The organism is Moorena sp. SIO4A5 (assembly GCF_010672005.1).
GTDB lineage: Bacteria > Cyanobacteriota > Cyanobacteriia > Cyanobacteriales > Coleofasciculaceae > Moorena.
Window position 1 is genome coordinate 1 of sequence record NZ_JAAHHZ010000009.1, and the last position, 55444, is coordinate 55444.

Below are 55444 nucleotides of genomic sequence, written 5' to 3' on the forward strand. Positions count from 1 at the left end.
ATGGCATTGATCCCAATCCCCAAGGTACTCAAGTTGACTATATTTGGGTACCGGGTAGCTTTGAAATTTCATTGATGGCTCGCCAAGCTGCTCTTAGCGGTCGTTATGATGCAGTGATTTGCTTGGGCTCAGTGATTCGGGGTCAAACTCCCCATTTTGATTATGTCGCTGCTGAAGTAGCCAAGGGCATTGCTGCTGCCGGTTTTCAAACCGGGGTACCTGTTATTTTTGGTATTCTAACCGTAGATACCATGCAGCAAGCTCTAGAACGGGCGGGAATCAAGAGCAATAAAGGTTGGGATTATGCCATGAATGCCATAGAAATGGCTAACCTGATCCGGAGTTTTCGGGGTCAAGAGTCAATATTAGGCTATGAAGAGTCTGAACAGGGAACTTTGGGCCAACAAACTCTACCATTCTCGACAAATTGGACAATTGCTTCAGAATCTGACCCTGATTCCTAACATATGAGTTAATCTTGGAACATTTTCCTAATTTTCTTGAATCTGAAAACTCAGTAGAAGGGGTTGACAAATTTTGGCGGATCTGACATACTAGAAGGAGATAAGTTGAGGTGCGGGTATAGCTCAGTGGTAGAGCGTCACCTTGCCAAGGTGAATGTCGCGCGTTCGAATCGCGTTACCCGCTTGCGAATAGTAAATAAACCTGTCAGACCTAGAGTAAGGGAACCTGAGGGAGGCTGTGTTAAGCTTAAGCATCCCACTTGATGCCAACCGTGGCAATGAATAAGCTTATATAATAGATGGGGACATGCTTGGCTTTGTAGTGTCCCTATATTTAATTAAATCAAGCAGCACTACCAACCAATTAAAGGTTTTTTGATAAACCTAACCACCTAGTTTAAGCCTAGGCAATTCCCGGTAATTTCTGGGATTGCCGACTAGGTTGCAGACTAAGGATTTGTTTCCTACGTTGTTTTGGTCAAGATACCCAAGGATGAACTCCAGTCCCTGGCTCTATCGTTAACCATTAAGGTGAAGGCAAATGTGTGGTTAACCTAACAAGCTATTACAACCTTGTCGAGGAAAACATTACCGAATTGAGATGCACTAAAAATGCAGAATTATGTATTTGTCATTGACACAAACAAACAACCATTAAACCCCATTCCACCAAAGAAGGCACGAAGGTTATTAGACAAAGGCAAAGCGGCGGTTTTTAGGATGTACCCTTTTACTATTATTTTGAAAACTGCGATTCTGCAAAGCCGACGCTGCGCGAACGAGAATCCTGTTGTTACCAACTGTCAACTAAAAATTGATCCTGGTAGCCAGGTCACTGGGTTTGCTCTAGTCCAAAACAATCAGGTTATTTGGGGAATGGAATTAGAGCACAGGGGAGGACTAATCAAGAAAAAACTAGAATCTAGAAGAGCTGTAAGACACCGAAGACGTAATCGCAATACCCGTTACAGAAAGCCAAGATTCCTTAACCGCAAACGTTCAGAGGGCTGGCTTCCACCTAGTTTAGAGCATAGGATTTTGACTATTGAGACTTGGGTAAAACGATTAATCAAATTTTGTCCGGTTAACGAGATTTGGATCGAAAGAGTTAAATTTGATGCTCAAAAGATGCAGAATCCTGAAATCAGCGGCGTTGAGTACCAGCAAGGTGAGCGACGCGGATATGAGGTGAGAGAGTACTTACTAGAAAAATGGGGAAGGGAATGCACTTACTGCGGTAAACAATCCGTACCATTGCAAATCGAACACATTCACCCAAAGTCTAAGGGAGGAAGTAATCGGGTGAGCAATCTTTGTCTAGCCTGCGAGAAATGTAATCAACGGAAAGGTAATAAACCAATAGAAGAGTTTTTGAACAAGAAACCAAGCTTACTTCAGAAAATCAAGACCAAAGCCAAACAACCATTGAAAGATGCAGCGGCAGTCAATGCAACTCGCCAAAAATTAGTAAAAGTGCTTCGAGCAATCAAGTCTGTGGTTACTGGAACCGGAGCACAAACCAAGTACAACCGGACTAAGTTAGGTTTTCCTAAAGAGCATTGGATTGACGCTGCCTGTGTTGGGGATATTGAGCCTTTATGGTTAAGGACAAATCAACCACTATTAGTTACCTGCAAAGGGCAGGGAGGTAGACAGAAGGCAGCGCTCAATAAGTATGGCTATCCCATTAGGCACAACCCATTAAAGCCGATTAAGGGCTGGTGCAGTGGAGATATAGCCAAGAATGTGTTAACCGGTGAGTTTGGAAGAGTCAACCCTAGGAGTAAAAGCAATTCTTTCAATTACACAGTTCCAGGGAAAAAGGCCGTGAGCTTACACGTTAAAAATTTGACTAAAGTCCATAAAAAAGATGGATACGTTTACAACTTTTGCAAATAAATACCAGGAATTACCTGGGAATAATCGTCCTATCCCATCCAGATGTCTTTTGGTTTTTAATAACGCTTGTGCAATCTCAAAAAGGTCAAAAGATTGACTTAAACTCTGAGTATCCCTGCCCTTGTCGGCGTCGGGGTCATTTAGTGCCAATTACACTGACAGAAGCCCTTGGCTGCCATCGCTGTCAGCAAATTTTTGTGGTAGACGAAAGTGGTTATGTGATTGAGCAACTATCCACCCACTACCCCTATAAAAAAGCTTGGCGTTGGACAGGACATCGTTGGAATACAATCCATGGTAGTCTTGGGGAAAGCTACTTACCTGTAGCGTTGGGTATTGTATTAGTTCTGCTGATTGTCTGGTTGCCTTTGGCACTTCACTCCCAAAAAGGGCCAGGTATCATAGTCTGGGCATTACTGGCAGTACTGCTAGCAGTACTTCCGGCTATGATGGTTTGGCTAGCTTACCGGCGTTAATAAACAATGAACACAGACTCTGGGAGCAAGGCCTCGAAGTTACATGATTTAATGGCCAGTGTCCACCATGCTTCTCGGGCATTGGCAAACACCAAGGGAGAAGAGCGCTCTCGTGGCATCGAGGCCATGGCTCAAGGAATGCGAAATTCCTTTGATGATATTTTGGAAGCTAACACCCTAGATCTGGAAACCAGTAGGGACATGGCAGTGCCAGACCTAATTTTGGACTGGCTGAAGCTAACACCAGAAAGGCTACAGATGGCTATCGGGATCCTGGAAAGGATTGGAAAGTTATCTGATCCAATCCGGCGGGTAATGAACGCTTCCTATCAAACTGACCAATCTCAGACCTACTGTCAGCTAATGCCGTTGGGAGTGATTGCTCTAATTTATGAGGCATTCCCTGAACTAGGTGCAATTGCCGCAGGCTTTTGTCTCAAAACTGGTAACTCCCTGATTCTCAAAGGCAGTAGCGAAGCCAGTCAATCTAACCAGGTGATTGCTCAAGCGTTGCAAAATGCTTTGGATGAGGTCGGTTTGCCAACGGGATGTCTGGAACTATTCCCCTCTGGACAGGGAGCTTCGATTCGGGATTTGGTCACTCAAAATCCATATCTGAATTTGGTAATTCCCCACGGACGACCAACCCTGCTCAAGCAGGTGATCCAGCAATCAACTGCACCAGTTTTGCAATCGGCCATTGGTAACTGCTACCTTTACTGGTCTGCTAATGGTAACGTCGATCTGCTTAGGCATATGGTTTTAGATAGCCACGCCAGTCAGCCGGATCCCGTCAATGCTATTGAAAAAATTCTGATTAATCAGAATCAAAAAACCTCTGCCTTAGTTACCCTGTTGAACAACCTCAAGGAAAACGGTTTTGAACTCAGAGGTGATGCCAATCTAGTGGCTAAGTTTCCTGAACAATTGACCTTGGCAGCAGAATCCGAGTGGGGTCAAGCCTACTTGACCAAAACTATTGCGTTGAAAGTGGTAGATTCTATAGAATCAGGCATTGCTTGGATTAATCAATATAGTAGTGGTCATGCTGACTGCCTGGTGACAGATTCTTATCAGGAAAGCCGTCAGTTTGCCTTAGGTGTAGATAGTGCATCGGTTTACATTAATTCTTCACCAAGATTTTCACGGAATCCGCAACCAGGAGACTCCGTGTTTCTAGGTATGTCTAATCAAAAAGGACATTCTCGCGGCATGATTAGCCTGGAGACTCTCACTACCCTTAAACACGTAGTTCAGGGTAATGGGCAGTTTTAGGCGTTGGTCATTTGACCATTGGCTGCTCTTAAGCGGGAGGGGATCAATCGATCCATCCAGTATTCCAAATAGGCTCGATTTTCCTCAAGTTCAGCAGGATCCGTGGTATCCATCGGATGAGGTGCTAGCCCCAAAATCGCAGCTGTAGTGACACAAAACATAGATTTCTGGAAAGTTTGGCAAATTTTGACCCGCAAGTCAATTTCACCCCGATGCGATCGCATAAAAAAATCGCTGAGATACTTGGGTAGATAATGCCTCATATCCTGCATCAGCAATGTCGGTGGAATTCCAGCACCACCAATAGGCAATGGGTCAGCATACAATGCGCCATAGGTAAATCGGGTTTGATCTGGGGAAATCTGGTAGGCTTGGGCATTCAGAGATACTGTCCCCAGAAAGGGTGTTCCCCGGAAGAAAATTGCCTCTACATAGGGTACTCCTGTATCAGACAAGAAAGTCAAACCAACCGATTCGGGAATAATCTCATACCTTTGAGCGCCAATCTGAGGGGCATAGGTAATGGGTTTGTTTGCTGCTGCGACTAACCCTGCTTTAATATGGTCTACTACTTGGGGAATCGACTTAATTTCCCCTTCGTCATAGCCCTGAGATAGGGACATGAATATATCACTCATCACCCGCCAGAATTGCCCTAATCCACTGGTATAGGCAAGCATTCGCACTTGTTCGGGCAGGAATTCAGGAAATAGCTTGTTCATTCCCAGCATCAAGGGATTGCTCTTAAACTTTGCCTGAATTGCTTCGGCACATCGCTGCTCAAATTCATCGGTATCGAGATGAGTATCTAAGCCCCCACCACCGTGCCATAACATCGAGCGCATACAGTATTCAGCGTACTCAAAGTTAATTCGGTCGTGCCACCAATGACGTAAAAGCTTTGAGAATGAAATGTCGCCATTGAAGTATTTAAAGAAGGGAAAAAATACTAAAAATTGATGATCTGCAGTGTAGATAAGATTGCGGGAGTAAGCATCTAAAACAATGCCGTAGCTGTGAAGTATACCGACTACTTCCATCAGGTTTTCTGGGGAATCCGATAGCAGGGCACTACCAGTTTGTAGTCGCTTTATATACTCCTCTAGGGGATGAGTTCGTTTCGTTTTCTGGCTAACTAACATAATAATTAGGGTGAAGGGTGAAGGTTGAAAGTTGTTGAAGGTTGAAGGTTGTTTAAGGTTGAAAGTTTAAGGTTGAAGGTTGTTTAAGGTTTAAAGTTTAAGGTTTAAAGTTTAAGGTTTAAAGTTTAAGGTTTTTTAGGTGTTGAACGCGCACGCGTGGCCTTTTGGCTAAGGTTGAATGCGTTCGCTGAAAGCGGGCCTATCGGCAGAGCCGTTCGCCTTTGGCGTGGCCTACGGCCTCCGCTACGCGAACGTCCATCGCATTCAACCAGCTAACTTTCAACCAGCTAACTTTCAACCTGTTAACTTTCAACCTGTTAACCTACCCTACACCGAACGCCAAGGGCAAACAACCTGTTAACCTTCAACTATTGCTTGATACATTCACAGCTACATTCGGTGGTGTCGTTACCAAAGTTGCTGTGATCGGTTCACTTAAATTAAGTAACCATCCTGGTTGTAGTCCCAGAACCACAATCAATAGTGCTAAAACCAGCCCTGGTAATTGTTCTGTGAACTTAACGGTTGGTAAATCAGTTAAATGGTTAGCCAGACGACCAAAGAAGGCTCCACCAACTAGTTGTAAAAAGTAAACAACCGTTAAACCGGTGCTGAGCATGCATAGGATAGTTGGGATTGGTAATACCTGGAGACTACCCCAGTAGACCAGAAACTCAGAGATAAATCCCACCATGCCAGGGATACCAGCACTAGCCATTACACCAAGCACTATCAAACTACCAACTACTGGCATACCCCGTTCCGGATTTAATAGACCATTGAGGATAGTGATATCCCGTGAGCCAGTTTTCTTATAAATGATACCGACTAATAAAAACAGTAGCGCTGATATTAAACCGTGACTGATCATATGCAAAACTGAGGCTACCAACGCTAGCTTAGTGGCAGCAGCAGCAGCTAACAGAATGTATGCCATGTGAGCGACAGAACTATATGCCACCATTTTTTTCATATCTTTCTGGACAATGGCATTGAATGCTCCGTAAAGGGAACTCACTGCTGCCCAAATTCCCAACCAAGGTGCCAGAATTGTCCAAGGTTCCGGAAACAAACCTAAGCCAAACCGCAACAAACCATAGGTACCTAATTTCAGGAGCACACCAGCTAATAGAATTGAAACTGGGGTTGATGCTTCCACGTGGGCATCTGGCAACCAGGTATGGAATGGCACAAAGGGAATTTTAATCCCGAAGCCAATTAGAACCGCTCCTAAGAGAATTAATTGCTGAGCAACGGGTAGTAATGATGCCAGCTCCCTGGTCTCGGCGTAGCTAAAGCTAGAGGAACCACTCAAAAACACTAAGCCCAGGAATGACGCTAGAACCAAGGCTCCGGAAAGGGCTGTGTAGAGGAGAAACTTGGTTGCAGCATAGCCTCTGCGCTTACCCCCCCAAATTGCAATCAACAAATATAGGGGAATCAGTTCCAGCTCATAGAAGATAAAAAACAGCAGTAAATCCTGAGCTAGGAAGGCACCGGCAACAGCGCCATTTAGCAACAGCATCAGAGCGTAATACAACCTAGGGCGAATGACGTTGGAATCTGTGCAGTACAGGGCAATTGCGGTTAGCAGACCATTTAGGATTAGTAAGGGCAACGATAGACCATCTACCCCTAAACTATAGGTCAAACCAATCACCTGAATCCAAGGAAGATTTTCCTGAAATTGTAGATTCACGTCACCGGGGTTAAACATGGTCATCAATATTACTGACCAGAGGAAAATACCACCAGTAACCACCAAGGCAACTTGACGAGCTGCTTTAGCAGTGACATTCCCGGGCCAAAACCCCACTATCGCGGCACTCAGTATTGGTACCAAAATCAAGGCACTCAGCATAAATCGACCAGTCTCCTAATCATTTGTTTACTTGTTGTTATGGGGTTGGTTTGTTGAAGGTTGAAGGTTGGTTTGTTGAAGGTTGAAGGTTGGTTTGTTGAAGGTTGAAGGTTGGTTTGTTGAAGGTTGTTTGGTTGAAGGTTGGTTTGTTGAAGGTTGTTTGGTTGAAGGTTGAAGGTTGGTTTGTTGAAGGTTGTTTGGTTGAAGGTTGTTTGGTTGAAGGTTGTTTGGTTGCAGGTTGTTTAGTTGAACGCGATGGACGTTCGCGTAGCGTCGGCTCTGCCGATAGGCCCGCTTTCAGCGATCGCGTGGCCTTTTGGCCAAGGTTGATTGGTTGAACGCGATGGACGTTCGCGTAGCGTCGGCTCTGCCGATAGGCCCGCTTTCAGCGATCGCGTGGCCTTTTGGCCAAGGTTCAACAGTCAAAGGGCTAACTTTCAACGGGCTCACCTTGGCCTATTGGCCACGCTACGCGAACAACCTGCTCACCTTCAACCTGCTCACCTTCAACCTGCTCACCTTCAACCTGCTAACTTTCAACCTGCTCACCTTCAACCTGCTCACCTTCAACCTGCTCACCTTCAACCTGCTCACCTTCAACGGGCTAACCTTCAACGGGCTAACCTTCAACGGGCTAACCTTCAACGGGCTAACCTTCAACCTGCTAACCTTCAACCTGCTAACCTTCAACCTTTAACTAATGACCTATCAACAAAGACCACTGCTCCAAAGACCACTGACTCAAAGACCACTGATTCAAGGGCCAGGTGATGAAGATTGCTAATAAGCTGATTCCTAAAAGGATAGTCAGTACATAAAACTGTGATTTACCGGAAACGCTGTATTTTAAGCTTTGACCACTAAATACTGTTCCTAAACCAACCAGATTGACTAACCCATCAACGATATATCTATCAACCCAAGCTGTAATCTTGGAAAATAGGAGAACAGCAAACACGATGGTGTAACGATACAGTTCGTCCAGGTAAAAGTCATAGGCGAATAGGTCTTGGAACAATTTCAACGGCATCCGAATTGACCGCGACCAGGTTCTGGGTAGGTAAATTAAAGCCCCTGCAGTGCAACCTACGACACCAGAGATTATCAAGGTTACCTCGGCTAGGAGATTGAGATCCTCCCATTCCGATAGCAATTCCATCGGACGTATTAGCACTGGTACCAGCAATGTCAGTATGGTTAACGCTACCATTGGTAAGGCCATAGCCCACGGTACTTCTGGTGCTCGACGGGTCTTCGCTTGGGGTTTCCCTAGGAAAACTAGCCGAAACACCCGGACTAAACCTAAGGCAGTAACTGCGTTAACGAAGAGAAAGGGTATGACCAGAAGAGGGGCATCAAACCAAAAGGCGTTAATCCCTTCACTCATTGCCCAAAAGCCACCCAGGGGGAAAAGTCCAATCAGACCAACGATACCCACGGCAAAGGCAGTGCTAGTAGCGGGCATTTTTGACCCTAAGCCCCCCAATTCAGCTAAATTTTGGTTATTAGTGTTGAAGATTACCCCCCCGATGCTCATAAACATCAAGGCTTTAGCAAAGGCATGGGCAACCAGTAAAATCACACCAATATCAGCGCGCTGCATTCCAACCGCGATAAATACTAAACCAATGTAAGCGCTGGTGGAATGGGAAAGCGATCGCTTAATATCGATTTGTGCGATCGCTACCATTGAGGTGCCTAGTGCTGTGATAGTACCAATAACTACTAACACCGATAAGGTCAACGGTGAGACCATGGTCACGATCGGCACCAGTTTAATCAGCACATAAGTACCACAAGTCACCACCAAGGAATTCCGCAGTACTGAAGCGGGATTGGGTCCCTCCATCGCCTCATCCAACCATAAATTCAAGGGGAATTGGGCACATTTACCAATTGGACCAGCAATCAAAGCCAATCCCAGTAAGTTACCCACTAGTGGCGGTAGATTAGCTGAATAAGCCCAGGTATACAAGTCTGAAAAGGTTAAGCTTCCCGCAAAGGTGGCTAAGCTCACCACCCCAACTAGCAGCAAGATATCTCCTACACGCTTGGTTAGAAAAGCATCTCGGGCAGCTTTGAGTGCTAAAGGCTGAGCGTACCAAAAACCCACAATGAGCAAAGTACACACCGTGAGCATCTCCAACAGAGCATAGGTCAGGAATAAGGAATTACTCAAGACAATTCCGATCAATGCCCCTTCAAAAAATCCCATCAGGGCAAAGAAGCGAGCTAATCCCCAATCTTTCTCCATATATCCGAGAGCATAGAGTTGCGCCAATAGACTTAGGCTGGTGATAAACTCCATTGCTGCAGTACTCACTGGTGAGACTTCCAGAACAAATGATATGTCAATATCAGCAACCATTAGCCAGTGAAACTCTATCTCTTGCACCGCTTCCTGTAATGAAGCTTGGAAGATCAGCCAGCCATGAATGCAGGCGAAAAGTGTCATCAACAGGTTAAAGTAAGCCGCTGGTCTCGGTCCCGTACGACGCACTATTCCTGTTGCCCAGGGGATAGTTAAAAATGCCCCAATCCAACTGTAAATGGGAACTACCCAAATCGTCTGAGTAAGCAACTCAGTCATCACGCCTTGACCTCATCATTTCTGCAATCAATTAAATAAAAATCGGTACTAATTAGCCCAAACGTCTTTTTAAAGTGACGATTTTCCTCGGTTTACAGCTAATAATGTGGTGATTTGTCTTAAATCATTACTATTTTTACAACTTTATCAGTTAAGGGTTATCTTGGACATAATCCAGGCTTATTTTTTCCGAATATTTTTTTGATTATTACCATAAAACACTGCTTTTGGAATCATGACAAGTAACCTTTATAGAACCCATCAAGCTAACTTATTCAAGGTCAAGTCTGGCTTGACAACCGATCAAGCTAAGGGATTAAAGCTCAAATCAGGCTTGACAACCCATCTATCCACCCATCTATCCTTAGTCAGGTTAGAGCGACCCAGTTCCCAGTGCCGTAACCCAGGAACTCGGTGACCGCACTCAAATTCTGGCGCTTAGTGAGGATTACTTATCTAAAAGTTATAAAAAAATTATAAAACAAAAGCAACCATTCTCCAAAACGGTGAATTTTCGTTAACTAATCTAGCTGACCCCCTCGGAATGTTAAGTTTTGTTAAGGTCTCTCATTAAGAAGTATTATCATATTTTATATTGTCAAATACGCCAAGGTTCTCTATGCTTAGTTTTGGTTGTCCTTTAAACAAAGATGTTGAGGGCATTCCCCGTCTACTATCTTTGTTTCAGCCGGGGTGTTAGCGTAGCGTGGCCGAAAGGCCAGGGAAACAATCACTTTTGGTTAGGCAAACCCACACCCCCCTCCACCCTTTAATCCCCCCCAAACTAACCATGAGGCGGATTAAGACCGGAGCAAGGGAAGCACAGAAGCACGACCAATACAGTTAGCTACCTGAATTAGCTAGGTGAATTAGCTAGGTCAGTTAGCTAGCTAAGTTAGCTACCTGCTATGACGTTGGTCGGCTCACGTTCTGACGGTGTATCGAAAAGGCCGATTTACCCGGCAACATTGCAGTTATCTGCAATACCACAGAAACCCTAACTACACTGCCCTAACTACACTGCAAGGTTAGTTAGGGAGCGTTAATCACTCTTATTTGACTAATCCACTAGGAGAAAAGCGAAATGCCAATTGCTGTTGGAATGATTGAAACTGAGGGCTTTCCAGCTGTTGTAGAAGCAGCTGATGCGATGGTTAAAGCCGCTCGCGTCACCCTTGTGGGTTATGAAAAAATCGGTAGCGCTCGTGTAACCGTGATTGTGCGGGGAGATGTCTCCGAGGTGCAAGCTTCCGTATCCGCTGGGATAGAATCAGCAAACCGGGTGAATGGAGGTAAGGTGGTATCAACCCACATCATCGCTCGTCCCCATGAAAACTTAGAGTATGTCCTACCAATTCGTTACAGCGAAGCTGTGGAACAGTTCCGTAGCTACTAGCCAAGATGCTCCTAAAAACCATAGAGAGTCTAGAGGCAATTGGCACAAGCTTGGGTGCTGAACTCGTTGGTATGCAGTGACTATAGGTTTAGCAAAGAGCGCTTATATGCCGTCACAACCATCCCACGTGTGGTCAGCGCGTGGGTTGATCAAAATCTTGATAAACGTCTAGGAGTAAAATTCATGTCAATTGCTGTGGGAATGGTGGAAACCCTTGGTTTTCCAGCGGTTGTAGAAGCCGCAGATGCGATGGTGAAAGCGGCTCGTGTCACCCTTGTGGGTTATGAAAAAATTGGTAGCGCTCGTGTAACCGTGATTGTGCGGGGAGATGTTTCCGAAGTGCAAGCCTCGGTAGCTGCTGGAATTGATAACGTTAAGCGTGTCAATGGAGGTCAGGTATTATCTACCCATATTATTGCTCGACCTCACGAAAACCTGGAGTATGTTCTACCAATTCGTTATACCGAAGATGTGGAACAGTTCCGGGAGAGTACTAACGCCATCCGTCCGATGAACCGTCCATAATCGTCCGCCAATTTGAGATTCAAGACATGCCGGTGTCAAGTAGGGGATGTGCTTACCATGAGGGGAGAGATTGCTTGATCCACTAGTTTTGGCTTGGCCATATAACTGCTCCCTAATCCATCTCCCCCCAAGTCCTGTCACCCCAAGTCCTGTAATAATTTAGGTCAATGCAAATTGCCAAGGTCCGAGGCACGGTCGTTAGTACTTATAAAGATCCTAGTCTTAGAGGAACTAAATTCCTTTTCCTGCAATACCTAGATGATGCAGGAGAACCACTGCCCAAGTATGAGGTAGCTGCTGACATAGTCGGTGCTGGTATAAATGAGTGGGTGCTAGTCAGCCGTGGCAGCGCGGCTCGGCAAGTTGGTGAGAGTGACAAGCGTCCCATCGACGCTATGGTGGTGGGGATTATTGACACGGTCAGTGTGGACAATAGCATGCTCTACAGCAAAAAAGACCAGTATTAGTGAGTAGGTTCGGACAATAGTAGCTTTGGGTAGTAGCTTTGGGTAGTAGCTTTGGGTAGTAGCTTTGGGTAGTAGCTTATGGCTTGTTATCCATTGCTCGATTCTGACCCGACCCCTATAGCTTTCCAAAGCAGTTATTTGTAACGATAAGCCATAACGGTAGAGGTTAACTATTAACAATCCAGCAATTTCTGCATGATTACATTTCCCGAGTGGGAGCAGCAGAAATAACTAACCCCAATCCTCAAGTGTGGGGCTTGACAAAAATCTATTTCATGACAGTGTATCTCAAATAAAAATTAGGAGGAAAACATCTATGGCATTTAGCACCCAGGCAGCTCCCCCAACACCTTGGTCACGGGATCTGGCTGAACCAAAAATTGATGACACAGCTTATGTCCATTCTTTTTCCAACATTATTGGAGATGTAGAGATTGGGCCAAATGTATTGATTGCCTCGGGAACCTCGATTCGAGCTGATGAAGGGGGACCATTTTACATCGGTGAAGGTACCAATATTCAAGATGGTGTTGTGATTCATGGTCTTGAAGAAGGTCGGGTTGTTGGGGATGACCAGAAAGAGTACTCGGTGTGGATTGGCAAGAATGCATCGATTACCCACATGAGCCTGATTCATGGTCCTGCTTATATCGGGGATGATTGCTTTATTGGCTTTCGCTCTACGGTGTTTAATGCTAGAGTTGGCAAGGGCTGTATTGTGATGATGCATGCCCTTGTTCAGGATGTCGAAATTCCTCCCGGTAAATATGTTCCTTCCGGAGCGGTGATTACTAATCAGCAGCAAGCTGACCGACTACCGGATGTAGAAGAGCAAGATAGAACGTTTGCTAACCATGTGGTGGCAATCAATGAGGCATTGCGGGCGGGTTATCAGTGTGCAGAGGATGATTCCTGCATGATGCCCATCCGCAAAGAAATTGCTGAAAATGCTGACTCTAATGGTCATAGTAGCCCTGATAGTTCCCATAAATCTTTCAGATCAATGTCTTCAAATACAGGATTAAGTTCAGAGCTTCAACAACGAGTTCGTCAACTGTTAGGCCAAGGATACCGAATTGGTGCTGAATATGCTGATGAGCGTCGCTTCCGTACTAGTTCCTGGAAGAGTGCTTCCGGAATACACTCCGATCGTGAATCAGAAGTGCTCCAATCCTTGGGTGATTGTCTGGCAGACCACGCTGGTGAGTATGTCCGACTAATTGGGATTGACCCGAAAGCTAAACGCCGGGTGTGTGAAGAGATTATCCAAAAACCGGGTGGCCCTGTTTCTGGAAGTTCCACTGGATCTGGTTCAAGAAGCTACAGCCCCTACAGCTCTGCTCCTCAACCTACTGCGGGTTTCTCTAGCAATGGCTTAGACTCATCAGTGGATGATCTAGTTCGTCAACTGTTGTCCCAAGGGTATCGGATTGGTATTGAGTATGCTGATGAGCGTCGCTTCCGGACTAGTTCCTGGAAGAGTGCTCCTGGAATCAACTCCGATAATGTATCACAGGCTTTGGCAGACCTAGGGGCTTGTTTGGCAGACCACGCTGGTGAGTATGTCCGACTGATTGGGATTGACCCGCAAGCCAAGCGCCGGGTGATGGAAAAGATTATTCAAAAACCAGGGGACACTGCAAAGCCTGCTGCTAAACCTAGTAGTAGTTATAGCTATACTCCCCGTTCAACCCAATCCTCAGGATTCAATGGCAGCAAGGTTTCTGGTTCATCCTTGAGTCAAGATATCGTTGAGCAGATCCGTAACCTGTTGTCCCAAGGTTATCGGATTGGTACTGAACATGCGGATAAACGTCGATTCCGCACCAGTTCTTGGCAGAGTTGCTCCCCCATTGACTCTACTCGGGTTTCAGAGGTGGTTGAAGGTCTAGAAACCTGCTTGGTTCAACATTCGGGTGAGTATGTACGGTTGATTGGTATTGATCCGAAAGCTAAACGGCGTGTTCTAGAGACGCTGATTCAAAAGCCTTAATTTATAAGCATAGCACAGGGAACAGGGAACAGATAGGGAAGTGTGGGAAGTGTGGGAAGTGTGGGAAGTGTGGGTAGATGGGGGGAAGCCCCAATACCGCACTGCATCCCTTAGAAAACAAACCGTCAAACCCTATCCCCCTACTCCCTTGCTGCGAGAACCATTTAATTTAAATCAAGACCAGCTTATTTATAGGTATTAGACTTCTTGCAACGGTAAAGAAGCCCTCAAAAATGATAGTGCTAGAGTCAAATTTAATCCCAAAACCCTTTACCCAAAACCCTTTACCCCCAAAACTGCGGCGAAGTCTACTGTGCCAAAAATTATGCACTTGCCTAAACTTCAATTGAGTAATAATTCTCATATATACGTGGAAGGAAATGTGAGCGTTGATCCTAGTGCTGTTATTTCAGCAGGGGTAATTTTGCGAGCGGATCGAGATAGTAAAATAACGATTGCAGCCGGTGTTTGTATCGGTATGGGAGCAATTATTCATGCTCACAAAGGTACTGTGGAGGTGGAATCAGGAGCGAGTTTAGGCGCTGGGGTTCTGGTCGTGGGGAAGGGAAAAATTGGCGCTAATGCTAGTATTGGCTCCCTGACCACAATTTGGAATCATTCTGTAGAATCCCTACAAGTGGTGCCATCAGCGTCGGTGTTGGGAGATAAGGGGCGTCCATTACCGGAAGAGTCTCAACCAAATCCTGATAGCTTGGAGCAGAAACCTCAGGAGTCGTCATCAACTGTACCTGAAAACAGCTTTACCACGGAATCTGTGAATGGTCAAGTGCCATCCACCAGTAATACGGTGGCTACAGAGACAACAGAGACTAATACAACAGAGACTAATACTACAGATACCAATTCTACAGAGACTAACACAACAGAAACTATTGAGGCTGAGACGACGGCTGAGTCGCAGACAGAATCACCAGCCCCGAAGACTCAACCTACTGTTCATGGGCAGGGGAGCTTGAACCGATTACTGGATACTCTGTTTCCTTACAATCAATCTTTCAATAGTCCTAGCAAAGATACATAACAGCTACCTAGACTCATCTCTTTTATGCGATCGCTTAATTTGTGTTCGCGCAGCGTGACCAAAGGTCAATCGAGTAATTTGCGAACGCGCCCCGCGTGACCATTCGCGTAGCGTGGCCTTTTGGCCAAGGTCAATCCCATAGCGGCTCGCTAGAACCATCCCATAACAGCTCCTCAATCACAATAACTCCCGGCTGATCTGAGGGAAAACTCCGCTTTCTGCCAACTCAAAGTCGGCAAAGTCAAAGCCTGGTGCAACAACGCAGCTCACCAGAGAAAAACTATCATCTTGTGAAGGAATCGCCCCAAACCATGTACCGCCTGGCAAACAATAGTAAGGATGAGCACCGTCTGTCAAACTGGCTCCCAGTAGTATGCCCCGTTGTGAACCGGTCTCGTCAAGGTAGTTGAGACACAATGGTACACCAGCATGATAAAACCACAGTTCATCAGACCTGATACGATGCCACGATGAATATTCACCACTACGGAGGAGATAATAGATTGAGGTAGCAACAGACCGTACTCCAAAAGGTGTCTTTACGACCTGATCTGATCGATACATCTCTCGATAAAACCCCCCCTCAGGATGTGGTACGAGTTGCAATGCTTGTATAATGTACTCGGCTTCCATATCTGTTCTATCGTTTTTACAAAAGTTAGATATTGATAGTTTTTCGGAAAGATGTAGTTATTTTGGCATTGCTTCGTTTTAGAATCAATCCTATGTTTGCCACAGCTGAGGTCTGCCTAGGTGACGTTCCTACACTTCACTATCCGTTAAGTGTAAGCTTCTAGCACTCCTTAGAGCTACTAAAACTTCCTTTGAGGTACTATTAGTTATAGAGCTATCTATAACCGGATTCCCCTTACAGCGTTTTATAGTGGGGAACACGCCCAGCCCCACTCGTTTTAGGTTAATTGCGGCATTAATATCGCGGTCAACCAATAACATTTCTTGCTCATCCCAATACTCGCGGAGGTCGCAATCCGTGAATACAAACTCGTCTCGATAGCTTAACAGCTGAGAGGTATAGGCAGGGTTACACTTTTTCGTTACTGCTCCAGCTTTTCCAGCTATGTAGTCCAGTACCTCAAAGAACTGCCCAAACCCTGCGTCCAACCAAGACTTATTTAATCCAGATTTAGCGGACTGTCCATTAGGCAAATATCCACCCTTCCCATCTGGCTTGGGTTTATTTCGTTTATTTAAACCAGTAAGGTTCAAATTTTCATAATAGAAAACTTTTTTTCCGCTTCTAACCAGAACATGAGCTGTTTTATAGGCATGATCCTTTCGGCTCCTAGCAATCCGTTGATGTATTCTCGCTTCACGGGATTGCAATTTCCTTCTAGCTTTACTACCTTTTGTCTTGGCATTCTTTTTTGTCTGTACCTTTTCTAAATAGGACTTACGCACAGAATCCATGGGTAGGGTGGGCAAGGTTTTGCCCACCCTACAGGTAGCGTTAAATTGAGGGATTTGCGTAAGTCCTACTAAATAAGAATGATTCTTACGGTAAGACTTAAGTGAAGGTAGTTTGGTATTTTCAGATGTTGCTAGATAATCGTCTCCGTAAAGTACGGCATCCAACCCTATGCCATTATCCCAAGTGGGAATAACACTTTCTGGTGTAAACGCTGGTACTGTAGAATCTTCTAAGCATAAGGTTGTGTACCAACCATCGGTTTTCTTGGTGATTAGAATATTCTTGATCTTAAACCCGTCGGGCAGCGGACGATGTAGGCGTACTTTGAGCCAGCCCTTGAGTTTACTTATCTTTAGCCATATCCATTTCCTCTCGATTCTAGCTACAGAAAAACAGTCTTTCCCATCTATCTTTAAAGTCCTATATCTAGCTTGATTTTTAAATCTAGGTTTTCCGCTACGACTACCATTACAATCGCCTTTGATGAATCGACTGAAAGCTAGGTCTGCTCTTTTACATACGTCCTGTAAAGTATTCGCCGGAACTCGGGTAAAGTCCAGCAATTCACCTGAGTGGACAACTGTCACCAAGTCTTTTTTCCAGATTGGTAACAGCTTTTTTTGACTGAAATAACCGGGGTTATCTCTGAGTTCTGGTAGATAAGTAATCAACGGACAAGAATTAACAGCAGTGCGGTTTTCATTCCACCACCGAAAGCGATCGCCCAACTGCCAGTTGTACCAGTACCGACAAATCCGTAGCCAATCATTTAGTTCTAGTTTTTGTTGAGTACTTGGATAAGCCTGGTATTGGTAGTTGAGCAGCATCACGATCACCTCCTAGTTTTTATTGCGCTTTACATATTATAGACTGTTCTAAATTGGGTGAGGGACTTTCGTCTTAGGGAGTAGGGAAATGGGGAGATGGGGAGATGGGGAGATGGGGAGATGGGGAGATGGGGAGATGGGGAGATGAAGAGATGGGGAGATGGGGAGATGGGGATTTTATTATAATTTTTGCCTAATTTCAAAATTAATTAATTCATTACTATTATCAATCCTATACTAATCAGGCAATTTGGCATCGTCAATTTTAGGGCTTTTTATCAAGTATTGACATTTATTTTTTATGTGACTATAATTCAAGCTAAATTTATTAGTTTAAAAGCGATTATGATAAATCATAATAATTTATCATAACAAAAAAATCCTGTTAACTATTTCTTGCTGTTCCCTGCTCCCTGTTCCCTATTATCTACATACTGAAGGAGGATACTTTCTGTGACTAATATTTATCACCAATTAGCTCTTGTTACTACTGCTGTCGCTTTAACCTCTGCTACTGTTGCCGTTTTACCGGCTGCTGCTGAGCAAATAATTAACCAAGAATTCAGTGGCGAACTTGAATTGTCGGATTTTCCTAGTTTTCTGCCAGAGCCTCCTCCCAAAACTAGAGATTACGAGGGGTTTGTTGAGTACAATCCTGAAGGAGAATTACTTTCTTGGTTTCTTGATGTAGAAGGGTTAGAGCAAGTCGGTTCTGATATTACTCTTGAACCGTTTCCTTCTCCGTTTCCTCTTCCTCCTAGAACCTTTGTTACTACCTTTAACGCTACCCCTGATAGTTGGATTATAGATATCGATTTTGGTAGGGCTTTTGATGCCGGGGCTTATATCCTTACCTGGAACAGAGAGTCAGGAATTACCTTTACTCTTGGAGGTTCCCTATTACCTCCAACTGTCTATGTTGATCCCAATCCTAATTTTAAGGAAACTATCACCGAGGATCCTTCAAAGCCAGATGCAACCAGTGTACCTGAACCTGCTTCTGGATTAGCGCTGCTGGGACTTAGTGCTTTAGGTGCTGGTTCTTTTTTGAAAAGAAAGGATAAATAATAAGGGATTCTGGTTCAGTCCTATCAACTAAAAATATCACCATAATTGTAGAGCGAGTTAAGTCCATTATTATGGACTTTTTTTTATGATAATCTATAAAATTAATTGCAATTATACTTGTAATGGATCCTAATAATTACAAAGACTGGCTAGATATTGCAAATGAACGGGCGGCAGATGCAGACGCTATACTCAAAAATAGAAGTCAATCAATTGGATCAGTTTATATGGCAGGCTATGCCATTGAATGTAGTCTCAAGGCTTTATTACGATCTAGAAATAAATCATTTCCGAAACATGGCAATCAGGGGCATAATCTACGGGGTTTATGGGAAGCAGCGGGATTTCGTCTCTCCGATATCCGTGACTCTACAGGTGCAAAGACATTTTTTATAGAAAACTGGGATACATCCCTACGTTATCAAATAACCTGTAATAGTAGCCTGACAATGGCGGAGTTGGTAGATGGAGCAAAGCAGTTAACAAACTTTATAAAGTTTAAAATTAGTCCTAAATCCGGGAGGCGCAGATGAACCATTCAGAAATCAAAGAGCGTATTCATCAAAATATGTCACGTGCAGCTTTAGAGATTACGGAGCTGCGGGTTCAACCGGATCCGTTTCTAGGCTGGCGTATTGCTGTCATTTCCCGAGGATTTGATGACAAATCCAAACAAGAACGTAAGAACATTGCTCTAGAGGGACTAAAAGAATTGACCATTCAGTGGTTAGATTTACTAACTCCTGAAGAGCAGCAATGGGCTGGCCCTCTTCCCATTGATTCTACCCTGGAAAACGTACCTTTTTGGCCTGAAGCTCTGGCTCGCTCTCGCTCTGGCTCTAGTAATCCTGAAGCAATCCTATTTCCATCGGATCTAGACGAAGACCTTGACCGACCGATCGTTGCAACATTTTATTCCCTCAGAGGAGGAGTTGGTCGCTCAACTGCCCTGGCTTATACTGCCCGAATTCTTGCTAGTCGTGGACGCACTGTGCTCTGTGTTGACATGGATTTAGAAGCTCCAGGATTAGCGGCTTTGTTTGGAAAGGAAGACGAGGTTAAGGATCAACAGGGGTTGGTATTTGTGTTACTAAGTTTGGAGCAAGGGGAAGAGCCTGACATCCGTAATCATATTCTGAGGGTTTCTGAAACTGATGAGATTTACTGTATTCCGGCAGGTTTGCCCAATGCCAATTATGCGCGTTTACTGAGCTTTATGGAACCTGGAGCTTGGTATCGGGAAGATAGAAATCCATTACGTGAACTGATTCAGATTTTAAGTAGTGATCGTCTTCCTTTCAAACCTGATGTCATTTTACTAGATGCTCGCACAGGAATGACTCCTCTCAATGGACCGCTCCTGTTTGACTTGGCTGATCTGGCAATTATTGTGTTCTTTCCTCATCCTCAAGCTCAAAGGGGTACGGGTGAACTGGTTCGTGCATTGCTTGCTGCTGAGACTAGACGAACTGAAACTGAACAGCGGCTTACTCCAGAGCCACGATTTATTGTGTCTCCAATTCCTGCTAGTAAAGCACCAGAAGTTGTGGAACGATATCAACATAGAGCTATTGAATGGATTGGAGAGTGGCTCTCTATTCTGAGGGATAAACAATCGAGATCAGAGCCGATTAAAGAATCAGATATTACACATTTTATTCCCTATCGAGAAGAGATTGCTACATCAGATAAAATCTTATCTAATCAAGAAACGTGGCGTGACTTTGAGCCGGTTGCTGAATGGTTAGAACGTTTTATCCCTACAGCTAGTGAAGAAGAGCTACCGGATAGTTTACCCGATAGTAAGGGGCAAATTTTACAGGAATTAGAATTTTCTGCAGGAACAGCAGAATACCAAGATAATTTTCTGGAAACCTTTGTAGAAACACAGTTAGTCAATCGCGCCCTTAAGCCTAACATAGTTCTAATCCGTGGTCGTAAAGGTACTGGTAAAACGGCTATTTTCCGCCGCCTCCTGGAAGATTCTAAGCAAGATTCCATTGTAGTGTTATCTCCCAGTCCTCTTAAAGGCGATCGCCCGTGGGTTATTAACTCTGAAGGTTTCAAGGCCATTGATGAGGCTTTAGAAACTACGGGAAAAAGCTGGCGTGACTTTTGGTTACTCCAGACTTGTCTTGCCTGTCACCTATCCTGGCGTGGAGAGAAGCCTCAACCAGATGACGCTGTCTCACAAGTTCTAGGAACTGATCCTACTAACGAATTAGAACTTGTCCGATGGTTTCAGAATTTACTACCACAATCTCAAATTGGTTTATTGGCAAGAGATTGGCTGACTCGTTTCGATGGTGCTGCACAATCTACTATTCTTCTTCTTTTCGATGGACTGGATACAGGATTTGGAAATACACAGGCAGATCGAGAAAGACGCACTAAAGCCATTGAAGGACTGCTTTCGTTGATTACTGACTTAGGGGACAATATGAAAAACTTAAAATTCAAAGTTCTATTGCGAGAAGATATCTGGCGTAGCCTTCGTTTCGATAATAAAAGTCACTTTTTCGGGCGATCTGTAGTCCTTGAATGGCGTGAGCGATCAGATTTTTTTAAAGTTATAATTAAGCAAGCTCTGAAATCGGATAGATTTAAAGGACTTGTAGTAGACTCAATTCAGCAAGGTAGTTTGTTATCAAATTTGTCATCAAGTAGTGACGCCTTTAGTGACTATTTGAGTGAATCACAGGTCTTTGAAATTTGGAATCTTTTGGTTGGTGAGCGGATGAAAGGGGGTAAATCTGCCTTTACTCGGAACTGGGTCTGGAAGCGAATTGCTGATGGCAGTAACAACCATAGTCCCCGTGCTCTGTTACAACTTTTTGCTGAGGCGAAAGATTGGGAAATAAACGAACAAGAGCGAAATCCTTATCAGAAAACTATCATCCGACCACGGGCTTTGAGTTCATCTCTTGAAAAGGTATCAGAAAAAGCATTAGATGCTTTGATAAATGAAGAGTTTAGTGAACTTCAAGAGTTGATTGATTGTCTTAAAGGAATAGGACGTTCGCCCTTCTATGCAACTGATGTAAGTGAATTATATGATGAATTGAGTTTTGCTAGAGAAGTGGGTTTGTTATCTATTTATGAAGGGACTAAAGATGATGTTAAACGTTATAAAGTTCCTGATCTTTATCTTTCTGGTATCGGTATGACGCGAAAGGGGCAAGCATAAATAATATATTATTGCACCAAGCTTAAACTTGATCTGTAAAGGTAGGGAATAGGGAATAGGGAACAGGGAACAGGGAATAGGGAACAGGGAAAAAAAATTGTTTACCTAATTAGCCTACAGACCGCTATACAAAAAAAGCGATCGCATAATCTTTGCGATGCTCTGAAAGAGCCGCTACGCGATCGCTTTTTTTTACCATTAAAATACCCCCCCCAAAAAAATTCTAAAAACCCTTGACAATAAAATATATAATCATTACAATAATCAAATAAACTAAATTAAACTATTGAGCTATGTCGCAAGAATTTATCCCTAACCCCGACAATAATCCTGAAGATCAAATTCCCGGAATTAATCTTGAAGATTTTTTCCCAAAGCAACAACCTGTTCAGCACATTTTAAAGGGGCCTCGTCAAGGAGTAACTAATACTATTCATACCCTGTCTGCCATGAACTACGCACAGGCTTCCGAGTGGAGTCCTCTGCAACCTACGGGCATGCCAGGGGAGGTGATTACGATCATCACTAAGTATTGGATGCTCCGTTAAAACGTTAGTTTCTGGGGGGGTTGCCCCCCCTTGGCAAAAACAAAAGTTCCGGTATGATTAAATAGGAGCATTTCTCGATAGGTTCGGGAACTGAGTGACATAGCGATTTGAATCCACTTACTGTGGACTTGAAATAGCCGTGGACATTATTTCTACGGCTATTTTTTTTTGTTGTTAAGTATCTAATTGGGTAGGGAGTAGGGAGTAGGGAGTAGGGAGTAGGGAGTAGGGAAGAAAATTTAAATGTATATCACGGTTACTATAAAATGCTATAACTCTACTAATAACTTTTATGATTAAATCCCTAACTAGATCATGGTTTCTGTGCTTAAGTCTATCCTTAGTGTTAATAGCTTGCAATGCTCTTACCTTTAACAATCAACAGCCAGAAGTGGTGAGCCTAACGGTATCAGTGGCTGCTAGCTTACAAGATGCGATGAAAGCTATCAAAGTACTCTACACTAAGGAAACACCAGATGTTACCATTATTTATAATTTTGCATCCTCTGGTTCGTTGCAGCAACAAATCGAACAGGGAGCGCCAGTGGATGTTTTTATTTCAGCAGCTCCGAAACAGATGAATGCTCTGGAATCTAAGGGGCTTTTACTAGAAGGGACAAGGCAAAGTCTTCTTAATAATCAGGTAGTTTTAGTTACTCCTAAAGACCAGACTGGTATCTCTAATTTTAAGGACTTAAGGTCTGATAACATCAGTAAAATAGCAATGGGAGATCCGGAAAGTGTACCAGCTGGACACTACGCTAAGGAAGTTCTCTCTAGTCTTAATTTGTTTGAGCAGCTCAAACCGAAGTTGGTTTTTGGCAAAGATGTTCGCCAAGTTCTATCCTATGTGGAAACAGGTAATGTGGATGCTGGATTGGTGTATGCAACAGATGCTAAGGTATCAAACCAAGTTAAACGAGTTGCTACTGCTCCGCCAGAGTCTTACTCCCGGATTATCTACCCAGTAGCAGTATTAAAGGAGTCTAAAAACCCTGATCATGCTAACCAGTTTGTACAGTTTATAATCAGTGATTCAGCTAAAACTATATTTTTGAGGTATGGGTTTATTATGGCGGATAAGGGAGTAGGGAGTAGGGAGTAGGGAATAGGGAATAGGGAACAGGGAATAGGGAATAGGGAGTCGGGAGTCGGGAGTCGGGAGTCGGGAGTCGGGGTAATAAAATTGAATTTGCATTATAACTATTAGAGACCCTATATATGCCGTTTTTTCTGCCCACACTACCCACACTTTCCACACTACCCATACTCTTTGTTCAACACTATGGAAGATTTATCTCCTTTATGGATTTCCCTAAAGACTGCTGGCTTGGCTACTATCTTTGCTTTCTTTCTGGGAATTACAGTAGCGGGTTGGATGTTTAGCTATCAAGGGAAAGCTAAAGGAATTATTGATAGTATCTTAACCCTTCCGATAGTGCTACCGCCTACAGTAGTTGGCTTCTTATTACTGTTGTTACTAGGTAGAAATAGCCCAGTGGGACAGCTATTAAGGCAATTGGGATTATCTGTAATCTTGTCTTGGCCTGCTACTGTGATTGCTGCTACTGTCGTTGCCTTTCCTTTGATGTATAAAACTGTATTGGGAGCTTTCAAACAAGTTAATCAGGATTTGATTAACTGTGCCCGTACGTTGGGGGCTTCTGAATGTAGGGTATTTTGGCAAGTGTTGCTACCGTTGGCTTGGCCAGGGGTGATGGCGGGGACAGTTCTGGCTTTTGCTAGAGCTTTGGGAGAGTTTGGCGCTACGTTAATGCTAGCCGGGAGTATTCCTGGCAGAACCCAAACCATTGCGATCGCTATCTTTTTTGCAGCCCAAGCCGGGAGGATGGGGGAAGCACTACTATGGGTGTTGATTATGGTTGCGATCGCTCTCGTGGCAATCACCATCATTAACTATGAGCAGGGAGCAGGGAACAGGGAGCAGGGAGCAGGGAGCAGGGAGCAGGGAGCAGGGACAAAATCTAACATAGAAGTAAGTAAGGGATCCCCCCTAACCCCCCTTATTAAGGGGGGGACTAGAGCTTCCCTTATTAAGGGGGGAAAAGAACAGGGAATAGGGAAAAAATCTAACATAGAAGTAAGGAAGGGATCCCCCCTAACCCCCCTTAATAAGGGGGGGACTAGAGCTTTCCTTAATCAGGGGGGAAAAGAACAGGGAACAGGGAAAAAATCTAACATAGAACCAAGTCAAGGACTTTTAGTAGAGTTACGAAAAGAGGTAAGCTCTAGCTTTACCCTAGATGCTAAATTTACTGCTAATGGTAAGCCCTTAGGTATCTTAGGGGCTTCTGGTTCTGGTAAAAGTATGACGCTACGGTGTATTGCTGGTTTGGCTACACCCACTCAAGGCCGCATTGTCTTGAACGGAAGAGTTTTGTTTGATTCTAAACAGGGTATTAATCTTCCTCCTCACCAACGTCGCATTGGTTTTGTGTTTCAAAACTACGCCCTCTTTCCCCACATGAATGTTGCTCAAAATATCGGCTTTGGCTTGCAGGAATTGCCGAAAGCCCAAAGGAATGAACGGGTATGGAAATACATTGAACTGATGCATTTACAGGGACTAGAAAAGCGCTATCCTCACGAACTTTCTGGGGGACAGCAGCAGCGGGTAGCCTTGGCAAGAGCAATGGCGATCGCACCAGAAGCGTTACTATTAGATGAGCCCCTTTCTGCCCTTGATACCTATCTCCGGAATCAGATCGAAAGGCTATTAACTGAAATTTTCTCTACCTATCAAGGAGCGACTCTTTTCGTCACCCATAAATTAGAGGAAGCTTACCGAGTTTGTGGTAATCTGTTAGTACTTTCCGAAGGAAAGGTTATTGCTTCTGGCTCTAAAGAAGCTATTTTTGAGCATCCTCCTAGCTTTAGGGTAGCACAATTAACGGAGTGTAAAAACTTTTCTCGGGTTGAAATTATTGAGGACCAAAAAATTCAAGCCCTGGACTGGAACTGTAGTCTTTCAGTTGTGGAACCGATCACGAAATCGTTAGCTTATGTTGGCATCCGTGCCCATCATCTGATATTTCTAAACGAGCCAAATCACGATAATACTTTTCCCTGTTGGCTGGTGACGATGAGTGAAACCCAACACCGAGTTACACTGTATCTGAGTTTATATACTGCTTCTAGGAATCCTCAGCAATACCACCTCCAAGCTGAAGTTTTTAAGGAAAAATGGCATCAGATTAAAGCTTGGCCTGAGCCATGGTATGTGCAGTTAGATGCTTTGAGGTTGATTTTGATGGAGAGTTGAAAAAAATCGTTTTTCAGACTAGCCATTGTTGAATTGAAGTATGAATGCGCGATCGTCTGGTTTTGGTAAAGCCCCCCATTGGTTCTCCAACTTTGGGGGACTTTGAGAGTTTTGTTCCCCCCAAAATTGGAGGTTAGGGGGGCGATACTAACTAAATTTATAAGTCCTATTTTATTTAAAAAAGTGGCTCCGTTAACATAGCCAAGTGGTTATCCTATTCTAGAGTTGTCTGCAGAATAACTTCACACGACTTATACAACTGACGCAGTATCTTCCACCATCTGTATCGATGGCACGTGCTCCCACAACGTAATGTCCTTCAGGACAAAAAGCATCATTACTTCTATCAGTAGTAGCTTCCTGTCTTGTACCATCCCATCGATTGCCGTTAATCAGTAGGTTACCCTGAACAACCGTCTTATCTGCATTAGTAGTCAAGCCTTGAAGTTTGTTTGACAAAGTCTGAACTTCATTCGAGATTCTCTGATTAACACCAGATTCAATGTTACTAATCTTCTGACCGAGCTTTTGATCCTCCTGAGTAGATGTATTGGCTAAATTATCTAATTCTTGATCTAGATTATCCTGATTTGCTTTAAGGGACTGAATCCTAGTATTTAAGCCTTGCACACTATTACTTAAATCTTGATGATTTTGATTCATTTGCTCACGATTATTACTAATTTTACTAAAATTTTGTTCTAGTTTATTAGTTGCATTTCCCAACTTTTCATTGAGCAACTTTACTTCGTTTCTAACACTTTCAAGTTCTTGAAGCTTTGTTTGTAACTCTTGGTTCATTAAACGAATTTCCGATAATGTTGCTTCATAACATTGAAAAGCCGTAGAGTTTTTATCACACTCCTGGCGACTGTTTTGACTGTTTACTAATCGAGTACAAGAAGCTACTCCTATACCAACTGTAAGGATGATCGTGCTTAATGCCATTAAACGTTTCATAATTATTCTCCTTGTGAGCTATTTGTTAGATAATTTTTCCAAAAACGAGTTTTTATTCCGTATTCTAACCAGTCTCCTTTTATTTGATCATGTAGATCTGGTGCAATATCTTTAGCTAAACAAGCCATTCGACTAGCATTGAGTTGAAGTTGTCCGTAGTTATCTGCAATTTGCTGCACAGTCAATGTATGTCCACGCTGATTGATAATTTTGTTAATTTCACACTCAGATACACGGTAAAAATATATATCACTGCCTTCTTGGTATACCTGACGCATTTCTTTTTCACAAGAGGTACGACGACGAAATATGGAAAAAGGTAGGGTGCTGCGAGCCTTTTCAATTATTTTATTAAAGCTAATTCGTAAATCTTCAATAGTGCCTGCCCTAGAGCAATTAAGTGTTTTTACAAGTTCATCTAACTTAATGAAAATATCTCGCTCAAGGTTCTCCAATCTTGTAATTGTAGGGTCAAACAGTTCTTTGTAAAAAGTACCTGGCGTTTTTTGCACAATCTTATCAACTTGAGCAAGAAGCGTCATCATCTCTAAAGCAATTTGGTTGATTCGCGCTTCTAGGGATTGATCAACAGTACCAAGAGTATAGCGGACATCAATAAGAGTCTCTGCACGAGCACGATTAATCTCTAAGAAGGTTTCCCGCATTGCGCCACGATAGCGCTCATCTACTCTTTCCAAGATATGATCAATATCCTCAACCACTTGATTTTCAATAGCTAGGATATTGTCTTTACTATGGTCTAAAAGTCTCTGAGCAGCTTCCTCAGTGCGGAGAATGTTATTTGCTGCTACCCGATCAACTTTATTGATTACATCATCACTAAAGGGGCGTATTGAACTATTAAAAAATTCCTCAAATTCTTTTAATGCTTTATCGCTTGCACCTTCAGCAACACCTTCAGCAACAATTTTAAATGGTCTTTTAAGAGCGTCTTCGACGCTATCGAATAATTTGCTAAGAGCTAAAGCTCTAGGTTGCATTGAAGCAAGGATCACGCATACAAAAGGTAATAATTTCAGAGTCTTCATTATTTGAGTTTTTAGGCGTTGCTTAATAATGGAATGATTTTAATAGTTTTGTGGAATGGGCATCTTGCCCGTTCCTAATCTTTTCGGTCGTGCAGGATGCCCACCCTACTTATATTCATTCCTTGATTCAGCAACGCCGGATAATTACCCTTAATACAAATCTGCCCCATCTTCCCATCTCCCCATCAATCTTCTTGATGACTGAAGTTAACTAATACATTTATTTTATTAATTTATAAAAGCTTGACTGTGCTGACATTATAGTAAAGTCTTGATTTAATGACAATCGCTGACGAAAGAAAGAGGCTTTGGGAAGGCGGTTTCGGGAGCAAAGCCCTCACGGATCCCTTCACCCTTGACTAGCGGACAATAATGTCCCATAGTTTTATCATGAAAGGAAGTGAGTTCATTAGGAGGGTAAAAAAGTTAGCCAGAGAGCGTGGTCTCGAAGCTCGTGTTGACAAAAAGCGCGGGAAAGGAAGCCACGTCACACTCTATTTTGGTGACCGATTTACTATTGTCCGCAATCCCAAAGATGAACTCAAGACTGGGACATTGAAGGCAATGCTACGTCAGCTTGGTCTACAGGAAGATGAGATTTAACCATGCCATTACTATGAGTCGATTTTCATTCCCAGCTACATTTACCCCTGACGAGTCGGATGGCGGGTTTGTGGTAACTTTTCAGGATCTGCCAGAAGCTATTACTCAGGGAGATTCCATGGAACAAGGCTTGGCTGAAGCAGCGGACTGTTTGGAAGAAGCGATCGCTGCGAGGATTGATGACCAACTCGACATCCCCAACCCCTCACCCCCGGCAGGCGGAGACTATTTAGTCCCAGTGCCAATTCAGACTGCCTTAAAAGCTGCCCTTTACCTGGCCATGTCCGAGGCAGGGATCACATCACTCCAATTAGCCCATACTCTCAATACCGATGAACAGGAAGTCAGGCGCATTCTCAACCCCGATCACGGGACGAAACTTCCTACACTGGAACGGGCACTAGCTGCTTTAGGTAAGCGGATTGAACTTCGCCTTTTTTAGGGGAATGTGGTCAATATCATCAAGACGGGAATACCCACAATGCACCCTCAATACACCTCATCGTGGGTGCCAATATCGAGTAAAATAATTACTTCATCTTGAATCTGTTGGTCTGTCTCAATGGAAAACACAATCCGGCAATCGTATCCACAGGAGCAGGCTTTGAGGCCCAATAACTCTCCTTTCAGAGAATGGGTACCTAGTTTTGGGTCAAAAACATCTTCTTCCATTTGCCTCAGGGTGTTTTCAATGCGTTTCTGGAGTTTGGCGTTGCGAGAGACAAACTTACGATAAGCCCGCTTAAATTTTGGGGTAAGTACCAGTTGCCTCATGGGTTTTCGTCAAGAGCCTTTTGCAATTGAGAAATTACAGTCTCTGCTGACTGAGGTCGTAACTTGCCCTGTTTAAATCTAGCAATCGATTCTTTGGCATCCTCAGCAATTTCTTTACGACGGGATTCGATCAGACGGTTTTGGATGATTTCAACCAGCATAGCCTGCTGTTCAGGAGGCAGTTGACTAACCGTGTTGAGGGCTTCTTCAAGGGAAGTTGTCATTGGCTTAACAGAGAGGTTTGGTCGCTAGATTCAATTCTATCGGGTTGAATACTTACACGCTTGCGCCGAATCGAAGATCGAAGTTGGAGCCGCTACGCGATCGCATTCTCTTGTAGCTTGGTTTGAAGCAAGGAAACCCAACACTATCTTTTGGCTTAGAAATCGCTACCATTTCCAATCCTCTTCATCCCAATAATTTTTAATCCGATCATCAATTAATAATTCATCATCACCATTTTCTGCCATTTCTTTAAACGCTTCTTCCCATCCTTGACGAGACTGGGATACTGGCGAAATGATTACCTTCCCATCTTCTACTGTTATTTCAACTACATTGGCTAAACCACATTCTTCAATAATTGCTTTAGGAATTCTAATTCCTTGGGAATCTCCAATACGTACAATGGCAGCTTTCATCAGCTTAATTAATAGATAAACTTATTGGTAATTAATATCTTAGCACTAATAATTAATAATCTCTATATAGTGTACCTAAATGAATTGTGAGTGATAATTTTTGTCCCCTGTTTCCTACTCCCTACTCCCTACTCCCTACTCTCTGTTTCCTACTCCCTACTCCCTACTCCCTACTCCCTACTCCCTATTCCCTATTCCCTTTACTATTTTAATTGAAGATCCAAGATCTCAGTTATACATGCTGCTCAACCCAACTGCGGTCAAAGATGGATTCATAAATCCGGTTATTGACTCTCAGACATCCCTGTTGCTTCACCACTAACCCAGACAACAGCAATTCCTTTTCCTCTGGACTGTCAACAGCCACCACTTCTCCCTGCTCGACAATTTGTCGATAGATTTCCAGTAGCCCTACAGATTGTTTACTCTCCAGGATGCGATCGCGTATAGTTCTCAAATGCTCTGGTTCATCCTGGGATTCCCAATTTTCTATCACCTTGGTTCGCACCAAATTTTCAATCCATTCAGCTTCGTCGTTGGTAGGGATAGCAGATGAAGTACTGCGGATGAATTGACAGATCTTTTGGGTCAAAAAAGGCTGACCACTCGTCCATGCTAACAGTTCTTTGAGCAGTGTTTGAGGATTGCTCACTTTCTCTGCTAATCCTTGAAGCAAAGGTTGGGCTTCATGCTCTTTAAAGCCCTCCAGTTGAATCGCCTGACCAATATTAAAAGGAGTTCTTTGGTGGTCTGTAATTAAGCCAGAGGGGGTAGCAACCCCAAACAGAGCAAAGGTTAAATTGCCATAGTCTGGATTGATAGTACGCTGATTATAGCAAGAGCGAATCAGAGCAAAAAAGTCATTAACTGGAAAATTCAAGCCCAAGACGCTATCAACTTCATCGATAAAAACTACCCGTTTATTCGGTAAACTGTTATCTGGTTGATCAACCTCACCCAGTAAGACTTCTTCAATAAATTGACTCAACCGCTGAACCGTAGAAATATCTCCTCGTTCATTCCACCACTTTTTTAAATTCACCTTTCTTAGTAAACCAAAACTTCGCCATAGCTCTACTGCCAATCCCTTATACCATTGGTCAGGGGTAACATTTTCGCTGCCAATCCGAGTCAGGTCAATCGCCGCGCAGCTAATCCCCTCATTGTTCAGGTGGTTAATCATACGTACCATCAGGCTTGACTTGCCCATCTGGCGGGGATTGAGAATATAACAAAACTCCCCTTGCTTTAAAGCTTTATAGAGAGTTCTGTCAGCAGAACGCACCACATAAGTGAGAGCATCCATCGGTAAACTTCCCCCCACTTGATAATCAAAATTCGCGGCTTGTTCGTCACTCTTGAGTAACTCGTTTTCAAATATTAGTTCCGCTTGAGTAGCTTTGAGAACGTCCAAAGTTTGAGATAGTTCTTGAGTGCGCTCTTCTACTTTAAGCTCTAGATTGCGGTTATAGTCTTCTAACTGTCCATACAGACGAGCATTTTCAATAGAGATAGCAGCTTGACCAGAAAGCATTCTTAACACTTCAATGCGATCGCTGGTAAATGCGTCTGTGGTTAAATTATTTTCTAAATATAAAATACCGCTTAGTTTACCTTGATTTAACAAAGGACTACAGATAATCGATTTGGGTTGAGTGGCAACAATGTAGGGGTCACGAGTAAATTGTCCTTGATTAGCCGCATCACTTAAAACTAAATTTTCCTGGGTGCGAGCCACATAATTGACGATAGAGACTGACAAGACCGGGGTTTTACTGGCAGCATCCACAGAGTCTACTGGCAGGGATTGCAGTGTAGTCACCTGATCAGAATCCACTTTTCCTTCAGCTTCAATTACCCAATCACCGTCCTTATCCAGTATCATAAAACCTTTTTGAGCCCCAGCATTCTCAATCAGGATTTTCATTAACTTTTCCAGCAACTTGTCTGGGATAATTTCCCCAGAAATAGTTTGCGATGCTTTGAGAATGCTATTGATATCCAAAACACCGGATGTAGTTTTACCTGAGTCGGTAATTGACGGATTTAAGCTAGTTTTAATACTATCTGTTGAAACTGTAGCCAAAAATTGTGGGTATCGAGCTTCCAAATCCTTTACCTTAGCCACAGCTCCCCAGCCTTGATAAGTATAGTGGGCATCTTGTAGGTAGTGGCGAGCAACGTGGTTTTGGTTTCTAGCTAAATAGAATTTGCCTGCTAGTTCATAAGCTAGGGCTTCTTCGTTGAGATAGTCGTTTTTATGGGCTAAGGTAATAGCGCGGTCGTAATAGTCTCTAGCTTCGCTATCTTTGCCTAAAACTCGGGCTCGTTCAGCTTCGACTAGATAAAATTTGTGTAGAAAATTCATCGGAGCTTGCTTTGCCCAGAGTTCCATTTTTTCTTGTTTAGCAGCAACCTTGGTCAAAATTTCTGCTCTTTCAGTCTCTGAAGCATCAGGATAAAATGCTAGCCGAGCCAGGGCATCATAGAAGTAAGCAGTGGTAAGGATGAATGATGAGCCAGCATTAGCAGCATAGTCTTCAAACTGGTCTGCATTTTCAACCGCTTGCTGAAATTCCTGGAAAAGATAACACAGAGCGAGTTTATGGGAATAAGCATGCATCAGTGCCGTGCGATCTCCACTGCCTAGATGGACTGGCATCATCTTTTCTTCATCGTATGCTTCACCAATCAAACGGCAGGGATTTTCTGTTTCTCCCATCAAGTTAAGGATAGCCTGCATATAGGTTTGAGTCCAATGAAGGTAAGCTTCCTGCTGAGTTTGAATAGTAGCTACAATTGCTTTCGCCGTCTCTTTCTTAGCATCCGTCAGCTCAATGCCACTTAGGTATAAAGCGTAGGCATAGGTAACCATAGCACTAGCAGCATATTCAAGATCTCCAGTTTCTATTCCACTTTGATAAGCTTCCGTGGAAACAGATGATATATCCCTGAGCGGTTCCTTCCAATGCTTTAGAGAGAAATTATATATTGCATAAGTTCTGGCTTTGAATGTTTTATCTTTGAATCGTTCTAGTAACTTCAAAGCCAGTTGACCAAACTGATAGCCAGCCTCCAGCTCTCCTCTTAAGCAGAGGATAAGCCCGTAACCGGCATAGGGAAAAGCGAAATCAGGGGAATTACCAAACTGAATCGATAAATTCACCTGTCGGCACCAATTTACCAAGCTGAGTTGATTCATTGCTATGTAGGCAGGGCTCAACAAGTAGTTCATAACCCCCATAGCTGCTAGTTTATGGGGATCGGTCATTTGGGGTAAGTCCATTAGCTGCTGGGCTTGCCTGCCCCCCAAGGCAGACTTGATCTGCTCTATCTCTCCCGTCAGATCACACTGGTTGGGTTGTTCGGGTAATTCGATCCCAAGTAATTTCAGAACGTCTAGCCCAGTTTTGACTGCTTCTATAAATTTTCTTTGAGCACAATAGGCTTGCATTTTGACTTCATAGACTTTGACTTTGTCTAGCAGTGTTTGGGCTTTTTGCAAGACTATCTCAGTCAAGGGCTCCATTTGGTCGTAGTTGGCAATTGTATAAGCTGCTTCTGCTGCCTCCACATACAAATCTAAGCTGAGGTTATACTGCTGCGACCAACTCTGGTTACCTAATAAACTTAAGCCGGTCTGGAGATAATTGAAACCAAGTTGACGAGCAGCTGAAGATTTTGCTTTTTTGCCTGCCCGCAGATTTAATCGAGCTAACTCATCTCGCTCTGTTTGTTCCTCAATTAGCTCCCGACCTTTGTTCAACTGGTTAACAATCTCAAACAGCTTCTGTTCAGATTCTTCAGAGGATTTATTTTGCAGTAACAACTTGCCAATACCCAGATGTACTGCTTGGGTATCTACTTTGGGAATGAGCGAGTAAACTGCTTGTTGGATACGGTCGTGGGCAAATTTGTATTCTACAACTAACTGATTTGACAACCCTTCGATATCAAGTTCCACCAACTGGTAGGCATAGCTAAGGGGTACAATTAGACCAGATTGGAGTGCTGACTGTAAATCCGTTGCAGTTTCCTGTATAGATTTTTCATATATCACTGCCAGTGTTTTCAGATAAAACTGGTTCCCTATGCAAGCTGCTAATTTTAATAATGCCTGAGTTGCTGTCGGTATTTTTTTTACCTTTTTGATCATCAACTCCACCACATTATCTGTAATTGGTTGCGCTTTTATTTGCTCTATATCCCACTCCCATTTATGAGAATGATAGTTAAAATACAACCAACCTTCAGAATACATAGATTTTATAAACTCATTGATAAAAAACGGATTTCCACCCGTTTTTTCCTGTATCAATTCGGCAAGCTGCTTGGCAGTTATTGAATCTACTAAAAAGGTATCAACGATAAGTTGAGTAACATCGGTTAAGGCTAAGGGGAGAAGTAGTATTCTCTTAATTGTTACTCTTGCTTTTTCAAGCTGTTCCAAGCTTTGAGTCAAAGGATGTACGTCGTTTACTTCATTATCCCGATATGCCCCAATTATAAACAGATATTTATTATCTGCTGCTGTCATCAGTAGTTGAATTAATTTCAACGAAGCTCTATCTGCCCACTGTAAGTCGTCAAGGAAAATGACTAACGGATGTTCGGGTTGAGTGAATATCTTAATAAATTTTTGAAAAACAAAATTAAAGCGATTCCGCAATTCTGATGGCGGAAGCTCTGGGACAGGTGGTTGTGGACCAATAATCAGTTCTACTTCAGGAATAAATTCAATGATTACCTGTCCATTTTTCCCTAATTCCCCTTGCAGCTTCTCTCGCCAATTGTGAATCTCTGCTTGACTTTCTGTGAGTAACTGTTGTACTAATGACCGAAATGCCTGAATTAAGGAAGCGTAAGGAATATTTCGTTGAAACTGGTCAAACTTACCAGAAATAAAATAGCCATGTTGGCGAGTCAGTGGCTTATATACCTCCTGTATTAATACGGACTTGCCAATACCAGAATACCCCGAAACCAGCATGATTTCACTAGCTCCTTGGCTGACTCGTTCAAAGGCAGCTAATAGGGTAGAAATCTCCTGTTCTCGCCCATACAGTTTTTGTGGTATTTGAAATTGATCGGAAACATTGTGCTGATCGATCACGAAAGCATCAATTTGCCCTTTGGTTTGCCACTGTCTGAAACATTCTTCTAAATCTGCCTTGATCCGATAGGCTGATAGATAGCGTTCTTCAGCATTTTTCGCCATCAATTTCAACAGGAGCGCTGAAAGAATTGCTGGAATCTCTGGTTTTAGTTCCTGTGGTGGTGTCGGTTGTTTAGCAATATGACAATGGACTAATTCCAAAACATCATTGCTGGGGAAGGGTAACTCTCCCGTCAGCAATTCATAAAAGGTCACCCCCAGGGAGTAAAAATCAGTGCGGTAATCGATGGCTCGATTCATTCGACCCGTTTGTTCTGGGGAGATATAAGCTAGGGTTCCTTCTAATACATTCGGGTTGCGAAAGGTTGAGATTTCTCGCGACAGTGTGGTTGAAATACCAAAATCAATTAGCTTAAGCTTACCAGTATTCTGATTTAAGATAATATTTGATGGGTTAATATCTTTGTGAATAATATGCTGCTGGTGAACCTGACCGAGAATGTCAACAATCTCAATGGCCAGGTGGAGAAACTCACCAATTGTGAATTCCTGCTTCGGAATGATCCGATTGAGAGATTCGCCCCCAAAATCTTCTAACACCATTACCCAGTTAGTTTCTAGGTTTTCCCAGCTGTAAACATCTATGACACCGGGTAAGTTAATAGTTTGGGTTGTTTCATACTCTCGCTTGAACCAAGCAATGCTTTCAGGGGAAGGATAAGCCTGTTTGAGCATTTTAAGGATAACAGGTTGGTGATCTGCTCGCCGATGTCCGCGATAGACTAAGGAGTTGGTGCTCTCATGGAGTTTTTCCGTAACTTGGTAACCTGATAAATCGCGCATACTTACCTCCTTTAAAGGAGTTTTTATGATAAAAAACCGCACTGGTTGTGGTTTGAGCTGATCAAATAATAATCCACTTTTCCAAGTGTACAAAGTTATCAGTGATTTAAAATTAACAACCCCACCTAACCTAACGGTTAAGTGAGGTGCATTTCCTAAAAGCTGTTTGACCCGGTGGGTGGAATGGGCACCTTTACAAAAGCGATGCAGCTTCTTCGGTGTTGCTGATTATGGGTATGGTTTCGCCCCCCTAGCCCCCCAATTCTGGGGGGAACAAAACTCTCAAGCGATGCAGCGCGGTCTTGGGGAGGCAGCGCGGTCTTGGGGGTTCCCCCCACTCGCTATTGCCGTGGTTTCCCCCATGAGCGACTGCATCAAGACAAGTCCCCCAGAATTGGGGGATTTAGGGGGCTTTAATAAAACCAGATGTCCGCGCATTCATTCCTTAATTCAGCGATGCAGCTTCTTCTTCTTCTTCTGATGGAGAAGGGTCTGGATCTGGCATCGGAAAAGGGTCTGGATCTGGCAAGGGATCGGGACCGGGATCGCCAATACTTAAGGCAAGAGGAACTTGTTCATCAGCAAATAACGCTGTAATTTTAGCAGCTTCTTTGCTGATCATCGCCGTCTGCTCTGCTTCAGATAAACCCACCTTGTCCATTACCGAACTGGGGTTATTGATAAAAACACTTTGTTTCTTGGGATCAAGGGCCAAATCGGTTAATAAATGAAATAGTTTACTCATGAAATATCCTGCTAATTTTTAATCTAGTCACGAATCAAGAATCTAAGCTAATGGTAGTGGTTTTATCGACGGCAACAATTTCTTAAATTCTTTTTCCCGTTCTGCTTCTGACAATGTTGCAGTTTGATAAAGCCTTTCCAGTGCGTATTGATCATAGATTATCAAGGCAAGCTCTCGATAAGGCAATGGTTCACCAGTTATATCATCATAGTGTTGATCAAAATATCGCAGAACTTCACTTAAATCAGCAAGGAAGGAAAGAGCACTGGCAGATCCTTCGACCCATCCAAAGTTTTGCCACAGCCATAATTGTGCCTCTGCTTTAATCTCAGGATTGTTGGGTTCAATATTTTTGGGTTCAATATTTTTGGGTTCAATATTGTTGGGAAACTTCTTGAGGACATCATCAACAAGCTTCTTTAATTTATGTCCTGACATACCTTCTGCCTGAGCCAGCATCTCCAACTTATGCTTGGTTTTAGGCTCAGCCTTTATCATGTATATCAATACTGCTTTACATATCTCAGCAAGCTTGGCATCTATCTTTTCAATAAGTATTTTGCATTCTTTTATAAATTTATTATTAAGTTTATCTTCTTCATTCTTTTGTGTACCTTCAATTACCTTTAAAATGAGTTGACCTATCAAATCACCTGGCTTCAGGATCAAGATTTGTTGGGCACAAGCGATCGCTCCACTATAGTATCTCTCTTTCTTTTCTGAGTTATCTTGTATCTTCGTTAAATAAAAAAACAGAAATGCATGTTCATAAAGACTTACCCTCCTGCTTACTAAGAATGGAACAGGAGAAGGAGAGTGTTGTAAAGTCTCCATGTCTGGAGATATTTGTGTTTCTACTCCCAAATCCCACAATGACTCCTCGTATTCTTGAGCTAATCTGTGAACTGTCGATCGCATACCCCAAGCCCAGGCATATGTGGGCATAAGTTCAATCGCTCTGTCAAGATAATTCAAAGCTTGTTTTTTACTTTTTTCATCTATCTCATTCTTGGCTAATTTATTCTTATCCAGAGTTATTTTCAGGCGGTAGGTTGCTCCCAAGTGAGCTAATGCCCACCCATAGTTGCTGTTTTCTGGTGCTTTATGATCAAGCGCTGTTTTGAAATGTCTTATAGCTGATTTAATAGATTCATTTTTCTGCTCTTTATCATTTTCTGTAATTGCTCGTAGACGGTAGGTTTCACCTAGATGTGCATGAGCCCAGAGATACTTATGATTCTTTTCGACGGCTTTTGTCAAGTATTTTTCGGCCTTACCATAATCCATCAACTGGTAGTAAGTTGTTCCTAGGTGGGCATTGATCCAAGCATTGTCCGAGTCACTTTTTTGAAGTTCTTCAAATTTCTCTATCGCCTGTTCATAAGCTCCTGACAAGCGAAGAGTTTCTGCTTTTTGAGCAAGAGCCCAAGTGTTATTATCCATCTGGATCAAATTCCTCCTTGACTGTTATTTGAAACTTAATTGATTGAGCTTTGTTGTTTCAAACCCTTAACTATAGGGGTTTTCAATTGGGTGAGGTGCATGTTTTTAGGGAGCAGGGAGCAGGGAGCAGGGAAGAGTAACCCACCCCTAACCCCTCCCAGGAGGGGAACAGGGAACAGGGAAAAAATCCTGTGTACCTCATTAGGCTATAAAACGCTATATAGCAATCCCTGTAGGAATTGTGAGCATTGTTGATGCCATATTCCCTACTCCCTACTCCCTACTCCCTACTCCCTTTCCTATAGCGAGTAATGCCTGAGTTTTCGGGTGATCTCGCCACTCCATCCAAGCTGGGTCGTGACTGACTAACTCAATGGCTTCATCATTAATAGGAATAGCTTCTTCTAGATATTCCCATGCTTGTTCGCAGTTACCTACCAAGATGGCTAAGGCGCTCAGTCGGTACAGAATATCTCCTCGATCCCCTGTGTCCCATTGAGACAGCAATACTGTCCGCGTAAGCTCAATCTCGCTTTTGGCCTGGGTCAATCCCTGCCAGCGAGCCTTCGCTACTGCAATACAGTATAAAGCTGTAGTGTCATCAGGAACTTCCTCTAACCTCTGCTGGCAACAAGCGATCGCCTCAGCATATTGGCCGTCATAGCAAAGGATTAACCCTCTCTCAATCCGCCAATTTTTCACAAATATCGTTTTGTCAAGGGCGATCGCTCGGTCAAAATCAATCAGGGCTTTCTGGTAGCACTTCATCAGCTCATAAACTCGGGCACGATAGGCAATTGCCCAAAGGTAATCCGGCTTCAGCTCAATGGCTCGATCCAAGTCAGCCACTGCCATTGTGTAATATGCTTCCCCCATAAAGCGGTAGGTTACGCCCCGGTGAGCAAGGGCCCAAAGGTAGTTAGGGTTGAGATCAATAGCGCGGCTAAAATCTGTTCGGGCTTCCTGATAACGTTTGATCTGATAGTAGGTTTCTCCACGGTGAGCGAGAGCCCAAGGGTAGTTAGAATTTAGCTCAAGGGCATCGGTGAACTTAGCGAGGGCAGCTTCAAAATCTCCCATCAGCCGATCAGCCTCACCTTGCTGAGCTAGAGCCTTAGCTTTCTCAGGGTTCTGTGCGATCGCTAACTTGAGGTTGGACACAGTTTGTTGATAAGCTGTCATCAGATCTGTTTCTCCCCTGTAGCTTCTTTAACAAAAGACATACCTAAGCGCGCCATCATGTCTTTGTCCACAGGTGCTAGAGCGTGAGGCGGAATATAAAGGGTTGAAACCTCAGTAACACTGCTCTGTGGTAGCTTGGACAGAGGAATACGCTGGATAACTGGTTTGCAAACTGGATAATAAACAGCTGCTTCGTAAACAATCACTTCATGGTCACCTCCATAATGTGTTTTTAAGACCTCGGTCAATATAGTTAGAGGACGAAACTGTTCCTCCGGTTTGTAAAAACCGAGATTGCCAACCATGGCAATCTGCCACAAAATCAAGGGGCTAGTGGGGTCAAATTTACGCCGTCGAATCAAAAAGTCCGTTGCTTCAAAACTTTGACACCCGTTTCGACCAGGATCGAGACCAAGGTCAGCAAATAAGCAATCTTCCGCAGAAATCCCAGGTAGCATCTGTGCTCTGAAGCCTTCACGATGTGCCTGTTTAATAGCTGCCTGGGCTGGATTGGCAAAAACCCCAGGATGACCGTAAAACACAGCACAGACATTCAGCCCCTTACGAACGTCTGTCAATATCCTTTCGGTCATTTCTTGATAAGTGTCTCTGCGCCATTGATTGTTCCGGTTATATGGCAAAGCTTCTGCTGTGGCATTCAATTCTTTGAGCCATTTAGCCGTTACTGGGTCAGCCAAAGCATATAAAACCTTGTCCGCTTGTTCTATCCAGGCTTTCGCCCCCAAGGTCAGATGACTTACCAATTGAATCCCCGTACCAACAATTGTTAAGGAGCCAGTTTCCAAATTCAATTTACTCTTCAGCTTATAATCGGAGTTTTTCATCAGACTAACAGACACAAGACACAGACATTGAACTGGGATTTATGGAGCATTGTTTTAGTTCGTAGGGTGCGTTAGGGGCGGACTTGCCCTTATTTTTCGCCTCGAGCGCCAGCGTTGGGATAGTCCGCACCGTAACGCACCACCCAAGGGCTCGCCCTCATTTTCCGTCTCGAGCGCCAGGGTTGGGACAGTCCGCCCCTAACGCACCCTACGCACTACCAAAAGAGGTTTATTTTAAGCATTAAGCTGACCGCTGACCGCTGACCGCTGAATACTTACTATATTAGTTTGACTTTTGACCTACTAAACTCATAAAACTCATCTCATAACTCATATAAAATCTCATGAAAAAACTAATAAACAAAACATTGAATCGTGAACGGAGCATTAAAAACTGATCGTAAGCATTCAGCTATCAGCTAATGCGCTAGATCACAGGCTAGAAGCCTGTGCCACAAAGCACCTCAAGTCGCGAATGGCTGACCGCTGACCGCTGACCGCTGACCGCTGACCGCTGATCAATCATGATTAGGCTACGAGACAGATGCTGTATACATAAACTGTTGCTCTCCCTTGTTCGTAAAAAACTGCCGATACAATTCACAAGCTGCGATCGCTTGAGCACCTGAAAGTTTAATCAACCCCATACTGCTTAACTTGTGAGTTAGGATGGGGTCTAAGGGCACAGGTTCAGTGGCCTTGAGAACCGTATCAAGAGCTTGTGCTAATTCCGGCTGTTTTGCCAATGTTGCCCAATGACGCTGCAAGTGATTAGCATAAATTCCGGTAGCAGTGGGAGCACTTGCTAGCAGTTGGGAAAGAGTTATATCCTTGCGACTAAGATGATAGAGCGTTAAGTTTACCAGTGCCGGATGTCCCCCCAGCATTACCATTAATTGTTTAGCATCTTCGGGACCTATCCAGTCGAGTCCGTAGCGTTGAGCTAACTGCTGCACCTCGTCCTGGCTGAAGTTGTTTAACTGAACCGGCAGCCCCACATTGAAAGGAGACTGGTTAAGCTCGAGGGGAACGTAAATTTCCGTGGAGTGAACCACTACCAGGCGAAGCTTTTGCCAGATGGGCAGTCTTTTCCCTTCTTCGTACCAAGAACGCAACAGAGGTAAAAAATCCTTGGCGACTTGGGGATGCTCGAAAATCTGGCTCACCTCATCCAATGCCAAGATTAGGGGAGTATCAATTAAATCTAGTAGATAGTCTTGGAAGTAGAGGGTGCAGCTAATTTTACTGCCCAGGTCTTCATCCCAATACTCATCTAGCATCGGTTTACGCTGAAGCTGTTGAGCGATGTTGGCACACAGCCAGCGCAAAAATTGATTCAAATTGCTCAAAATTCCCTGCTCGACTTGCTCTAGGTTCAAGCTGACAGTATGGTAGCCCAGGCGGTTGCCATGGTCAAGAATCCTCAGCAGCAGAGAGGTTTTGCCCATTTCTCTGGGAGCTTTAATCCTGATTAACGCTCCCGGTTTCTTGATTTCTTGATAAACTTGCTCCTCAAGGGAAGAGCGTTCTAGGTAAAAGGGAGAGTTGATAGGGATTGAGCCACTGGGATAGCAAGGTAGTATCTCATGGGTTTCATTGGCAGCATTTCCCGTCAGCTCTGGCTTCACCAGATCTGGGTTCAAAGGGTTTGTCTCTGGGGATGCTTGGGTGGTGGCATAAGACTCCAGCAGCACCCGACAGTTTTTCTTGTTTACCCGCTGGCCAATCACCTGGGAGAGTCGCTGATACAAATCTGGAGCAACGACATTAGTAAGGTAGCCTGCACTATAACCTGCTTCGAGGGCAATTTGGTTATAAGTTCTATACTGCCAAATCCCACCCAGCATCATAACTTCTGTGGATGTAAGGGGTCGATGTTGACTCTCTTTTAGTTGACGGTCAACAATTTCCAGAATACAATCAATATTCATCTAAAATGTCACCCCAATTTATAAACAAGCACCTTTTAAGTGCTCGAGCAAACGTGACACACCGAAACGAGCGATCGAAGTTTTGCCCTCCCCTTTTGAGAACTAAAAGCTATAGTGTTTGTTGAATTTAAAAAACACTATTATGTATATAGGAATCAGCAAATTAGATGGGTTTCCCCTGAATGAGCCACCAATTTTAGAGCTGATGACTGGGCAATGGCACCCCAGTTAACCAGCAGTTAACCATAGGAGGTTTAATAACTAGTATTAATAACTAGTTATTACTAGTTATTTCCTATGATACCTAGTCTTGGTGGGGAGTCTTGGTGGGTATCAATCATACCCATAAATCAGAATTTACGAATATACGAATAGATAGCTAGTCTTGATTGACACTCCCCGCCCGCTTATGAGCGGGGATTCTTAGTTCTTCGACATGCCTTAAAGCTAGTTATCCGCCAAAGGCAATACTTAAGCCGAGTATCCGTTTAAAAACAAAATACCTAGCCTAACTTAACTAACCCCAGTGGGCTTATCTCCGTTAGCGTTGAGCTTCCTCAGTTTCCGTGTGCCGGAGACGAAACCTTATCAGAGGGTCGCCTTTATGGTTAGTCGGCTATGGGTAAAAGGGTTAAAACTTTGCCGATTTTGGCTCCACTCTTCTTACGGTAACTTCTAACCCCACGGTACTTTTAGTTTTTAAGGAAAGCTTTACTGGTTTTCGGTATCTGGCACGGATCCATACGTTTTTAATGAGGTTTTTCGCGCCTCACGTGCTAACATCGCAAAACGCTCGTGGGGTTTATGACAGTACCGACGAATCCTGTCTGTGTTAGGCCACTCTTTGATTATAACTAATCAGATAAAAGCCGTCTAACCAAGGACGGGGCTTGAAACCCAATTTTTTTCAGCTACCAGTCGATTAAAGGGATAATAGCACTCCTCTCGGTGGAACGGGCATCTTGCCCGTTTCTTGCGAGTAGGGAGCTTACCGATATGGCAGGCATTCAAGGCTTACTTTCCTCCTTTGATTTATTATCCTGACCTTAAATTATCATACCTTATATAATTTCCAGCTGAATATTAAATATTGTTAACTATTTTTATTGCTGGGACTCCCTGACAGGGGAGTGTAATAATAGCAGATAATAGCAGATAATAGCAGATAATAGGCAATATAGGGGGGTTGCTCCCCTCACAGCCATTGATTTTGTTTGTCTAAACGCGATTTCGTCAGATTTTTATAAGCGGGAAATGGGTATATAGGGATAATTATCCCCATTTCCCGCTTCTGTTGACTCCCCACTTTCGACTGTATATAGGGTTTTTATTTGAGATGTAAACGTGTATGGTCTTTTTTGATTGGACAATAAAACTTTGAATCTCTTTCCCCTCTTGCGTTTTGCATCTTGCCTCTTGCTTTTTTGAGCAATAATTTTGTTTACAACCTATATAAAAACCATATATATGAGTTTTTACATGAGTTTTTACATGAGTTTTTACATGAGTTTTTACATGAGTTTTATGAGATTAACAGACTAAAAACCGCTATACTCTCAAATGGTGATCGGGTATCGAGGTCAAAAATGTGGAGTACAAATCGTAAGCATATGCGCTACTTGAGGTGCTACTTGAGGTGCCGTCAGCCGTCAGCCGTCAGCCTAAGGCTCACGGCTGATAGCTGATAGCTGATAGCTGAATGCTTACTACAACAAATCAGCCCTGGACTCCAGTGGAGACCATACACCATTGTGTTGATCAATCAATTATGATCTCAGATATTCAATTAGAAGCCACTTCTACTGCATTGGGCCAATCTCATCACGTTTCACAGAAAGAGTTTTGGCAGCAATGGCGGCAATATCAAGATTATCTCTATCATCGCTGTCTCAGGTGGATGGGTGGAAACCCTACCGATGCTGAAGATGCCCTGAGTCGAGCGATGCTCAAGGCATGGGAGAAGGTGCAAAAATTTGCCGGGAAAATCGCTAATTTTAAGGCTTGGCTGACAAAGCTGACTCATAACCTCTGCGTGGATATACATCGAGAACATGGTCGCAGCGCGAACCACGTTGAGGATATAGAAGGGATTCGAGAGGAAAAAGGACTGGTTTCCTGTGAGGATACCCCAGAAAGGGCTTTGGAAACAGACGAGAAAAAGATTGCTATCAGCAGTGCCATTGATAACTTACCTGCTCGGCTCCACCACACCTTTATCCTGCATTTTTATCAAGAACTGTCTTATCGAGAGATAGCCCAACAGCAAAATATTTCCTACCAGAATGTCTGCAAGCGCATCTCCCAGGCGCGGGCGATTCTGAGAGAGGAGTTGAGGGGATATTTTATCGGCGAGGATGAGACTGATCAGGATTTATCGGTTACACCAACTAATCAGGCAACTGAGTCAGCAATTGGGGAAATGTCCCAGCCGAATGCGGAAGTTGAACCGATTGTGGGCGAGACGGTGACATCATCTGTTGCGGTGGAAGAACTGGACAGTGGTGTTGGTGAGGAAGTGCAGGAGGTAGTGCGATTGGTGCAGGAGTCTGAGTCGGTTCCTGTTGCAGCTACTTCTGATCAGAAGTTAGAAGTCAACAATGAGGCATTGCTGAGGGGCGGGATAAATATCAGTGGGGTGGGCATCTTGCCTGCCCGGAAATTGAAACAGGCAAGATGCCCGTTCCACCAAGATGGCCATTCCACAGCCAGATGCCTGTTCCAGCAAGATGGCCATTCCACAGCCAGATGCCCACCCCACCAAGATGGCCATTTCACCAAGATGCCTGTTCCACCAAGATGGCCATTCTACAAAACTCTTAAAATCATCCCCCATTTATGCAACCCTAAACATGGTTGTCTGTGTGTTGAAGCAGCGGTGTGTGAAAGGCAGCCTGCACCAATTAATAAAAATCTCCTCCATCTTCCCATTCTTCCCACACTCCCCACCTCCCCATCTCCCCATAGTCCCCAACAGTTATAGATTTACAACAAAAAGATGCACCCATCGTGTAGGTTGGACTCAAGGCAATGAAATCCAACATTATCTCTCCCTTTTGTTACCTTGAGAGAGTTAGATTTCAGAAAGTTCAACCCAACCTACGGCTACTGCTATAAAGTTCGATAAAGTGCCTTCCCGTAGCGGCTTGTACCGATAATCCCGTAGCGGCTCTTTCAGAGAATCGCTTTTTGGACGAGGTACAAATTTCTGGGTTTTAGAGAGCTAAGGCCGTAGCCCACGTTTTGGCCTACGGCCTCCGCTGCGCGTTCGCGTAGCGTGGCCCACGGCCAAACGCGAACAGAGCAGGAAATAGGAAACTTCAAAATTGGGAACAGGGAAGAAATTCTGTGTACCTCGAAAAACCCTGTCTTGAGACTTATTTATAAAAAAAGCCAACTAAAAAAATTCAGAAAAGGCTCTCTGGAATCGTCTTTAAAGTGTAGAGACTGAAGACAAAAAGTAAAATTTGTCCATCGGTTTATCCAAATTTAGAGGTTAAATCTACATGAAACTTAACAAGATTTTGAAGAGCTTCCTCATTGTTTTTGCTGGGTTCCTTATTACACTCAACTTCATGGCTGGTTCTGCGTTGGCGGATGCGCCTATCAAACTCGACCTGGCTGGACAATTTAAGGTGTATGCCAATAACGAACAAGGTGTTAAAGTTTTCTACCCCGCCACTAAATTTTCTGACTATGGAGATTACTTTTTTCACGCAGACGGTATATGGAAAGGAGGACCGGATATAGATAAATGTGGACCTGAAGGGGATCCAGATTACTGGAATCGAGGACAAATGATGGATCCTCAGTATGATCCATTTTCTCTGATTATAAACTGTGACATACCCTTAGAAGAATATCAATATACCAGGAATCCCGAAATACCACTGTATAAAGATCAAACCTGTGCCTTTTTGATGAATGATGCAAACTATCCCGACAACACAGGTTATCTAACTGTTGAGTACGTACGTATGAACTAACAGTTTAGGTGATATATGTATTTGTTGAATGTAGTAGACGTGTCCGAAAATTTGAAAGCAAGTCTAAGACAACCTTTGACTTCTGTTGAATGAGTTTGAATAAAAAACTCATACGCAACGATATTTAGGTACTCAGAAGCTTTTAATTTCAATAAAAGTGCGATCGCGAAGCGTAGCCCTTTGGGCTAATCGCCGATCTTGTCGGGTGCGTTAACAAAGTGTAACGCACCTGTTTAAATTATCAGTAATGGAATGGCTTATCCTAGGATTAATACTCCCATGGTAGAATCTACAACTAGTCGATTTTCATTCCCGGCTACATTTACCCCTGACCAGTCTGATGGCGGGTTTGTGGTAACTTTCAGGATTTGCCAGAAGCTATTACTCAGGGAGATTCCATGGAAGAAGCCTTAGCTGAAGCAGCTGACTGTTTGGAAGAAGCGATGCGCGCGCATTGAGCCGCTACGCGATCGCACTCGAGAATTGATGACCAACTCGACATCCCCAATCCCTCACCCGGTGGCAGGCGGAGACTATTTAGTCCCGGTGCCAATTCAGACTGCCTTAAAAGCTGCCTTTACCTGGGGATAACTGAGGCAGGGATCACATCACTGCTACTGGCCGATACTCTACAATTAGAATAGGAAGTTCTTGAGGAAGAAAGCCAATGACATGGCAAGAATTGCAAAACCAAGCATTGCAATTACCAATAAGCGTACGCTGGCGTTTAGTCCAGTCCCTTTTGGCCTCAATTGAACAAGAAACCCTGTTATCTAGGTCTTATAGCTCAAGTTCAACACCAATGACTGGTCTTGATCCTTGGACTCAAAGCCTACTTGGTGTGGTTGAGCTAAGTCCAGAGGATTCCAAAGAGTCGTACATCGATTATCTTGAGGCAAAATACAAGTGAGACGGGTGTTGTTTGATAGCGACGTATTACTTGATGTTCTAGCTCAACGCCAACCATTTGTGGTTGCTTCGGCACAAGCATTAAATACAGTAACCCAGGAAGACGTTGAAGGATATGTTTCAGGCCATGCCATAACCAATATTTTCTATATTTTGCGTCGTCAGGTGGGCAGTGAGGTTGCACTGAGACTACTATCAACTTTATTAGAACGTATTGAAGTTGCCAGCATAACCGATCAGGTGATTCGAGCTGCTCTGCAAAGCTCCATGACGGATTTTGAGGATGCAGTGAGCAGTGAAGCTGCACTTGCCTTAGGTCTCGACCTGATCGTTACACGCAATATATCTGATTTTGTGTCATCTTCAGTTCCCGTAATGCTACCGGAGGAATTCTTGGCAGCGCGATCAGAATCAACTTAAGTGCAGGGTTTTCGAGCGATGCAGCGCGGTCTTGGGGGTTTCCCCCATGAGCGACTGCATCAAGACAGAGAGCGATCGCATTTCTATTTTCAACCCCACACCCGACCCAAATCCAACACAAAACCCGGTAACACCTCTTCCCCCGACAACTCAGTTGGATTCTGCAACACTTCCACCGCCAAACCCGGTCGATAAATTTCCACCAGTCGCTGCTGTGGATCGATTAACCAGGCCAGTCTCGCGCCATTGTCGATATACTCTGTCATTTTAGCTTCCAGAGACTGAACCCGATCTGAGCTAGACCGTAACTCAAGCACAAAATCCGGGCAGATATTAGCAAACGTGCCTTTTTGTTCTGGAGTAAGTGCCTGCCAACGTTCTCGGCTCACCCAACAGGCATCGGGAGAACAAGTCGCACCATTAGGTAAAATGAAGCCAGTAGAAGAGTCAAAGGCTTTACCTGGTTCCCCTGCATTACGCCACCACAAATACAACTCTCCAGAAATACTCCAATTTAGTTTTCCAGTTTTCCAGCCTGTTGGTGGGTTCACAATTAACTCTCCAAGTGCCGTTCTTTCCAGTCTCAAGTCGCGGTTGGCTGCTGCAAGGGCTGTAAACTGTTCCTGGGTGACGTACAACCCGATTGTCCTAGGCAACTCAATCAATAGGGTTTCAGTTTCTGGACTGGCAGGTGTTTGTATCATCTTGACCTATATTTATAAGACCCGGTGGTAAGGAAATCCTCGTGTCACTATTCAAAAGGGAAAGAGTGGAAAGGCTAAAGTTTATCAAGTTCGTCAAGTCTTAGAGGCTATTGATAAGTTGGAGGACAGTAATGAAAGTTAATCACCAACACTACACTTATAGCATCACATGGTTAAAAGAAGACGAGGAGTTTGTAGGATTATGTGCCGAATTTCCCAGTCTATCTCACCTTGACACATCTCTGGTAGCTGCTTTAGAAGGCATTAGTAATTTAGTCGCAGAAGTTCTCGAAGACATGGAAACCTCTGGAGAACCTATGCCACAACCTCTTGCCGAGAAAAAATATACCGGTCAGTCTTATGAAGATGAAAGGATGATTCAAGCTATCCTTCAAGAGGGAGAAGGTGGAGAGCGTGAGGTGGAGTCACCAGTCGGCTACGTTGATTTGTTAACTGATGAGTATGTAATCGAGGTCAAACACGTTAAAGTCTGGAAGGACGGCACTAAAGTGCTTCTGTATGCTCCCTACTTTCCAGGTCGAAAACCACGAGTTCATCTGTTTGGTGGCTATAGTAAGGATTTCCGAACTCTGCTAGAAAATTCCTTTGAGACGTTGGGTATTACTACAACTTGGGAGCGTGAACCCTTTTAGGGTGTATCCACTGATGAAAAAGCGATCGCAACTCTTTGTGATTGGCCGTAGGCCACGCTACGCGAACGAAAAATTGCGATCGCCCTTGACTTTACCCTTAGAAAAGGAAAGTGCTTGAGGCAGAGAGCCAATGACATGGTAAGAATTGCCAAACCAAGCCTTGCAATTACCTATAGGGTTTATCCTACTTATGAGGTATAATAATACAGAGATTAACTAGTGAGTTATAACAATCTGGGATAAAACCTTACTCAATTGACTTTCGGCCAAAAATTCTAGAAGTCCATAAAAACTAAAATCTATTAATATGAGTAAGAAAAAAAAGAAAAAACATCCTGGGGGACATAAGTTTTATGAACCTAGCGACTATAGGCCGGTAAACTGTAAAAACGTCCCAGGAGAACGAGCTAGGAAAAAGTGTAAAAAATGGAACAAATTTGTTGCAGAAAGAGCTAAGCTGAAGAAACAAGGTCTGTTTGAAGAGATGAAAAAACTAGAGCAAGAGTATCACGGAATAGACTTAACAGAAGAGACGACTGTGGATACTCCAGATTGCCTTGAAGAAGAAGAATTGTACTACGACGGTTATTTAGATGAATACAGAACTTGGTTTTAAGTCACTGGTTTGACCTAGCCTATGAATGCTTCCCATTTAATCAGCTCTCCAAACTTTTCTGATAATCTAAGTTAAGAAATAGAAGTATATTACCAATGGTAATCCCGATGACGATAAATTGAGGGAAAACTACTGAAAGTAAATCACCCCAAATATTTTTCATAAAAGGAAGACTAGTTAAGACACTATTCAAGATAAATTGTAAGCATAAAACACTCAATACACTTAGAAAAATGAAGAAGAATACTTTCCACCAATTCCCTTCAACGATAGAGCGACTGTAATCGAAAGCATCTTTTCCCCTTTGGTCTCGGAGAATAAAAGCCAGCCCATAGTATTGATTATTTACCGCATAAACTATCCCTGGGATTATAAGTAGTATAAATCTGATCAAATAGTTAATACTAAATATCAAAGATAGCCCAACTAGAGGAATGAAACTCGAAACTATTTTTTGGACTATAGTCTGATAAGTGGTATGTCTTCCATGAAGAGAATTTTCTGTAATCAGCGATAGGGCTATGTAATAGTCAAACTTGCTAAACCTATAACAATAGAAACAACTACAAAAAAAGCCAGAAACAATCCTTAAGTCTTATTTGTATTTTCCGGGTTCAAAGCTGACAAAATTATCAGCAAAGGGAAATAGATTGTACAAAACAACAGTAGGATAGGCTTCAAATTTTTCAGATAAACACCAAATCCCATTGAGATTAATTCAATTAATCCAAGTTTTCGGCTTTTAAGTTCAGATAGACTACTCATAGTTACGGCTCCATCAACGGGTATTTATATAGTAGTTATCAACTAGGTAAGGTTGAGGTTACTTTTTGAGTTTAGGTAATAGGTAAAAGGTAACCGAAAAAAAATATGTTTACCTTATTACTAGGATAAGCGCTATCAAATAAACAAGGGTTTAATTCTATGTGATTTAATCTAAATTTCCTACTGGTATAGAAAAAAGGACTCGAAAGGCGATTGTCAGAAGTTTGATCACCAGAAGGAACGCCCTTGGGATAGCTAGAACGACACAAGTTGGGAGTCTCAAGCCAACAGCCACCCCATATGCCTCAATGTGAAGCTCTATAGTTAGTTGTCCTAGCGGTTTCGCCTACAGTTTTATTAGTATAATTAATTGTAATTATAAATTATAGTTATAGCAGTTTTCGTAGTAATGAGGTAAACAGGATTTTTTCCCACTTTCGTTCCCCCCTTATTAAGTTCCCCCCTTATTAAGGGGGGTTAGGAGGGATCCCTTTTCTGACTTCCCGACTCCCGACTCCCGACTCCCGACTCCCATTAACCCTGCAACTGTCTACCTGACCGATTTGAGAAATGCTAGATCATACCGGTGGTCGGCACACTACTCCCAGACAAAACCCATGCCAATCATCTAGTCCAATGGCATGAGCTGCTTCTTGATTGACCTTTGTAGGTTTCTGCTGAACACTTAACTTTCTAAACTTGATATAAGCCAACAATTAACAGCCGACAACCAAAGAGAGGTCTTCTGTCTGATGGAGTTATACAAACCTGGGCTTGTCCCTGACGATCCCTTGACAAAGAGAAAACGGTTTAACCAAGCCTCCCTAGGTTTAGTCTCTACTCTAAGTTTTCCAGTAATTGTTAGTACTGCTGACGCCATGCTCAAGTCAGCAGAAGTTACCCTTGTGGGTTATGAAAAAACTGGTAGTGGTCACTGCACTGCCATTGTGCGGGGAGCGATCGCTGAGGTGCGAATTGCTGTCGAATCGGGTAAGGATTATGCTCAACGAGAGGGTGAGTTGCTCTCCTCGACAATCATTGCGCGACCACTTCCCAACCTGGAAGTGATATTTCCCATCGGTGTTCACCTACTCGATCAAGTTAACCAAAATCATCGTAGCCGGGTCAGTAATCATGCCCTAGGTCTTTTAGAAACCAGGGGATTGCCAGCAATGGTTGGTGCCTCGGATGCCATGCTCAAAGCTGCCAATGTACAGCTTACTGCCTACGAAACCATTGGGGCGGGTTTATGTACTGCCATTATTCGGGGTCGTGTGGCAGATGTAGCAGTTGCTTTACAAGTTGGAATGGCTGAAGCCCAGCGTATTGGTGAACTAACCGCTGTGACAGTGATTCCTAGACCTCTTGAAGATTTAGAGAAAAGCTTGCCAGTAGCGAGTTGCCTGATCGAGGAGCAACCACAACCGTTGAGAATACCAGTTAAGGTAAAGGAAGCAGAAAAAGAGCTTGTAGAACTACCAGATTTAAGAAACTTACCCATACGTACCAAAGATTCATAATAGCTACCATGGAAAAAAGTCCACCATGAACACCATGAAATTCCCTTTTCCCCATTTCCCACTCCCTACTCCTGACTTTCAAGACTGTCAAAGACTAAGATCTATATCCTCATAGGAGTAATATCATTGAAGCAAGCCACATTGCATCAGTTAAGGGTCTTTGAAGCAGTCGCTCGGCACCACAGCTTTACACGAGCTGCAGAAGAACTGTTTCTCACCCAACCCACTGTCTCTATGCAGGTGAAGCAGCTAACCAAAGTTGTTGGTATGCCTCTGTTTGACCAGGTAGGTAAGCGAATCTACCTGACCCAGGTTGGTGAGGCACTAGTTAAAACCTGCCGCGATATCTTTGAGAATTTAGACCAGTTTGAGATGAAAGTGGCAGATCTCAAAGGTTTAAAACAGGGGCGTCTGCGCTTAGCAGTGATTACAACTGCGAAATATTTTATTCCTCGTTTACTAGGTCCGTTTTGCCAGCGTTATCCAGGCATTGATATTTCTCTCCAAGTCACCAACCACGAATACATCCTTGGTCGTCTCAGTGAGAATCTAGATGACTTATACATTATGAGTCAGCTTCCGGAAAACCAGGAGACCTGCTATAAACCAGTGCAAGAAAACCCCCTGGTTGTGATCGCACGGGTCGATCATCCTCTAGCTCAGGAAAAAAATATCCCCCTTAAACGTCTAGCTCAAGAAACCTTTATTATGAGGGAGCCTGGTTCGGGAACACGCAAAGCTGTACAAAAACTATTCGATTACCACCAGATTTCACCAAAGGTGCGGCTGGATTTGGGGAGTAATGAGGCAATTAAGCAAGCGATCGCAGGGGGTTTAGGAATTTCTGTATTATCTCGTCATACCTTAGTTATGGAAGGGGTTAACTCTGAGCTGGTGGTTTTGGATGTAGAACACTTTCCCATCGAGCGTTACTGGTATGCTGTCTATCCGCGTAGCAAACAACTATCGATTGTTGCTGGTACTTTTCTAGATTATCTATTGAGTTCAGAGCCACTGATTTGCCACAAATAAGATTGGTCAATAGCTCAAGCAAACCAGCTGTATCCTCCTTTTGACGGAACAGCTGGCTATTGTGCTTTTGCGCAAAGGTGCTATCGCTTAATTGGTTGACGCGGGATTTATTGAGATTTATTCAAATAATTTTGAGCTTGTTTGAGAGCGATCGCACCAATATTGTAAGCTACCCAGCCTAGTGCTAGGAGTAAAGGCAATAAGACTATTAATAGACGTAAATCCATGGTTCTAGTATCCTCCCTATAATGCTTGAAGTATTTTTACCCTCCCACCCCTAGAAGAAGTGGGGTTATTGGTTGAACAAGTTGCCGTGACTCAGTAATCAAATAACTCTTACCAAGCTAGATGGGTAACCTCCCTCAGCTTGATATGCCTTGTACCGGACGGTACTTAGTTGTTTATATATATAGTCGCACCTAATGGGTCAATTTTTTTTAGTTAATTTTTCAGTAAGCTGATCACCCATTTGTTCAAGACGTTGCACGCTTCTTGGGAAAAACTTAATCAAAGTCAATCAAAGTTACCCACAGTTTACTAATTGGGAAGGAATCGGTAAAACGCGATGCAGCGCTGTTCTGATGGTGTTTTTCTCAATTATTGTCCACTGTTCCCTGATCGGAAGTTCCCTGTTCCGGGTTCCGGGCAACGGCAGCGAAGTATTATGTTAGACTAAACCCTAAATCTGTGCCTTTACCTGCATGAACTAGAGCCAACTTTTCATAGTGCCGTGCATGTTCAATCAGTTCAGCGGCTTGAGCCTCCGAAACATCCCGTAATTTTTTGGCAGGTACACCGACTACCAGGGACAGGGGAGGAACGTCTTTACTAACCACAGCTCCAGCGCCCACGATACTACCATGACCGACACGAACCCCATCGATTACCACTGCTCCAATACCAATCAAGCTACCCTGTTCAATATATGCTGAATGAATGACAGCGCGATGACCAACAGTGACATGGTCTTCTAAAACTGTTGGCTTGCCGGGATCTCCGTGTAAAATTGCGCCATCTTGAATATTAGTGCGATCGCCAATCTCGATGCGCTCCACATCACCTCTGACTACAGCACCATACCAAATGCTAACTCCTGCAGCTACGGACACCTGACCCATAACTACAGCATTAGGGGCGACAAAGGCAGCAAGAGAAAGATCTGGGGGAGGCCAAAAAGATGTCAGTATTGGGGTTTGAGGTAAGGGATAATCCACAATTAATCACAATAGGGAGATAATGGTAATTAATACCTTAGGTTTTACATAGGTTTTACAGTGGGGTCACTGAGACCAACACCACTAAATACCCAGTTATAATGATGGAGCCATTAGGTAATAGCATATACCTCTAAGGCACTCCCTAGCATTTAATGATTGATTCTAGCTTGCAGTACCCGATATTCGGTTCAGAAATTAAATGTCCTCACTGCCGTCAGATAATTCCGGCATTGACGTTGACTGACACTTACTTGTGTCCACGTCATGGTGCGTTTGAAGCCAACCCAAAAACTGGGGAACTGATTCATTTACAATCTGGGCGTCACTGGCGTCTATGGCAAGATAAATGGTACCGACAGCACACTCATCCTGATGGAATTCGCTTTGAGATTCACGAAGCCCTAGACAAGCTATACACTGAAGGATATCGGGCAACACGGGTAATTATTGCCAGTCGTTATCGGGATTTAGTGAGTGCCTACCTAGAGCGCAGTACCCCCTGGCGAGGGAACTCAGAGTCAGGCCAACCCAGGTTGTATGGCTTGCCGGTAGAATTTAGCCCAGAACCTGAGGAAGAACCTTGTTGGGAAGTGATCAATTTTGATTTGGAAAAAGAACCTGGAGTACCTGTGCGCTACCCTTATTTCCGATTGTTTTAGTTATTGGTGATTGGTGATTAGTGATTGGTGATTGGTGATTGGTGATTTCACTACACCTGTTGTTGGTTAGAAAGGAAAAAGGGTAAAGGAAAAAGGCCAAAGGACAAAACCCATGCATCATGCTTCGATTCGCACAGCCAATATTCATCGCGCGATCGCATTTTATGAGAAGTTGGGATTCACGGTATCTGAACGCTTCACTACTGGCATGACTCTAGCGTGTTGGATGAAGGGACTGGGTGGACGCTTGGAACTAATCCAAATTCCTGAACCATTACCAGCACCGGATGCCTTTGGGGATGAGCATTATGTGGGGTATTACCACGTGTCTTTTGACCTAACGGATAGGGCTACTGACTTGCCAAGTTGGTTAGAGTCCTTGAAAGAAAGTTTTAAAGAGGCTTCTGAGCAGAACCCAGAGCAGTTTCAGCCCTTGAAGGTTCTGTTGGAACCTACCCAACAGATGATCGGTAATCATGTTTATGAGGTAGCCTTTATCGCTGATACTGATGGTTTACCGTTGGAGTTTTTGTATCTCATAAAAACCTAGACATAGCTAGACATAGGTGTTAGGAAGTCGGGAGCGGTGCGACCCGAAGGTGCGACCCAAGGGCGCGAGCAATCCCTCGCGCCCTTGGAGGCGCGCACCTTGAGCGAATTTAATTACGGGTCAAGCGCACCGAGGGAGTCGGAATGCCCTGAAAAAAAAATTACTGGTCTGTATAGCGGTTTTTCCCCTAATGAGGTAGACAGAATTTTTGCCCTGTTCTCTGTTCCCTGTTCCCTGTTCCCTGTTCCCTGTTCCCTGTTCCCTGTTCCCTGTTCCCTGTTCCCTGTTCCCTGTTCCCTGTTCCCTGTTCCCTGTTCCCTGTTCCCTGTTCCCTGTTCCCTGTTCCCTGTTCCCTGTTCCCTGTTCCCTGTTCCCTGTTCCCTGTTCCCTGTTCCCTGTTCCCTGTTCCCTGTTCCCTGTTCCCTGTTCCCTGTTCCCTGTTCCCTGTTCCCTGTTCCCTGTTCCCTGTTCCCTAAAACCAGAAACTCTGTATCTCACCAAATTGAAAACCGCTATATTGGTCACTTTTACCTTTTAGCTTTTACCTTGTGCCTTCTTTGCCGTCGTTCTGCTATATACTGGCGGCGACTTTGTATAGACACAACTTTCGCCTCACTACTCTCTCGTGCCACCCGAATCAACAACCCAGCGGAACACAAACTGGAAATCATCGAACTTCCCCCATAACTAAAGAATGGGAAGGGTAAACCAGTAGTGGGAAGAGCCCCAGAAGCAACACCAATATTTAACAGAGACTGTCCGACAATAAACAGCATTGCCCCAATCGCGATTAACTGATAGACTCGGTTTCT

The 55444-nt window shown here is 43.7% G+C and carries 60 protein-coding genes and 1 tRNA gene; 35 read left to right on the forward strand and 26 right to left on the reverse strand.

Annotation, left to right across the window (positions count from 1 at the left end):
• From ribH to F6K57_RS06010, 5 genes are all read left to right on the forward strand, one after another.
• Nucleotides 1-464 (forward strand): 6,7-dimethyl-8-ribityllumazine synthase (gene ribH, locus F6K57_RS05990; protein ID WP_293065738.1); only part of this gene is annotated, 464 nt, incomplete at its 5' end.
• Between the two features lie 112 nt (nucleotides 465-576).
• Nucleotides 577-648 (forward strand) — tRNA-Gly (locus tag F6K57_RS05995).
• A gap of 428 nt (nucleotides 649-1076) precedes the next feature.
• Nucleotides 1077-2363: an RNA-guided endonuclease IscB gene (gene iscB, locus F6K57_RS06000; RefSeq protein ID WP_293018935.1), complete on the forward strand. Its 1287-nt coding sequence runs from the start codon at nucleotides 1077-1079 to the stop codon at nucleotides 2361-2363.
• Between the two features lie 68 nt (nucleotides 2364-2431).
• On the forward strand, nucleotides 2432-2839 hold the full coding sequence (locus F6K57_RS06005; RefSeq protein ID WP_293018933.1) for a hypothetical protein: 408 nt from the start codon (nucleotides 2432-2434) through the stop codon (nucleotides 2837-2839).
• A 6-nt stretch (nucleotides 2840-2845) separates the two neighbouring features.
• Complete coding sequence (locus tag F6K57_RS06010; RefSeq protein ID WP_293018932.1) at nucleotides 2846-4114, forward strand: glutamate-5-semialdehyde dehydrogenase; 1269 nt, start codon at nucleotides 2846-2848, stop codon at nucleotides 4112-4114.
• On the opposite strand, the gene F6K57_RS06015 is transcribed toward F6K57_RS06010, so the two are convergent.
• A complete protein-coding gene (locus F6K57_RS06015; RefSeq protein ID WP_293065744.1) occupies nucleotides 4111-5256 on the reverse strand; it encodes a CO2 hydration protein in 1146 nt (381 codons plus the stop codon). The genes F6K57_RS06010 and F6K57_RS06015 overlap by 4 nt on opposite strands.
• A gap of 226 nt (nucleotides 5257-5482) precedes the next feature.
• On the opposite strand from F6K57_RS06015, the gene F6K57_RS06020 reads away from it, so the two are divergent.
• Nucleotides 5483-5617, forward strand: coding sequence for a hypothetical protein (locus F6K57_RS06020; protein WP_293018929.1), 135 nt, complete (start codon nucleotides 5483-5485; stop codon nucleotides 5615-5617).
• Nucleotides 5618-5620: 3 nt separating this feature from the next.
• On the opposite strand, the gene F6K57_RS06025 is transcribed toward F6K57_RS06020, so the two are convergent.
• Both F6K57_RS06025 and F6K57_RS06030 read right to left on the reverse strand, forming a co-directional pair.
• Nucleotides 5621-7117 carry an NADH-quinone oxidoreductase subunit M gene (locus tag F6K57_RS06025; protein WP_293018928.1) on the reverse strand — a complete coding sequence of 499 codons (1497 nt, stop codon included), beginning with the start codon at nucleotides 7115-7117 and terminating at the stop codon, nucleotides 5621-5623.
• 242 nt (nucleotides 7118-7359) lie between these two features.
• Nucleotides 7360-7536, reverse strand: a complete 177-nt coding sequence (locus tag F6K57_RS06030) for a hypothetical protein (RefSeq protein ID WP_293065748.1) — start codon at nucleotides 7534-7536, stop codon at nucleotides 7360-7362.
• Between F6K57_RS06030 and F6K57_RS06035 the strand changes: the two genes are divergently transcribed.
• A complete protein-coding gene (locus F6K57_RS06035) occupies nucleotides 7514-7888 on the forward strand; it encodes a pentapeptide repeat-containing protein (RefSeq protein ID WP_293065751.1) in 375 nt (124 codons plus the stop codon). The genes F6K57_RS06030 and F6K57_RS06035 overlap by 23 nt on opposite strands.
• Here F6K57_RS06035 and F6K57_RS06040 read toward each other — a convergent pair.
• On the reverse strand, nucleotides 7815-9707 hold the full coding sequence (locus F6K57_RS06040; RefSeq protein WP_293065754.1) for an NAD(P)H-quinone oxidoreductase subunit F: 1893 nt from the start codon (nucleotides 9705-9707) through the stop codon (nucleotides 7815-7817). The genes F6K57_RS06035 and F6K57_RS06040 overlap by 74 nt on opposite strands.
• Before the next feature lie 235 nt (nucleotides 9708-9942).
• Between F6K57_RS06040 and F6K57_RS06045 the strand changes: the two genes are divergently transcribed.
• The 7 genes from F6K57_RS06045 (at nucleotide 9943) to F6K57_RS06075 (ending at nucleotide 15130) form a co-directional block, all read left to right on the forward strand.
• Nucleotides 9943-10125 (forward strand): hypothetical protein, encoded by a 183-nt coding sequence (locus F6K57_RS06045; protein WP_075902542.1) that lies wholly within the window; start codon nucleotides 9943-9945, stop codon nucleotides 10123-10125.
• 666 nt (nucleotides 10126-10791) lie between these two features.
• Entirely contained in the window at nucleotides 10792-11103 is a 312-nt protein-coding gene (locus F6K57_RS06050) for a carbon dioxide-concentrating mechanism protein CcmK (protein WP_008185070.1), read from the forward strand.
• 183 nt (nucleotides 11104-11286) lie between these two features.
• Nucleotides 11287-11628 carry a carbon dioxide-concentrating mechanism protein CcmK gene (locus F6K57_RS06055; RefSeq protein WP_293018921.1) on the forward strand — a complete coding sequence of 114 codons (342 nt, stop codon included), beginning with the start codon at nucleotides 11287-11289 and terminating at the stop codon, nucleotides 11626-11628.
• Nucleotides 11629-11795: 167 nt separating this feature from the next.
• Complete coding sequence (locus F6K57_RS06060; protein ID WP_008185074.1) at nucleotides 11796-12095, forward strand: EutN/CcmL family microcompartment protein; 300 nt, start codon at nucleotides 11796-11798, stop codon at nucleotides 12093-12095.
• A gap of 316 nt (nucleotides 12096-12411) precedes the next feature.
• Nucleotides 12412-14088 carry a ribulose bisphosphate carboxylase small subunit gene (locus F6K57_RS06065; RefSeq protein ID WP_293065759.1) on the forward strand — a complete coding sequence of 559 codons (1677 nt, stop codon included), beginning with the start codon at nucleotides 12412-12414 and terminating at the stop codon, nucleotides 14086-14088.
• 40 nt (nucleotides 14089-14128) lie between these two features.
• Nucleotides 14129-14290, forward strand: a complete 162-nt coding sequence (locus F6K57_RS06070) for a hypothetical protein (protein WP_293018914.1) — start codon at nucleotides 14129-14131, stop codon at nucleotides 14288-14290.
• Between the two features lie 180 nt (nucleotides 14291-14470).
• Entirely contained in the window at nucleotides 14471-15130 is a 660-nt protein-coding gene (locus F6K57_RS06075) for a hypothetical protein (protein ID WP_293065762.1), read from the forward strand.
• 3 nt (nucleotides 15131-15133) lie between these two features.
• Here the strand turns inward: F6K57_RS06075 and F6K57_RS06080 are convergent, their stop codons facing one another.
• From F6K57_RS06080 to F6K57_RS06090, 3 genes are all read right to left on the reverse strand, one after another.
• Nucleotides 15134-15289, reverse strand: a complete 156-nt coding sequence (locus tag F6K57_RS06080) for a hypothetical protein (protein ID WP_293065765.1) — start codon at nucleotides 15287-15289, stop codon at nucleotides 15134-15136.
• Between the two features lie 18 nt (nucleotides 15290-15307).
• Complete coding sequence (locus tag F6K57_RS06085) at nucleotides 15308-15763, reverse strand: cupin domain-containing protein (RefSeq protein ID WP_293065767.1); 456 nt, start codon at nucleotides 15761-15763, stop codon at nucleotides 15308-15310.
• Nucleotides 15764-15892: 129 nt separating this feature from the next.
• Nucleotides 15893-17386, reverse strand: coding sequence for a transposase (locus F6K57_RS06090; RefSeq protein WP_293065770.1), 1494 nt, complete (start codon nucleotides 17384-17386; stop codon nucleotides 15893-15895).
• A 453-nt stretch (nucleotides 17387-17839) separates the two neighbouring features.
• On the opposite strand from F6K57_RS06090, the gene F6K57_RS06095 reads away from it, so the two are divergent.
• The 4 genes from F6K57_RS06095 to F6K57_RS06110 all read left to right on the forward strand — a co-directional run bounded on the left by F6K57_RS06095 (nucleotide 17840) and on the right by F6K57_RS06110 (nucleotide 22189).
• A complete protein-coding gene (locus F6K57_RS06095; RefSeq protein ID WP_293065773.1) occupies nucleotides 17840-18454 on the forward strand; it encodes a PEP-CTERM sorting domain-containing protein in 615 nt (204 codons plus the stop codon).
• Nucleotides 18455-18576: 122 nt separating this feature from the next.
• Nucleotides 18577-18987 carry a HEPN domain-containing protein gene (locus F6K57_RS06100; protein ID WP_293065777.1) on the forward strand — a complete coding sequence of 137 codons (411 nt, stop codon included), beginning with the start codon at nucleotides 18577-18579 and terminating at the stop codon, nucleotides 18985-18987.
• Nucleotides 18984-21641, forward strand: coding sequence for a ParA family protein (locus F6K57_RS06105; RefSeq protein ID WP_293018907.1), 2658 nt, complete (start codon nucleotides 18984-18986; stop codon nucleotides 21639-21641). The genes F6K57_RS06100 and F6K57_RS06105 overlap by 4 nt, the downstream gene beginning before the upstream one ends.
• Before the next feature lie 293 nt (nucleotides 21642-21934).
• A complete protein-coding gene (locus F6K57_RS06110; RefSeq protein ID WP_293018906.1) occupies nucleotides 21935-22189 on the forward strand; it encodes a hypothetical protein in 255 nt (84 codons plus the stop codon).
• A gap of 174 nt (nucleotides 22190-22363) precedes the next feature.
• Here F6K57_RS06110 and F6K57_RS06115 read toward each other — a convergent pair whose 3' ends face one another.
• On the reverse strand, nucleotides 22364-22549 hold the full coding sequence (locus F6K57_RS06115) for a hypothetical protein (protein WP_293018905.1): 186 nt from the start codon (nucleotides 22547-22549) through the stop codon (nucleotides 22364-22366).
• A 31-nt stretch (nucleotides 22550-22580) separates the two neighbouring features.
• Between F6K57_RS06115 and modA the strand changes: the two genes are divergently transcribed.
• Nucleotides 22581-23294 carry a molybdate ABC transporter substrate-binding protein gene (modA, locus tag F6K57_RS06120; RefSeq protein ID WP_293065781.1) on the forward strand — a complete coding sequence of 238 codons (714 nt, stop codon included), beginning with the start codon at nucleotides 22581-22583 and terminating at the stop codon, nucleotides 23292-23294.
• Here modA and F6K57_RS06125 read toward each other — a convergent pair.
• The gene (locus tag F6K57_RS06125; protein WP_293065784.1) at nucleotides 23260-23457 is read right to left on the reverse strand and encodes a hypothetical protein; all 198 of its coding nucleotides are present in this window, start codon (nucleotides 23455-23457) and stop codon (nucleotides 23260-23262) included. The genes modA and F6K57_RS06125 overlap by 35 nt on opposite strands.
• Before the next feature lie 17 nt (nucleotides 23458-23474).
• On the opposite strand from F6K57_RS06125, the gene modB reads away from it, so the two are divergent.
• A complete protein-coding gene (gene modB, locus F6K57_RS06130; protein ID WP_293065787.1) occupies nucleotides 23475-25472 on the forward strand; it encodes a molybdate ABC transporter permease subunit in 1998 nt (665 codons plus the stop codon).
• Nucleotides 25473-25691: 219 nt separating this feature from the next.
• Here modB and F6K57_RS06135 read toward each other — a convergent pair whose 3' ends face one another.
• Both F6K57_RS06135 and F6K57_RS06140 read right to left on the reverse strand, forming a co-directional pair.
• Nucleotides 25692-26432 carry a hypothetical protein gene (locus tag F6K57_RS06135; protein ID WP_293065790.1) on the reverse strand — a complete coding sequence of 247 codons (741 nt, stop codon included), beginning with the start codon at nucleotides 26430-26432 and terminating at the stop codon, nucleotides 25692-25694.
• Between the two features lie 2 nt (nucleotides 26433-26434).
• Nucleotides 26435-27481 (reverse strand): hypothetical protein, encoded by a 1047-nt coding sequence (locus F6K57_RS06140; RefSeq protein WP_293035767.1) that lies wholly within the window; start codon nucleotides 27479-27481, stop codon nucleotides 26435-26437.
• 372 nt (nucleotides 27482-27853) lie between these two features.
• Between F6K57_RS06140 and F6K57_RS06145 the strand changes: the two genes are divergently transcribed.
• Nucleotides 27854-28084, forward strand: coding sequence for a type II toxin-antitoxin system HicA family toxin (locus tag F6K57_RS06145; RefSeq protein ID WP_293065793.1), 231 nt, complete (start codon nucleotides 27854-27856; stop codon nucleotides 28082-28084).
• Between the two features lie 13 nt (nucleotides 28085-28097).
• On the forward strand, nucleotides 28098-28526 hold the full coding sequence (locus F6K57_RS06150) for a hypothetical protein (RefSeq protein WP_293018900.1): 429 nt from the start codon (nucleotides 28098-28100) through the stop codon (nucleotides 28524-28526).
• Between the two features lie 47 nt (nucleotides 28527-28573).
• Here the strand turns inward: F6K57_RS06150 and F6K57_RS06155 are convergent, their stop codons facing one another.
• The 3 genes from F6K57_RS06155 to F6K57_RS06165 form a co-directional block, all read right to left on the reverse strand.
• Nucleotides 28574-28858: a type II toxin-antitoxin system mRNA interferase toxin, RelE/StbE family gene (locus tag F6K57_RS06155; RefSeq protein WP_293018899.1), complete on the reverse strand. Its 285-nt coding sequence runs from the start codon at nucleotides 28856-28858 to the stop codon at nucleotides 28574-28576.
• A complete protein-coding gene (locus F6K57_RS06160; RefSeq protein WP_293018897.1) occupies nucleotides 28855-29082 on the reverse strand; it encodes a hypothetical protein in 228 nt (75 codons plus the stop codon). Before F6K57_RS06160 ends, F6K57_RS06155 begins: the two co-directional genes overlap by 4 nt.
• A gap of 165 nt (nucleotides 29083-29247) precedes the next feature.
• Entirely contained in the window at nucleotides 29248-29499 is a 252-nt protein-coding gene (locus F6K57_RS06165; RefSeq protein WP_293018895.1) for an AbrB/MazE/SpoVT family DNA-binding domain-containing protein, read from the reverse strand.
• A gap of 86 nt (nucleotides 29500-29585) precedes the next feature.
• Between F6K57_RS06165 and F6K57_RS06170 the strand changes: the two genes are divergently transcribed.
• Nucleotides 29586-29711, forward strand: a complete 126-nt coding sequence (locus F6K57_RS06170; RefSeq protein WP_293018893.1) for a hypothetical protein — start codon at nucleotides 29586-29588, stop codon at nucleotides 29709-29711.
• A 20-nt stretch (nucleotides 29712-29731) separates the two neighbouring features.
• On the opposite strand, the gene F6K57_RS06175 is transcribed toward F6K57_RS06170, so the two are convergent.
• The 7 genes from F6K57_RS06175 to F6K57_RS06205 form a co-directional block, all read right to left on the reverse strand.
• Nucleotides 29732-35458, reverse strand: a complete 5727-nt coding sequence (locus F6K57_RS06175; protein ID WP_293065798.1) for an AAA family ATPase — start codon at nucleotides 35456-35458, stop codon at nucleotides 29732-29734.
• Between the two features lie 445 nt (nucleotides 35459-35903).
• The gene (locus F6K57_RS06180) at nucleotides 35904-36203 is read right to left on the reverse strand and encodes a hypothetical protein (protein WP_293018889.1); all 300 of its coding nucleotides are present in this window, start codon (nucleotides 36201-36203) and stop codon (nucleotides 35904-35906) included.
• A 42-nt stretch (nucleotides 36204-36245) separates the two neighbouring features.
• The gene (locus F6K57_RS06185) at nucleotides 36246-37646 is read right to left on the reverse strand and encodes a tetratricopeptide repeat protein (RefSeq protein ID WP_293065801.1); all 1401 of its coding nucleotides are present in this window, start codon (nucleotides 37644-37646) and stop codon (nucleotides 36246-36248) included.
• 273 nt (nucleotides 37647-37919) lie between these two features.
• Nucleotides 37920-38828: a tetratricopeptide repeat protein gene (locus F6K57_RS06190; protein ID WP_293018885.1), complete on the reverse strand. Its 909-nt coding sequence runs from the start codon at nucleotides 38826-38828 to the stop codon at nucleotides 37920-37922.
• Nucleotides 38828-39673 carry an SAM-dependent methyltransferase gene (locus F6K57_RS06195; RefSeq protein WP_293065804.1) on the reverse strand — a complete coding sequence of 282 codons (846 nt, stop codon included), beginning with the start codon at nucleotides 39671-39673 and terminating at the stop codon, nucleotides 38828-38830. Before F6K57_RS06195 ends, F6K57_RS06190 begins: the two co-directional genes overlap by 1 nt.
• 533 nt (nucleotides 39674-40206) lie before the next feature.
• Complete coding sequence (locus tag F6K57_RS06200) at nucleotides 40207-41604, reverse strand: AAA-like domain-containing protein (RefSeq protein ID WP_293018881.1); 1398 nt, start codon at nucleotides 41602-41604, stop codon at nucleotides 40207-40209.
• Between the two features lie 873 nt (nucleotides 41605-42477).
• Nucleotides 42478-42615: a hypothetical protein gene (locus F6K57_RS06205; protein WP_293018879.1), complete on the reverse strand. Its 138-nt coding sequence runs from the start codon at nucleotides 42613-42615 to the stop codon at nucleotides 42478-42480.
• 757 nt (nucleotides 42616-43372) lie between these two features.
• Here F6K57_RS06205 and F6K57_RS06210 point away from each other — a divergent pair.
• Nucleotides 43373-44584: a sigma-70 family RNA polymerase sigma factor gene (locus F6K57_RS06210; protein WP_293065808.1), complete on the forward strand. Its 1212-nt coding sequence runs from the start codon at nucleotides 43373-43375 to the stop codon at nucleotides 44582-44584.
• Between the two features lie 240 nt (nucleotides 44585-44824).
• Here F6K57_RS06210 and F6K57_RS06215 read toward each other — a convergent pair whose 3' ends face one another.
• Nucleotides 44825-44998, reverse strand: coding sequence for a hypothetical protein (locus tag F6K57_RS06215; protein ID WP_293065811.1), 174 nt, complete (start codon nucleotides 44996-44998; stop codon nucleotides 44825-44827).
• A gap of 178 nt (nucleotides 44999-45176) precedes the next feature.
• Here F6K57_RS06215 and F6K57_RS06220 point away from each other — a divergent pair, with 178 nt between their 5' ends.
• The 3 genes from F6K57_RS06220 to F6K57_RS06230 all read left to right on the forward strand — a co-directional run bounded on the left by F6K57_RS06220 (nucleotide 45177) and on the right by F6K57_RS06230 (nucleotide 46916).
• Entirely contained in the window at nucleotides 45177-45587 is a 411-nt protein-coding gene (locus F6K57_RS06220; protein ID WP_293065813.1) for a hypothetical protein, read from the forward strand.
• 667 nt (nucleotides 45588-46254) lie between these two features.
• Nucleotides 46255-46497 carry a hypothetical protein gene (locus tag F6K57_RS06225; RefSeq protein WP_293018875.1) on the forward strand — a complete coding sequence of 81 codons (243 nt, stop codon included), beginning with the start codon at nucleotides 46255-46257 and terminating at the stop codon, nucleotides 46495-46497.
• Nucleotides 46494-46916, forward strand: a complete 423-nt coding sequence (locus F6K57_RS06230) for a PIN domain-containing protein (protein ID WP_293018873.1) — start codon at nucleotides 46494-46496, stop codon at nucleotides 46914-46916. The genes F6K57_RS06225 and F6K57_RS06230 overlap by 4 nt, the downstream gene beginning before the upstream one ends.
• Nucleotides 46917-47005: 89 nt before the next feature.
• Here F6K57_RS06230 and F6K57_RS06235 read toward each other — a convergent pair whose 3' ends face one another.
• Nucleotides 47006-47620, reverse strand: a complete 615-nt coding sequence (locus tag F6K57_RS06235) for a Uma2 family endonuclease (RefSeq protein WP_293018871.1) — start codon at nucleotides 47618-47620, stop codon at nucleotides 47006-47008.
• A gap of 131 nt (nucleotides 47621-47751) precedes the next feature.
• On the opposite strand from F6K57_RS06235, the gene F6K57_RS06240 reads away from it, so the two are divergent.
• From F6K57_RS06240 to F6K57_RS06260, 5 genes are all read left to right on the forward strand, one after another.
• Nucleotides 47752-48273 (forward strand): hypothetical protein, encoded by a 522-nt coding sequence (locus tag F6K57_RS06240; RefSeq protein WP_293065817.1) that lies wholly within the window; start codon nucleotides 47752-47754, stop codon nucleotides 48271-48273.
• Nucleotides 48260-48391, forward strand: coding sequence for a hypothetical protein (locus F6K57_RS06245; RefSeq protein ID WP_293065820.1), 132 nt, complete (start codon nucleotides 48260-48262; stop codon nucleotides 48389-48391). The genes F6K57_RS06240 and F6K57_RS06245 overlap by 14 nt, the downstream gene beginning before the upstream one ends.
• Nucleotides 48392-48580: 189 nt before the next feature.
• Nucleotides 48581-48889: a hypothetical protein gene (locus F6K57_RS06250; RefSeq protein ID WP_293018865.1), complete on the forward strand. Its 309-nt coding sequence runs from the start codon at nucleotides 48581-48583 to the stop codon at nucleotides 48887-48889.
• A gap of 1517 nt (nucleotides 48890-50406) precedes the next feature.
• Complete coding sequence (locus tag F6K57_RS06255) at nucleotides 50407-51174, forward strand: BMC domain-containing protein (RefSeq protein WP_075896843.1); 768 nt, start codon at nucleotides 50407-50409, stop codon at nucleotides 51172-51174.
• 126 nt (nucleotides 51175-51300) lie between these two features.
• A complete protein-coding gene (locus tag F6K57_RS06260) occupies nucleotides 51301-52206 on the forward strand; it encodes a LysR family transcriptional regulator (RefSeq protein WP_293035716.1) in 906 nt (301 codons plus the stop codon).
• Nucleotides 52207-52313: 107 nt separating this feature from the next.
• On the opposite strand, the gene F6K57_RS06265 is transcribed toward F6K57_RS06260, so the two are convergent.
• Together F6K57_RS06265 and F6K57_RS06270 are read right to left on the reverse strand one after the other, a co-directional pair.
• Nucleotides 52314-52433, reverse strand: coding sequence for a photosystem II protein Y (locus F6K57_RS06265; protein WP_293035713.1), 120 nt, complete (start codon nucleotides 52431-52433; stop codon nucleotides 52314-52316).
• A gap of 435 nt (nucleotides 52434-52868) precedes the next feature.
• Nucleotides 52869-53420 (reverse strand): gamma carbonic anhydrase family protein, encoded by a 552-nt coding sequence (locus tag F6K57_RS06270; protein ID WP_293035710.1) that lies wholly within the window; start codon nucleotides 53418-53420, stop codon nucleotides 52869-52871.
• 155 nt (nucleotides 53421-53575) lie between these two features.
• Here F6K57_RS06270 and F6K57_RS06275 point away from each other — a divergent pair, with 155 nt between their 5' ends.
• The 3 genes from F6K57_RS06275 (at nucleotide 53576) to F6K57_RS06285 (ending at nucleotide 55170) form a co-directional block, all read left to right on the forward strand.
• Entirely contained in the window at nucleotides 53576-54082 is a 507-nt protein-coding gene (locus F6K57_RS06275) for a TIGR02652 family protein (RefSeq protein WP_293035708.1), read from the forward strand.
• Nucleotides 54083-54194: 112 nt separating this feature from the next.
• Nucleotides 54195-54632 carry a VOC family protein gene (locus F6K57_RS06280; protein ID WP_293035706.1) on the forward strand — a complete coding sequence of 146 codons (438 nt, stop codon included), beginning with the start codon at nucleotides 54195-54197 and terminating at the stop codon, nucleotides 54630-54632.
• 208 nt (nucleotides 54633-54840) lie between these two features.
• Nucleotides 54841-55170 carry a hypothetical protein gene (locus F6K57_RS06285; protein ID WP_293065827.1) on the forward strand — a complete coding sequence of 110 codons (330 nt, stop codon included), beginning with the start codon at nucleotides 54841-54843 and terminating at the stop codon, nucleotides 55168-55170.
• Here the strand turns inward: F6K57_RS06285 and F6K57_RS06290 are convergent.
• Nucleotides 55160-55444 (reverse strand): FtsW/RodA/SpoVE family cell cycle protein (locus F6K57_RS06290; protein ID WP_293065830.1); only part of this gene is annotated, 285 nt, incomplete at its 5' end. The genes F6K57_RS06285 and F6K57_RS06290 overlap by 11 nt on opposite strands.

What these genes read in the sequence shown, in the direction of transcription:
- F6K57_RS06265 (WP_293035713.1), bottom strand. Translation starts at nt 52,433, where the DNA reads ATGGATTTACGTCTATTAATAGTCTTATTGCCTTTACTCCTAGCACTA.
- F6K57_RS06250 (WP_293018865.1), top strand. Translation starts at nt 48,581, where the DNA reads ATGAGTAAGAAAAAAAAGAAAAAACATCCTGGGGGACATAAGTTTTAT.
- F6K57_RS06150 (WP_293018900.1), top strand. Translation starts at nt 28,098, where the DNA reads ATGAGTCGATTTTCATTCCCAGCTACATTTACCCCTGACGAGTCGGAT.
- F6K57_RS06160 (WP_293018897.1), bottom strand. Translation starts at nt 29,082, where the DNA reads ATGACAACTTCCCTTGAAGAAGCCCTCAACACGGTTAGTCAACTGCCT.
- F6K57_RS06280 (WP_293035706.1), top strand. Translation starts at nt 54,195, where the DNA reads ATGCATCATGCTTCGATTCGCACAGCCAATATTCATCGCGCGATCGCA.
- F6K57_RS06065 (WP_293065759.1), top strand. Translation starts at nt 12,412, where the DNA reads ATGGCATTTAGCACCCAGGCAGCTCCCCCAACACCTTGGTCACGGGAT.
- F6K57_RS06100 (WP_293065777.1), top strand. Translation starts at nt 18,577, where the DNA reads ATGGATCCTAATAATTACAAAGACTGGCTAGATATTGCAAATGAACGG.
- F6K57_RS06045 (WP_075902542.1), top strand. Translation starts at nt 9,943, where the DNA reads ATGACAAGTAACCTTTATAGAACCCATCAAGCTAACTTATTCAAGGTC.
- F6K57_RS06175 (WP_293065798.1), bottom strand. Translation starts at nt 35,458, where the DNA reads ATGCGCGATTTATCAGGTTACCAAGTTACGGAAAAACTCCATGAGAGC.
- F6K57_RS06055 (WP_293018921.1), top strand. Translation starts at nt 11,287, where the DNA reads ATGTCAATTGCTGTGGGAATGGTGGAAACCCTTGGTTTTCCAGCGGTT.
- F6K57_RS06010 (WP_293018932.1), top strand. Translation starts at nt 2,846, where the DNA reads ATGAACACAGACTCTGGGAGCAAGGCCTCGAAGTTACATGATTTAATG.
- F6K57_RS06220 (WP_293065813.1), top strand. Translation starts at nt 45,177, where the DNA reads ATGGCTGGTTCTGCGTTGGCGGATGCGCCTATCAAACTCGACCTGGCT.
- F6K57_RS06180 (WP_293018889.1), bottom strand. Translation starts at nt 36,203, where the DNA reads ATGAGTAAACTATTTCATTTATTAACCGATTTGGCCCTTGATCCCAAG.
- modB (WP_293065787.1), top strand. Translation starts at nt 23,475, where the DNA reads ATGGAAGATTTATCTCCTTTATGGATTTCCCTAAAGACTGCTGGCTTG.
- F6K57_RS06195 (WP_293065804.1), bottom strand. Translation starts at nt 39,673, where the DNA reads ATGAAAAACTCCGATTATAAGCTGAAGAGTAAATTGAATTTGGAAACT.
- F6K57_RS06155 (WP_293018899.1), bottom strand. Translation starts at nt 28,858, where the DNA reads ATGAGGCAACTGGTACTTACCCCAAAATTTAAGCGGGCTTATCGTAAG.
- F6K57_RS06015 (WP_293065744.1), bottom strand. Translation starts at nt 5,256, where the DNA reads ATGTTAGTTAGCCAGAAAACGAAACGAACTCATCCCCTAGAGGAGTAT.
- F6K57_RS06040 (WP_293065754.1), bottom strand. Translation starts at nt 9,707, where the DNA reads ATGACTGAGTTGCTTACTCAGACGATTTGGGTAGTTCCCATTTACAGT.
- F6K57_RS06235 (WP_293018871.1), bottom strand. Translation starts at nt 47,620, where the DNA reads ATGATACAAACACCTGCCAGTCCAGAAACTGAAACCCTATTGATTGAG.
- F6K57_RS06125 (WP_293065784.1), bottom strand. Translation starts at nt 23,457, where the DNA reads ATGGGTAGTGTGGAAAGTGTGGGTAGTGTGGGCAGAAAAAACGGCATA.
- F6K57_RS06135 (WP_293065790.1), bottom strand. Translation starts at nt 26,432, where the DNA reads ATGAAACGTTTAATGGCATTAAGCACGATCATCCTTACAGTTGGTATA.
- F6K57_RS06240 (WP_293065817.1), top strand. Translation starts at nt 47,752, where the DNA reads ATGAAAGTTAATCACCAACACTACACTTATAGCATCACATGGTTAAAA.
- F6K57_RS06105 (WP_293018907.1), top strand. Translation starts at nt 18,984, where the DNA reads ATGAACCATTCAGAAATCAAAGAGCGTATTCATCAAAATATGTCACGT.
- F6K57_RS06275 (WP_293035708.1), top strand. Translation starts at nt 53,576, where the DNA reads ATGATTGATTCTAGCTTGCAGTACCCGATATTCGGTTCAGAAATTAAA.
- F6K57_RS06085 (WP_293065767.1), bottom strand. Translation starts at nt 15,763, where the DNA reads ATGGAAGCCGAGTACATTATACAAGCATTGCAACTCGTACCACATCCT.
- F6K57_RS06110 (WP_293018906.1), top strand. Translation starts at nt 21,935, where the DNA reads ATGTCGCAAGAATTTATCCCTAACCCCGACAATAATCCTGAAGATCAA.
- iscB (WP_293018935.1), top strand. Translation starts at nt 1,077, where the DNA reads ATGCAGAATTATGTATTTGTCATTGACACAAACAAACAACCATTAAAC.
- F6K57_RS06185 (WP_293065801.1), bottom strand. Translation starts at nt 37,646, where the DNA reads ATGGATAATAACACTTGGGCTCTTGCTCAAAAAGCAGAAACTCTTCGC.
- F6K57_RS06145 (WP_293065793.1), top strand. Translation starts at nt 27,854, where the DNA reads ATGTCCCATAGTTTTATCATGAAAGGAAGTGAGTTCATTAGGAGGGTA.
- F6K57_RS06165 (WP_293018895.1), bottom strand. Translation starts at nt 29,499, where the DNA reads ATGAAAGCTGCCATTGTACGTATTGGAGATTCCCAAGGAATTAGAATT.
- F6K57_RS06050 (WP_008185070.1), top strand. Translation starts at nt 10,792, where the DNA reads ATGCCAATTGCTGTTGGAATGATTGAAACTGAGGGCTTTCCAGCTGTT.
- F6K57_RS06225 (WP_293018875.1), top strand. Translation starts at nt 46,255, where the DNA reads ATGACATGGCAAGAATTGCAAAACCAAGCATTGCAATTACCAATAAGC.
- F6K57_RS06060 (WP_008185074.1), top strand. Translation starts at nt 11,796, where the DNA reads ATGCAAATTGCCAAGGTCCGAGGCACGGTCGTTAGTACTTATAAAGAT.
- F6K57_RS06255 (WP_075896843.1), top strand. Translation starts at nt 50,407, where the DNA reads ATGGAGTTATACAAACCTGGGCTTGTCCCTGACGATCCCTTGACAAAG.
- F6K57_RS06190 (WP_293018885.1), bottom strand. Translation starts at nt 38,828, where the DNA reads ATGACAGCTTATCAACAAACTGTGTCCAACCTCAAGTTAGCGATCGCA.
- F6K57_RS06140 (WP_293035767.1), bottom strand. Translation starts at nt 27,481, where the DNA reads ATGAAGACTCTGAAATTATTACCTTTTGTATGCGTGATCCTTGCTTCA.
- F6K57_RS06080 (WP_293065765.1), bottom strand. Translation starts at nt 15,289, where the DNA reads ATGGTTCTAGCGAGCCGCTATGGGATTGACCTTGGCCAAAAGGCCACG.
- F6K57_RS06210 (WP_293065808.1), top strand. Translation starts at nt 43,373, where the DNA reads ATGATCTCAGATATTCAATTAGAAGCCACTTCTACTGCATTGGGCCAA.
- F6K57_RS06025 (WP_293018928.1), bottom strand. Translation starts at nt 7,117, where the DNA reads ATGCTGAGTGCCTTGATTTTGGTACCAATACTGAGTGCCGCGATAGTG.
- F6K57_RS06200 (WP_293018881.1), bottom strand. Translation starts at nt 41,604, where the DNA reads ATGAATATTGATTGTATTCTGGAAATTGTTGACCGTCAACTAAAAGAG.
- F6K57_RS06090 (WP_293065770.1), bottom strand. Translation starts at nt 17,386, where the DNA reads ATGCTGCTCAACTACCAATACCAGGCTTATCCAAGTACTCAACAAAAA.